We start from the raw sequence: 44,055 nt of genomic DNA on the forward strand, positions 1-44,055 counted from the left end.
AGGCAGCTTGACAGTGCCTCCTAGGGTTCTTTTGCTAACTGTGTAGGCCTCTTCCGAGCTTGGGCAGCGGGAGTGGCAAGACAACTATTCAAGCAGCGGGGAAAAGTATGTTCGGTCAAAGCACCAGTAGCCCAGAGGCTCTGACAGAAGCCGGTAGTCGGGTTTACAGAATTGAGTACACTGGCCTACTCAACCCACCTGAGGCCCTGAGTACCTCAGAGAAAGTGCGCCGCAGCACTGCTACGCTTACCGTCCCCTACAGCCGGCTGTCTGCTGAGATGCGGCGCATTCTACGGATGGGTGGCAGGGTTCTCCGGGTTATCCCTCTCTCGGGATCCCCTGCCCAAGGCCCTACTCCTCCTGTCCAGTAAGGGATCTTACTGCCCTGGGGCTTGGCTCTAGGCAAGCAGTTGTTGAAAAAGTTGCCCTGGCTTCATGAATGGCTCTGCAATAGCTCGTCTAGCCTCCAACACGGCAGTGCTGCCCCAGCAGCTTACCTGGGAGCAGGCAATAGCCTGGCTGCAAGGGGACGATCCGCAGGAGCGCTACTACGCCGCCTGGTACTTGGGCACTATGCGCGATGGGCGGGCAGTTGAGCCCTTGCTGTTGGCGTTGCAAGACGAGCGAGATCGCACTGCCCTGGGAGGCTACCCGCTGCGGCGCAACGCCGCCAAAGCTCTAGGGCAAATTGGCGATGTCCGGGCTGTGCCTGGGCTGATTGAGGCGCTTAGCTGCAGCGATTTGCTGGTGCGGGAAGAGGCGGCCTACGCCCTAGCCCAGCTGGGAGACAGACGAGCAGTGCAGCCCCTGCTAGCTTTGTTAAAGTCGCAGGAGGAGCAGCCTTGGGAGGCTTTCATTGAGGCGCTGGGCCACCTCAACGCTAGCGAAGCTGAAGCAGCCATTCGGCCTTTCTTGGATCACCCTTCAGAGCGGGTGCGTTCAGCAGCAGCTTGGGTCCTCTATCGCTTTACCCAAGCGGAGGAGCTAACTCAAGTTTTGGTGGCGCTGCTAGCCCACCCCAACTTTAGCTTGCGCCAGGCAGCCCTCTTCGACCTAGCTGAATCGGGCTGGCTTGCAGGAGCCCCCCTGTTGGCCACTGCCAATGTGGCCCTTAACCTGCGCCTCAATGCTCTAAAGCGGCTATTTGACGTGGCCTTGCAGTTGGGGTGGGTGCCGCCAGATCAGGTGGCAGCGGCAATCATCCCCCACCTTGACAGGCTGTTTTAGAGCTGGGACTTTTTTGACCTCACCTTAGCTTCTAGGCCGGTTATGTCCTCCTCATCCCCTGCGCAAGTGCTTCCTCCTGCTGTGGCTCAACTGGCTGCCCAACTGGAGCAGGCCACCTCAGAGGCGGAACTGCTAGGCGTGGTACGAGCTCTGGGCTCCCTGGGCCAGGTAGAAGGGATCCCCCTGCTCATTCGCGCTTTTGGCTTCAACCGCCCTGCTGTGGGGGAGGCAGCTCTGGAGGAGGTGTTGCGCTTTGGAGAAGCGGCGGTACAGCCCTTGCTAGCCAACATTGACGGCTTTGACTATGGGGCGCGGGCCTACTCGGTGCGAGCCTTAGCCCGCATTGGCCATGGGGATGCTTACCCCCTTTTGGTCGACTTCATTGTGGCTGATTTCGCCCCTAGCGTGCGGCGGGCAGCAACACGGGGACTGGGACGGGTGGCTGCCCAACGCCCCTTGTCCGATCAAGAGCGAGCTTTGCAGCTACTCCAGCAATGCCTAGGGGATGCCGATTGGGGAGTGCGCTATGCCGCTGTTGCAGCCCTAACGGACCTAGCCCGCCTAGGGGAGCTTTCCCTGCGACCTGCTGCCAAGGCAGCTCTGCAGACAGCTTTGCAGGATGCGGATCCTTTGATCCCTCTCCGCGCTCGCCTAAGCCAGGAGGAGCTGGCTACTGAGCTGTAGCCTCTTCTTGTTGTTTCGTTTCTTGATAGGAGCACCGCCTATGTCTCTTCCTTTGCTGGCTGTTCGCCCCACCACGCAAAACGAACGGGTAAACCGCTACTTTGTGGCTAGTGACGAAACTCCGCCCGTCTACCGCCCCGATGACCCAACGGGTATTGAGAATGTTATCCGCGCCGCCTACCGCCAAATCTTCAGCGAGCACCTGATGCTGGAGAGCTACCGGCAAAGAGCGCTGGAGTCCCAGTTGCGCAACGGGGCGATTTCGGTGAAAGAGTTTATCCGTGGCCTGGGCAAGTCGGAGGTCTACCGCGACCTGGTCATGGTTCCCAACGACAACTACCGCTTCGTTGAGATCACCTTCCAGCGCTTCCTAGGTCGGCCCACCTACAGCCAAATGGAGCGCATCCAGTACTCGATTATCCTGGCCACCCGCGGCCTAGACGGGTTCATCGACGCCATTGTGGATAGCGAGGAGTACGACGCCGCTTTTGGAGACGATGTGGTGCCCTACCAGCGCCGCCGCCTTTCCGAGAAGCCAACCAACTTGGTCACCCCTCGCTATGGACCACGTTGGCGGGATATTTCCGGCGTAAGGCCTTCGGCCCGGGAAGTGGTGCGCACCTATCGGGTTGTCCGCCCGCCTAAACCTGGGGATCCGGAGAACTTCATCAACATGGCTCGCCTGCTCAATCCCAAGCCGGCAGCGCGGCAAAACATCAGCGTCTTTGATCTAAAGATCCCTGACATGACCACCAACCGTCGCTAGCCCTAGACAGGCTTCCTAGGGCAAGTGCCTGTGGGACTGCCGGGCCAAGGCTCCGCTGCTGTTCGGGTGGGGTGGCTCGGCAGCTTGCCTGCGGCAAGATTCGTTATAATCTGGGTGATGCTTCTTAACCCTTGGGCTGCATGAAGAATTCCGTTGTGCGGGCTTTTTTCGTCGGCAAAGCAATGGCCGATGTCTTGCGGGAGCGTTGGGAGGGCACGCTTGCCGACATTGCTGCGGAGGTAGGTAAGCTGTGGGCAGAGCTGCAGGAAGGCTGGCAGACCTTTGCCCAGGAGGTGATGGCCCGAGCCGAGACAGAAGCATCGCTAGCTACCCAAGCAATGGCCTCGTCCACCTACAAGGTGGAAGACCTGCAGGCAACTCTAGACGACCTGCGGGCCGAGGTAGCCCAGCTCCGCTCTGAGTTGCAGAAGTACCGCAATCGAAACGCTTGAAGGCAAGCACAGCAACGGGAGCCAAGCCTGCTAAACCCTACACCGCCTACCGGTGGGCCCGGGAAAACTACAGCCGATGGGGCCGCCTCCTTGACATTTGGCGCTTTGTGCTGACTTGGCTGTTCTACCTCTGGCTGGACCAGCAGGCCTGGAGCTATGGGGGGCAGCCTACGCCAGAGCAAAAAGCCAAGCGCCGTCGTGCTAGAGCCATCTGGATCCGCGAGACGCTGCTCCAGCTGGGCCCCACTTTTATCAAGGTAGGGCAGTTTTTCTCCACCCGCGCCGATCTTTTCCCTGCTGAGTATGTGGAGGAGCTGTCCAAGCTGCAGGATCGGGTGCCTGCCTTCAGCTATGAGCAGGTGGCGGCCATTGTACAGCAGGAGCTGGGCAAGCCCATTGAGCAAATCTACAGCTACTTTGATCCCACCCCCTTGGCCGCAGCCAGTTTGGGGCAAGTGCATCGCGCCAAGCTCAAAAGCGGTGAAGAAGTGGTGGTGAAGGTGCAGCGGCCGGGCCTAGTGCGGCTGTTCACCATCGATCTCGAGATCTGCCGCGGCATTGCCGAGTTTTTTCAGCACCACACCCCCTGGGGCGGGCCGGGCCGGGACTGGATTGGCATCTACGAAGAGTGTCGCCGCACCCTTTGGGAAGAGGTGGACTATCTCAACGAGGGCCGCAACACCGACACGTTCCGCCGCAACTTTCGCGACATGCCCCAGATTGCCGTTCCCAAGGTGTACTGGCGCTACACCTCCCCCCGGCTGCTGACATTGGAGTACCTACCGGGCATCAAAATTAGCGACTACGAGGCCCTGAGGGCGGCAGGGTTGGATCGCAGGGCTTTGGCCCGCTTGGGGGCAGAGGCCTATCTGCGGCAACTGCTTAAAGACGGCTTTTTCCACGCCGATCCCCACCCCGGCAACCTTGCCGTCAAGCCAGATGGCACACTGATTTTCTACGACTTTGGCATGATGGGGCGCCTTCGTCCCGGCCTCAAGGAAAAGCTGGCAGATATGCTGGCAGCTGTGGTGGCCAAAAATGCCGACCAAGTGGTGGCCTTGCTGGTGGAGCTGGGCGTTCTGGTGCCCACTGCCGATCTCGCACCCGTCCGTCGCTCAGTGCAGTACCTTCTGGATCACTTCCTGGACAGACCTTTTTCCGGCAAGCTGGACGAGATCTCGGTGGCGGCCATTAGCGAAGACCTCTACGAGCTGGCCTACGAGCAGCCGTTTCGCTTCCCTGCCACCTTTACCTTTGTCATGCGAGCCCTCACTACCCTGGAGGGGTTGGGAAAAGGGTTAGATCCAGAGTTTAACTTTATCGAGGTGGCCAAGCCTTTTGCAGAAGAGCTCATGAACAGTAGCCAACCCGAGAAGGAAACCCTGCTAGCCCAAGTCAGCCGCCAGGCGGTGGAATTTACCAGCAGCAGCCTCAGCCTGCCCCGCCGCCTAGAGGCGACCTTGAGTAAGTTGGACCAGGGGGAGCTGCGCCTGCGGGTCCGCTCCAGTGAAATGGAACGCCTGCTGCGTCAGCTCAACACAACTGGCCTGGGCACCATCTACGCCGTATTGTTTGCAGCCTTTTTGCTCAGCGCCACGCAGCTATTTTTGGCCGGGCATGCTACTTTAGCGGTTGTCACCCTGGTCTTGGCTGTTCTCGCTGCTTTGGCGCTGGTCAGGGTACTCTGGAAGGCAAAGGGATTGGATCGGCTGAGGTGATGCGACGCTATGCTGGCGCTACGGATCCGGGCAAGGTCCGTAGCAGCAATCAAGATGCCTACTACTGCGATCCAAAAGGGCGCTATTTCATCGTTGCCGACGGCATGGGTGGGCATGCAGCGGGAGCCACAGCCAGCCAGCTAGCGGTTGAGACAATTCGGGCCTGTTTGGATGGAGGCTGGGAGACAGTGCCGGCACCCAAGCTCCTGAGCAAAGCAGTGGAAGCTGCCAACGAGGCGATTCTTAAGGATCAGCGGGAAAACCCGCAACGGGCGGACATGGGAACCACCGTAGTAGTGGCGATGGTGGATCCCAACAACAATTGCTGGAGTGCTCACATTGGCGACTCCCGTCTCTACCGCCTGCGGGGATCCCAGCTGCAGCAGATGACGGAGGATCACACGCTAGTTGCTCGCTCAGTTCGGCAGGGGGAGCTGACTCAAGAGCAGGCCCGCATCCACCCCTGGCGGCACATCCTTGAGCGCTGCCTAGGCCGGCCCGACACAGGGCCGCCTGCTATCCAACCCATTAGCCTGCTTCCCGGGGATCGCCTCCTGTTGTGTAGCGATGGCCTCACCGAGGAGCTGGACGACGAAGTCATTGCCGAGTATTGCTTGAGGGTGCAAGACCTGGAGCAGCTTGTCCTCAAATTAATCGAGGCAGCCAAAGAGCGAGGAGGTCGGGACAACATCACCGTCGTCATTGCCGAGTACGCCTAAAGGGCCGGCGGTGCCATGAAGCAGGGGCTTGCCAGGCATCTCCCCAGCCAGCCCCTACTCCTTGAAGGCAGTTTAGTCTTTAGCTCTTCGGCTCAAACACCTTCAAGTCCACGATCTGGCCGCCTTTGAAGGTCCAGTGGGCAAAGGTTCCGGCCACGTCTCCCTTTTCATCAAAGTCCAGCGAGCCGGAAGCGCCAGTGTAATTGATGTCTTCCCCTTTCTTCAGCAGCTCCACTGCTTTGGCCCACTCGCCAGGCAGGATCTCGGTGCCAGGCGGATTGGCCACTTGTCGCAGGGCATCGCGGATGGCAGTACCATCGGTGCTGCCGGCTTTTTGAATGGCCAGAGCTAAGAGGAAGGCGGCATCGTAGGCGGTGTCGATGTAAGGGGTGGGGGGCAGCTCCCCATAGGTAGTTTTGTAGGCTTCGGCAAAGCTTTGGTAAGCCTTGCTATCGGTGAGGGCCTGGGGGGAGGTGCCGATGGATCCCTCTAGCTTGTCCGCCCCCACCTGGGCAGGCAGATCGGGAGACCGCATGCCGTCTGTCAAGACAAAGCGCTTAAATAGCCCCCCTTCTAGGGCCTGCCGCAGAATAACTGCACCGTTTTCTGGATAGCCAATAACCACTAGGGCCTGGGGATCCCCTTCCTTGAGCTGATCCAGCTCGCCGCGGTAGGAGGCTTTGCCGGGCTCGTAGGGGACGGCCTTGGTGATCTTGCCTCCCTGCTTCTCAAAGGCTGCCTTGAAGCTGTCGGCCAGCCCCTGTCCGTAGTCGTTATTGATGTAGATAACCGCCAGGCGATCCAGCTTCTCTTCGCGGGTAATTTGCGCCAGGGCTACCCCTTGGAAAGCATCGGAAGGAACGGTGCGGAACAGAAAGTCATTGTCGTCCAAGGTGGTGATGCTGGGAGCAGTAGAAGCGGGCGAAATCTGCGGAATCTTGCTAGGAACTGTTACTGTTGTGGCCACTGGGATGGTAACGCCACTGCCCAAAGCACCAATAATGGCGGCCACCTTCTCCACGTTCACCAGCCGCTTGGCCGCATCGATAGCTGGTTGGGCTGAGGTCTGGTCATCCGCCTCCACCACTTGGATTTGGGATCCGAGGACGCCGCCGGCAGCGTTGATCTGATCCAGGGCCAGCTTGATGCCCTTGAGGCAGTTTTCCCCATAGGCTTGCAGGTCACCCGTCAGAGACAGCAGCGCTCCAATTTTGATCGGGGTTTGGGCTGCTTGCTGAGCTGTGCTCGGTAGCAAGGGGGTAACCAGGAGCGCAGCTGCTAGGGCTGCTGCCGTTGCGAAGGCCCGCCGTGTCAGTCTCTGCATAAGAACCTCCAGTGAGAGAATACAACTGCACTTCCCAAAAGTTGGTGGTCGTACAAGCAGACGTTGGGTCACCTCGGAGAGTTCCCTCCTAGAGTCAGCCCCACTCCCGAGGAGGAGCTTTTTGGCAAACCTATTCTCGAGTTTGGTTAAATAAGGCTCATTATCCTACGATAAAAGTTCATAGAATGGAATGGTAAATTCATTAGGCAATGGAGTTTTCCCAGGGTAGCAGTGTGATCGTTATCGACAACGTCTCCAAACAGTTTGGCGGCGTCAATGCCCTGGATCGCTGCTCCTTCCGCATCGAAGCTGGCCGGATCACGGGCTTGATTGGCCCCAACGGGGCGGGGAAAACAACTCTCTTCAACATCATTGCCGGGTTTATTCGACCCAGCAGTGGCCGCATCTGGCTAGATGGGGAGGACGTCACGGGCTTGCCTCCCCACCGCTTGTTTCAACGCGGGCTAGTGCGCACCTTCCAGATCCCGCGCGAGTTTGGCCGCATGACCGTTCTAGAAAACTTGATGGTCGTCCCTCCTGAGCAGGCGGGGGAAAACCTGTTCAACACCTGGTTCCGCTGGCGGCGCGTGCAACGGCAGGAGCGCCAGCTGCAAGCTCGGGCTGAAGAAGTTTTGGAACGGCTCAACCTCATCCACCTGCGCGATCAACTGGCGGTCAACCTTTCCGGCGGGCAAAAGAAGCTGTTGGAACTGGGACGTACCCTAATGGCGGACGCGCGGGTCATCCTCTTGGACGAGCCAGGGGCTGGCGTCAATCGCACCCTGCTAGCGGACTTGATCCGCTTCATCGAATACCTCAACCGTGAGCGCGGCTGCACCTTCTGCATCATCGAACACGACCTGGATCTGGTGACTCGCCTTTGCCACCATGTGGTGGTCATGGCGGGGGGGAGGGTGCTGACTCAGGGATCCATACAGGAAATTCGGCAAAACCCAGCTGTGCGCGAGGCCTATCTCGGATCCATTGCCCTGGCCGAGGCCCTCAGCTCCGGGCCGGCCTCCACCGTCTCGCCGGAGGGATCCCCCCCATGACCCCTTTGCTAGAGATTCAGGATCTCTACAGCGGCTACCGCGGCGTAGACATCCTCAAAGGGATCCGCCTCAAGGTCAATCCGGGCCAAATTGTGGTCGTCATCGGCCCCAACGGCGCGGGCAAATCCACGGTGCTCAAGTCCCTCTTTGGGTTGGCCACTATCCACTCTGGCCGGGTGCTCTTCCAAGGCTCTGACATCACCCATCTCCCTGCCGAGCAACTGGTGCGGCGGGGGATTGGCTTTGTGCCCCAAACCAACAATGTCTTTCCCTCCCTCACGGTGCAGGAAAACCTGGAGATGGGGGCCTTTATCCGGCGCGATAACTACACTGCCCAACTGGAGCGGGTTTATGAGCTGTTTCCGCCCCTAAAGGAGAAGCGAAAGCAAGCGGCGGGATCCCTTTCCGGTGGGCAGCGGCAGATGCTGGCCATGGGGCGGGCGTTGATGACAGAGCCACAGCTGTTGTTACTGGACGAGCCCACTGCTGGCCTGTCGCCCCTGTACGTTGAGCAGACCTTTGCTCTCCTGCAGGAGATCAACCGCCTTGGCGTCAGCATCCTGATGGTGGAGCAAAATGCCAAGCAGGCTCTGGCTATAGCGGACTGGGGCTACGTCTTGTCCATGGGAGAAAACCGCTTTGAGGATACTGGCCCCAACCTGTTGCGCAATCCCCAAGTGCTGGAGCTGTTTTTGGGGGGCTGAGGCCCTCACCTCCAGCCCCTCTCTTCGAGGGAGAGGGGAGCTAAGCGGAGCTGGCCAGTTGGACTGCCTGCCTGAGAAGGGCTTCCACAAAGCCCATTGCCTCCTGGGCGGAGTGGCCAGCGGCCAGTTGGGCCAATTCCTCCCGGCGCTCCCTCTCTCCCAGAGGATCCACCCGCACGCAGGTCCGCCCTTCTTGCACCACTTTGTAAACCCGCAGGTGGTGATCGGCTAGGGCGGCAATCAGGGGTTGGTGGGTAACGCAGAGAACTTGGTGGTTCCGGGCCAGCTGGTGCAATTTGGCGGCAATGGCCTGCGCCACCTTGCCGGATACGCCAACGTCGATCTCGTCAAAAACCAGGGTAGCCACCGGATCCACGCCGCTGAACACCGCCTTTAAGGCCAGTAGAAAACGGCTCATCTCGCCGCCGGAGGCAATCTCGGCCAGGGGTTGCAGGGGCTCGCCGGGGTTGGGGCTAAACCAAAAGCTCACCTGATCCACCCCTTCGGCGGTGGGGGATCCTGGCTGGATTTGCACCTGGAATTGCACGCCGCTCATCCCCAGGGGCTTGAGCTCCTCAACGAGGGCCTTTTCCAGTTTCCGGGCCGCCTGCTGCCGCAGGTGGGAAAGCGCCTGGCAGTGGCGCTCCAGCTCCTGGGCTGCCTGGTCCAGCCGCGCCTCTAGTTCCTCCAAGTCGGTGCTCTCGTGCTGCAGTTGGGCCAACTCTGCCTGCACCCGCTGCGCGTGGGCCATCACCTCGGCCAGGGTGGGGCCGTATTTGCGGCAGGCCTGGCGCAGTTGGGCAAGGCGCCGTTCAATTTTGTTTAGCCGACTGGGATCTGCTTCCAGGGTCTCGCCGTAGCGCAGCAGCTCCCGTCCGGCCTCCTCCACCTGAACGAGGGCGCTGCTAACCAGTTCGAGGAGGGGAGTTAGGTCGGGATCCCGTTGAGCCATGCTCTGCAGCAACCGCTCGGCTTGGGCCAACAAGTCAGCAATAGCTGGGGAGCCGCTGTCGTTTTGGTAGAGCAGTTGGTGGAGGGCATAGCTCTGCTGCTGCAGTTCCACGCAGTGGGCTAGGCGCTCCCGCTCCCGCTCCAATTTGGTCAGTTCGCCGGGATCCTCTAGGCGCAGGGCAGCCAGTTCTTGGGCTTGCAGCTCCAGGAGATCTAGCCGCTGCAGCCGCAGTTGTTGGTTTTGTTGGCGGGATGCTATCTCTGCTTTGAGCTGGCTCCAGGTTTGGTAGCAAGCTGCCACCTCTAGGCGCAGGCGCAACAGCTCTTCGCCGCCAAAGGCATCCAGCCAGCGGCGCTGAGTTTGGGGCAACTGGAGCTGGATTGTCTGACCCTGGGCGGTGATCTCCACCAGGTGGGAGCGCAGGCTGAGCATCTGAGCCTTGTTCACCAGCACCCCGTTGACTCGCAGGCGGCTGCTGAGCTTGCCGTTGCGCACCACCAGCTCGCGGCTGCAGACCAGGCCTTCTTCCAAAGGCTCAATTTGCTCCTGCTCTAGCCAGGCCTCCAGGGCGGCCGTGGGCTGGAAAATGGCTTCCACCAGGCCCCGCTCGCTGCCGCTGCGCAGAGCGCGAGCTGGCCCCCCTAGCGCGGCATCGAGAGCCTCGAGAATGATAGATTTGCCCGCCCCTGTTTCTCCCGTGAGCACGTTCAGCCCTGCCCGAAAGGGGATCTCCAAGTGCTCGATGAGGGCGAAGTTCTCGATCCGCAACAGGCGCAACATCGGGATCCCGTTGGCCGTCCTGTCTCAGGTTAGCCCACCTGCCAACTTAGGCAAAACGGGGGAAGAGCAGCTTCAAGGGGTGGCCTCCGGCGTCTCCTCTGTTCTAGCGGCGGTATCGGCAAGCGGCTCGGAGGTGGCGGCTGGGGCATTGGGTGTATTAGGCGCTACCTCTGCCTCCTGGAGAGAGGCGGAGGGTTCGAGCTCGGCTTTTGGCTCTGGGGCGGTGGGCTCGGGGGCAGCGGCTTGGGCAGCCTCTTCTTGCTTTTGCCGCTCGTAGCGGCGCCGTTTGATCCCCTCATCCACCCACACGTACACCAGACTGAGAAGGGAGAGCCCTGCCGTTCCAATTAAAACCCAGAGTAGATTGTTGTCTATCGTCATGAGGTGAGATCCGTCCAACTTTGCCGCCAGGGGGAAACGCTGCCCTTAAGGCTTGATCTTACCGTTGAAGCTGCTCTGCCCAATCTTAAAAGACGGGATCCACCCTTTTGCCATGCGCTACCTCAAGTTTTACAAACCCTACGGCGTGCTCACCCAATTTACCGACCGGCAGGGGCGGCCAACTCTCAAGTCTTTCATCCCGGTGCCCAGGGTCTATCCGGTGGGGCGGTTGGATCGAGATAGCGAAGGTCTGCTTCTGCTGACCGACGATGGCCGCCTCAACGCCCGCCTCATCGATCCCAAGTTTGGCCACGAGCGCACCTACTGGGTGCAGGTGGAAGGGATCCCCACGCCGCAGGCTCTGCAACAGTTGGAAAAAGGGGTGATCATCCAGGGGCGGAAAACCCGCCCTGCCCAGGTGAGGGTTCTCACCGAAGAGCCACCCTTGCCACCGCGGGATCCGCCCATTCGCTTTCGCCGCTCCATCCCCACCACTTGGCTGGAGCTGACGCTGCGGGAAGGTCGCAATCGCCAGGTGCGCCGCATGACCGCCGCTGTCGGCATCCCAACTCTGCGATTGGTGCGAGTGCGGCTGGGCCCTCTCTCGCTGGAGGGACTGGCTCCCGGCCAGTGGCAGGATCTCAGTGAGGCGGAGTTGGCCCGCCTGCGGCAGTGTTGTTTTGGCCAGCCACGCCGTCCCCAGCTGAAGCGGGAGCTAAGTTTACAGCACCCCTTTTGAGCTGGGGATCCCATCCTGTCGGCGCGGATCCCGCTCTACGGCCATGCGCAGAGCGCGGGCAAAGGCTTTGAAACTGGCTTCAACAATGTGGTGGGCATTGAGGCCGGCTGCCTGGCGGATGTGCAGGGTCAGCTGGGCGTGGTTGACCACTGCCTGGTAAAACTCCCGCACCAACTGGGTTTCGTAGCGGCCAATGCGCTCCACAGTTAGCTCCAGGCCGTAGCTGAGGTGGGGGCGTCCGGAAACATCCAGCACCACCTGCACCAAGGCCTCATCCAAAGGCGCCCAGAAGTGGCCAAAACGGTAAATGCCGCGCCGATCCTGCAGCGCCTGGGCTAGGGCTTGTCCCAACGCGATGCCCACGTCTTCGTTGGTGTGGTGATCGTCGATGTGCAGATCCCCCACCGCTTTGATCTGGAGATCAATTAGCCCATGGGTGCTGAGCTGGGCCAGCATGTGGTCCAAAAAGGGGATCCCCGTGTCGATCTCGTGCTGCCCCTTGCCATCGAGGTTGAGGCGAACCTGCACGTCCGTCTCTGCTGTGCGACGGTGAACAAAAGCCACTCTGGGCTGGAGCGAGCACGTGGAATCTAGGGCAGTCATGGGAACCAAAGCAGCAGGAACACCCCACCTCTAGGATCGCACAAGACTGCTGCCCTATGGCTACTGCAACCCCACCTTGCCAGCCTGAGCAGGCATCATCGCTTCCCCGCTAGCTCCGATCCCAGCCGTCCAGCCTAGGGAGTGGATCTGGCAGGGGGTTTCCCTCACCCCTGCCCCCTCTTCCTTTGGGAGGATCTGGAGTGGCCCGGAACTTCCCTCGAGGAAGTCGCTGTAGATTGCTGTAGGTAGAGAGAGCGCGGCAAAGGGGATTGCCGTTTGCAGGATTGGCAGCAGGTTTACTCTGCCCTCAAGCGGTACTGGGGCTACGAGGCGCTGCGGCCGCCCCAGGATCGGGTAATCCGCGCCTTGCTGGAGAAGCGGGATGCCCTCGTGGTGCTGCCGACGGGCTTTGGCAAGTCCTTGTGTTTTCAACTGCCGGCTTTGCTGCAGACAGGCCTGACCTTGGTGGTCTCACCCCTGATTGCCCTGATGGAGGACCAAGTTCAGGACCTCTGGAGGCGCCGTCTGCCGGCAGCCTGTCTGCACAGCGAGCTGGAACCGGCTCTGCGCAAGCGGGTGTTGCGGGCGTTGGCGGAGAATCGGCTGCGTCTACTCTATCTAGGGCCGGAAACCCTCTTTAGCCCGCCGGTCTGGGAGCGGCTGCAACAGGTGCCTATCAACGGCCTCATGGTGGACGAGGCGCACACCTTGGTGCACTGGGGAGGATCCTTCCGGCCCGACTACCGCCGCCTGGGGTTGGTGCGTCCTGCCTTGGGCCAGCCTGCCTTTCCCATCGCTGCCTTTACTGCCACCGCCGATCCCGAAACCCTCAACCGCCTGCGCCACCTCCTAGGGCTACAGCAGCCGGAGTGCATCCGTGCCGATCCCCTGCGCGCCAATATCTCCCTCCATGTGGAGGTGGCCTGGAGCCCAGCGGATCGCCGTCGCCGCCTGCTGCGCTTCCTGGCCGAAAACCCCGGCTCGGGCCTAGTGTATGTGCGCACCCGGCGGGATGGGGAGGAGCTGGCCGAGTGGCTGGGCCGACAAAACCAGAAAACCGCCACCTACCACGGCGGGCTGGAAGCGGGATCCCGCCGCCAGCTGGAACGGGCTTGGCTAGAGGGCAAGCTGCGCTTTTTGGTTTGCACCAACGCCTTTGGCATGGGCATCAACAAGCCGGACGTGCGTTGGGTGCTGCACTTTCACCCGCCCCCTAACTTGATGGACTATCTGCAGGAGGTGGGGCGGGGCGGGCGGGATGGTGGCCCTTGCCGGGCCCTCATGCTTGTCTCGGAGCCGACGGGCCTGCTGGATCCCACCGATCGCCAGCGCCAAGCCTATTTCTATTCCCAGCAGGAGCGCCTGCTGGCCCAAGCACGCCGCCTCCTCCAAACTCTGCCCTCCCAGGGATCCTATGCCGACTTGCCCCCAGGGGAGACGCGGGTGGCCCTGGGCCTGTTACAGGAAATGGGCTGTCTGCACTGGCCAGATCCCTTTCACTTCCAGGTGCTGCACCGCCGCTGGCAACCGCCACGGCGGGAGGATCCCTGGCGGGGGATGGAGGACTTCATCCACAGCCGCGGCTGTCGCTGGCAGGCAATTTTGCAACATTTTGGCTACCCTGAGAACCAGTCCAGCCTGCCCTGCGGCACCTGCGACCGCTGCCGGGCTTCCCAAAGGCGTTGAGGGTTTCGGCAGCCGGCAGAGGGGTTAGGATCTTTGCGCTTGCCCGGCGTTTTCGCAAAGGATAGGATCCCCTCGCTTTCCCCTTGCTGATGGTGTCCATGAGTGGTTCGGGATCCCCGGTCGCTGCCCTTGAGCAGCCCTTGTCCTTAGCACGGCAGGTGGCCCAACTGCTGGTGGTGCCGGTTTCGGCCCGCCTGGGATCCCAGTCTCCTCCCCGAGAGGTCCTCAAGCGACTGATCCAAGAGGTGGGGATCGGGGGCCTCTGGATTACTGAGGGCCATGTGGCAGAGGCCCTGCTGCTGATCGAGGAGGCGCAGTCTTGGGCTGCCCTGCCCCTTTTGGTGGCAGCCGAGGCCAGTCGCGGCCTGGCGCTGGCGGGGGCTACTTCTTTCCCCCACCCCCTGGGCCTAAGCCGCCTGGGATCCGAAGCCGAGCGCTGGGCAGAACAGTGGGGAAGGATCACGGCGCGGGAGGCGGCGGCCATCGGCATTAACTGGCTGCTTGGCCCGGTGGCTGAGCCCCTGGGGCAAGGCCCAGCAGAGCTGGCGCTGGCGGAGGAGCCGCACCTGGCGTTGCAACTGGCGCGGGCCTTTATCCGGGGCTGTGAGCAGGCGGTTCCCGAGGGGATCCTGACCACAGCCAGATCCTTCCCCGGCCAAGGCTGGGCCGAGGTAGAGCAGGCCCGCCCGCTGCTATCGCTAGAGCCAACTGCTGCCCCCTGCTGTCCTCGCCTGCGCCTTACCTTGGGCGAACTGCAAGCAGGACCCTGGCTGCCCTTCCGCGGCTTGGTGGAGCAGGTGGGGGCCATCTCGGTTGCGCCAGTGGTGCTGCCAGAGTGGGATGAGCGCTGGCCAATCTCTTTTTTGCCGGGACGGCTAGCGCAACTGCTGCGCCAAGAATGGGGGTTCAGTGGGCTGATTGTGGCAGAGGGCCTCGATCAGGGCTTCTTGGCCGAGTTGGCTGTTCGCGGCAGGGGGACGGAGTCCTCTCCCTGCCCACTAGCAGTGCGGGCCCTCCAGGCCGGCGCTGACCTCCTTTTGGCCCCTCCTGAGCCGGTGGCGGCTGTGGCGGCCATTGTGGAAGCCGTGCAGCAGGGATCCCTAGATGCCCAGGCCATTGCCCAATCGGTGACGCGGGTGCTGCGGGCCAAGCAGCGGCTTTTTCCCTCCGCCTCCGCCCTGCTCAAGCAAGTGTGGCCGGCCCTGGCGGAGACGGACTTTAGCTTGCTGCCCGGCTGGATGGGGGCTAAGGATCCCACTGACCCGGCCCTCAACCGCGGCTTTTCCGACGAGCAACTAAAGCCCCTACTGCTGGGGGATCCCCTGGCCAAGGACTCCCCTTTGGCCAAGCTGTTCGGCGCCCGCTCCCCTCTGCCCAGGGCCGCCCAGTTGGGATCCCTCCTAGCCGAGAGCGACATTGTCCCCTGTCAGGCGGCCATGGCCCGCGGTGGAGTTACAGGCGGCCAACCCCTGCCTTTGCCCTTGCCGCCCGGCAGTTGGAACTGGATCTGGCAGGATCTCTCCCTGGGTCCTGAAGCAGTGCTTTTAGCCGAATCTCCTGCCCTGAGCATTCCCGCCAGCTTGGGTCTTCCTCCTCTGCTTAGCCATTCCCTTACCCCCTTGAGCTTGCTGGAGGCAGCTCTAAACAACTGCAGCGGCCAGTGGATTTTCCAAGCCTTTGTTCGCGATCCTCTGCCCAACTATGTGGTGGATTGGCTAGGGCAGCGGCGGGAGCAGGTAGCAGCCGTTGTTATTTATGGAAACCTGCAGGTTGGCTATCGCCTCCGCAGTTACTTGCAAGGGGCCAACGTCATCCACAGCCTCAACACCAATCCCCAGGCCCAATTGGAAGTGATGCAACGCCTGTTTCCCAGCCAAGCGCTGCTGAGGAAGTCCAAGCCTCAGCAAGCCGTCGCAGATCATTAAGAAAAAGTAAATACCCTTACAGATTGTTGGCAGGAAGCGGCTCCTAGGCTATTGTATTGGTGGAAATGTAAAAGATTGAAACGGTTTCTCTCAGGTTTGTCTGCTGTGCCCTTCTTCTTTCCCCATCTCGGCATTTCCGGCAGCCCCCGCTTGGCTTCCAGCAGGGAAGAGCCTCAAGCCTGCTCTCAGCTCTCCCCAGGGCAGCCCCTGAGGCCGTTTTTTTCCTTCCTGCAAGTGCTGGGGTCAGGGGGCTGGGTGAGGAAGCTGGGATGGGGTCTACTTCTTGTAGGTCTAGCGGTCTTTGGCTGGAGTTGGCTGGCTGCAGCCGTGCGGCCAGATCCCTACATCGAGGCTGTTCTTAGCTTGGAAGGGCAAGCCAGCAGGGGAGCCTCGCTGTTTGCCCTTAACTGTGCCGCCTGCCATGGCGAAGAAGGGGATGGCCGCGTAGGCCCCAGCCTGCGGGGGGTGAGCAGCCGCCGCTCTGACCGGTTTATCATTTACCAAGTAACCAGTGGCAAGACTCCGCCCATGCCCCAGTTCCAGCCCGATCCCCAGGCAATGGCGGATCTGCTTAGCTACTTGAAAACTCTCTGAGGCCAGCTCATGGGCCTAGCGCAGCAGCTTGCTTGCTACGCTCTCTGGCTGGCCTCCGTATTTGCCTTTGCGGAATGGCTGCGCTCCCGACAAGTGGATGGGGAATGGGTGCGCAAAGCTGTCCACATTGGTGTGGGCAATATCATTCTGCTGGCTTGGGCCTTGCAGGTGCCCCGCTGGCTTGGGGTGGGGTTCTCCCTGGTGTTTGCTGGCTTGGCGCTGCTCTCCTACCGGGTGGCTATCTTGCCTAGCTTGAATAGCGTCGGGCGCCGCAGCTTCGGCACCTTTTTCTATGCTGTCAGCATTGGCCTCCTCCTCTTCTTGTTTTGGCGGCCCCAGCAACAAGTTTTCGCTGTCATTGGCATTCTGGTGATGACCTGGGCCGATGCCTTGGCGGGGCTGGTGGGCAAGAGCTGGGGGAAACATTCCTATCAACTGGGATCCCTCCAAAAAAGCTGGGAGGGATCCCTGACCATGTGGGTGGTGAGCAGCCTAGTGATGGCATTGCTACTATTGGGGTACTTTGGCTTCTCTCCCTTGTTGCTTGCCATCAGCGTCGTGGTGGGGGGGATAGCCATGGGTTTGGAGATGTTCTCTTGGTGGGGGCTGGATAACCTGACCGTGCCTTTGGGCAGCGCCAGTCTCTGCTTTGCTTTACTGCAGCTTCTCAACTATCTGTAACGATCCGCAAGGGGGAGAGTGACCCTAGGGCCAGCAGAGCGCCTGGAGTTGCTCCTTCTGCTGCCGCTCCTAGCCAGGGCGGTAGGGGCTAGGGAACTGACTAGAGGCTAGATTCGTCGCCACTCAGCAGCCAAGTAACCGAGACTCCCAGCGCCTTGGCAAAAGCCACCAGTTCTTTGTCGATGACGCGCCGTTTGCCCTTTTCCACCTGGCCCACCTTGACGTAATCCAAATGAACACCGTACTTGGCCAGGCGACCCGCCAGTTGATCCTGAGTGAGCTGCAACCTCTCCCGTACCCAGCGCACTCGCTCTCCAATCAAGTTTGCTGCAGGAGGGCGCTGGTTGGGGTTGGCAAGGGAGGAGGAATGTTCTTTTCCAGGCTGAGGAGGCTGATGGCTTCTCCGGCGCCCCATGGTAGCCTAGGCAAGCACGACTTGTTAGAGCAGGCAGCCTGGCTGCCTCCTAAACATCCTACCTCAGGCTCTAGATCGAAAATTGCTTACGGATGCTTGCGCCTAGGATGCCTGCTCGGTCAGGGCTTAGCGGGTAGGATCCGGGGTAATCCCCCCTCTAGGCAGGAAAATTTCTAGGCAAAAAAGGCGGTGATGATCGATTTTCGCTTACAGGGGGGGAAGAAACTTTCCTAGACTAGGGAGGAAAGTTCTCTCCTCAAGGTGGCCGTGGTTCTCTCTCATCCTCACCCTGAAAACCTTCCCCTCTCCCCTCAGGAGTTCGATGAGCCCTGGCCGGAGGCGGTGGATTCCGCTGCAGAGGCTGACCTGGCGGCCAGTGCACGCCTTAACGAAGATGCTGTTGATCACTACTTGAATACCATTGGCCGGGTGCCCCGCATTGATCACGCGGAAGAGATTGAGCTGTCGCGCAAAATTCAGCAGAAGCTGCTCATTGACCAGGCCCGAAAAGAATGGCGGCAGCAGCGGGGGCAGGATCCCAGCGATGAGGAATTGGCGGCAGCCCTGCAGATCCCTGTGGCAACTCTGCGCTCGCGCATCCGCCAGGGAGAGCAGGCCCAACGCAAGCTAATCAACGCCAACCTGCGTCTGGTGGTGAGTGTGGCCAAGAAGTACCTCAACCGAGGGGTACCCTTTTTGGACTTGATCCAAGAGGGCAACATAGGTCTGATTCGAGCCACTGAAAAATTCAATGCCGAGCGAGGTTTCCGCTTCAGTACCTATGCCCACTGGTGGATCCGCCAGGGCATTACCCGCTGCATTGCCAACCAGGGCCGGACTATCCGCCTGCCAGTGCATATGGTAGACAAAGTGCGCTTGCTCAAGCGGACCAACCGCGAGCTCACGAAGGCCCGAGGGCGGCGACCTACAGAAGCTGAGCTGGCCGGGGCAATGGGCATCAAGGTCAAGAAGTTGCGCCTCATCCAGCAGGCTGCCGCTTTGCCCCTGTCGTTAGATGTACCGGTTGGCCAGGAAGGGGAAAGCCGCTTAGGGGACTTGCTGCCGGATGAGCGGCAGGAGCAACCCTTTGAAGAGATCCTGGAGCAGTCTCTGCGGCAAGATGTACGTTCTGCCCTGCAGACCCTAAAGCCCATTGAGAGGCAAGTATTGGAGTTGCGCTATGGGCTAGACGGCCAAAGGGCAAGAACCCTGCAAGAAGTGGGGAACCACTTTAACCTGACACGCGAGCGGATTCGCCAGATCGAGCGGGATGCCCTGCGCAAGCTGCGGGTGGGCTCTGCTTCGCGAACGCTGGTGCAGTACATTCGCTAGGCTTGGCTCTAGTAGCTGGGGGGATCCGCTACAAAGACAGCCCCAGCTTTAGGCCCAGGAGGGCATGGGTAAAGAGCAAGCAGAGAATTAGGCTGCCCAGATAGGCATGGGCAGTGCGCAAGGTCTCCCGGTTGCCGCCAAAGCCGCTGAGAGACAAGGTGCCATTCACGGCCAACAACAGCAACACCAGGGATCCCGTCCAGAAGTGGGGGCTGCTCAGCAGGGGCTTGCCCTGCATGACCAAGGAGAGAAGGCCGCCGGTGTAGCCCAGGGCAATGAAGGTGGCCATCCAGGGGGCCAATTTGCGGTGATCCAAGAGCGGCTTTTGGGCCGATTCCGGCAGGGATCCCTCGGCTGCCAGGCGCAAGGCCCGCCCCCGCCAGCCCGTTAGACCCACAAAGCTGCCCATCACCACCACGACAATCCCCATCATGAGAGGATGCCCCCACTGCACAATTGGCTGGGGCAGGTTGAAGCCGGCAAAGAAGTCAGCCACCGGCTGAAGGGCAGTCGTTAGCCAATCCGAAGCTGCTGCCAAATCCAGCAAAGCCAAGTTCAGCATGGGGATCCCTCCAGGTGTGCCACCCTCGACAATTCCTTTACAAATCTACAACAGACTCCCTTTCCATGACAGATACTGGCGGGAGGCTTTGGTGGAGCACCCGTAACCAGTAAAATGTCTAGCGGTGAGGCTGTAGTCGAGCAGGGTTTTTGGCAGCTGCCTGCCAAGCAAAACGGAGTTATCGCCATGGCCAAGTTGCTACTAGGGGATCAAGCGTTTGAAGTTGAGCTGCTGACGGATGTGCCCACCAATTGGCCTGGAATTAAAGTGATGTCCAAGGGAGCCAAGCTAGATATCCCAGCAGGAACAGTGGTGAGGGTAGAGTCGGAAGATGACCATGTCACTGGCTCCTACAAGGTGGTTTATCGTCTGGCTCCCGCCTATCCCCGCAGTTGGCGGCTGCTTTTGGAGCGGGAGAGCGCCGCTGCACCGCAAGCGGAAGCGGCTCCAGCGACCAAACCTGCTCAGGTTGCCCCTTCGGCAGCCTCGTCCCTGCCCAACAGCGACAAGATCTTCACCATCAAGGTATCGGGTCTGGTGGGAGGGGGCGTGCGCAAGAGCGTTGTCGAGTACAAAGTGCCCTTCAGCCGGCTCTCCCAAGAAGTGAAGCGCATTACCCAAAGGGGGGGCAAGATTGTCAGCATTACAGAGTCCAATTTGTTGAGCAACCTCGACTGACTTGCCTGGACAGCTTCTGGGCGGTGGTTCTGCTACCCCTCCTATGGACTGGGGTGCAAACCACTGGCAAGGGCTTCCTCGTCCCCAACCAGGAGATGGGGGTGGTAGGCTGACGTTGGTTTTGCCGGTGAGGAGGAGGACATGACCTCTCGACAGCCGCCGACGCGCCGGGGCGGTCATCCAGTCTCTGGGGCAAAAAGGGGATCCCCCTTCCCGCGCCGAAGTTTTTCTAGCTCTGGGCAGCGACCGCCAACGAAGTTGCGCTTCCGGCTGCTCCGCTTCTTGGCTTTGTTGGTTACGGTGCTGGGGTTTGGGACTGGAGCCCTGGTGGCCTGGGCAACTGCTCATCCCGACTGGGCCAGCCGCCTGCCGGCCCTGGCGTGGACCCTAGCTGAGTTTCCAACCCCTCGGGCCAAGGCCAAGGCCGCCCAACAGCGCCCGCCCCTCCCCCAAGAGCCGCAACTGCAGCGGGATCCTTTTGCGTTGGCTCCCTTGGCCAGCCTCTCCTACGTGCCGGCCATCATGTACCACGACGTGGTGGCTGGCCGCAAACAAGTCTGGTTTGACACCACGGTAGCCGAGCTGCGGCAGCACTTTGAGGCCATTAAGCAGGCGGGGCTGACCCCCATCCACATCGACCAACTCTACAAACACCTACGGGACGGGGATCCCTTGCCGGAAAAGGCCATTTTGCTGACTTTTGACGACGCCTACCTTGGGCTTTACGAAAACGCCTACCCCCTCTTGAAGGAGTACAACTACCCCGCCACCTACTTTGTTCAGACCGGCTTTGTCGGCGTACCTACGGACAAAGATCACTTCACTTGGGATCAGATGCGGGAGATGGATGCCAGCGGGCTGATTGACTTTGCCGCCCACACCGTCAACCATCCTCCCGACCTACGGCTGCTGGACGATGCCCGCCTGCGGCGAGAGGTGGTTGACTGCAAGACCAAGCTGGAGCAGGAGCTGGGCCACCCCATCCACTACTTTGCCTATCCGGAAGGCAATCGGGACGAGCGGGTGAAGCAATACCTGGCCGAGGCGGGTTACCGGATGGCCTTTACGATGGATCCCGGCTTTACGGGACAGTCGCCCAACTTGCTGGAGGTGCGCCGCTTTAACCAGTTTCGCCTCACCGAGGCCATTGTTGGCGCCCGCACCTTTACCCTTGGCCGCAGCCCCGACTACTGGCTGGATGGGACACGGCCCCTGGCTCTAACCGATGAGGTCATCGACGGGGTGAGGATCCTCACCATCCGCGGCGGACGGGCGGCTACGGTGCACGCGGAGCGGCGCTACGAGGTAAGAACCCTAGTCCAGCGCTACCAAGCCGATGCCGGCATTAACGGCAGCTTCTTCTCCATTCCTTGGATTAACTCGGCCAGCAACGTCATGGTGGGGCCAGTGATGGCCGCCAACCACAAGACCTTTATTCCCGGTCGCCCCGAAGATGACAGGGTCATCCGGGGCCGGCCTTTGGTACTCCTAGGCAGGGATCGGCTGCGCTTTGTGCCCTTTGATCCCGACACCATGACCCAGCTCGACAACCTTCGCCAGCTCATGCCGGAGGTCACGGACTTGTTTGTGGCGGGCTTGTGGCTGGTCAAGGATGGCCGGGCCCTTTCGCCAGCGGAGATTGACTCGTTTCGCCTCTCCAGCGCCGCCGAGTTCCGCCCCCGCGCCTTTTTTGGCGTAGACAACCAGGATCAGGTGGTAATCGGGGTTACCAAAACCCACGTCAACGCCGCCATCCTGGCTAGCCTATTGCCCAAAACCGGGATCCGTGAGGCGGTGCTGCTGGACTCTGGCTTCAGCACCTCACTGGTCTACCAAGGGGAGATCCTCGCCACCGGCCATGCCGGCCCCAACCAGCCCAGCCGCCCTGTCCCCCACGCCATTTTGCTCTACGACCTAACCCGTCTGTGGAGGGAGGATCCCCAGCAGCAGGCAAGCGGCAACTTCCCCGGCAGCCGGCTGGAGGGGCTGGTGCAGTTGCTCCCCAGCGGCGACCAGGAAGTGGCCAAGGCGCAGCTGGAGAGCATCCTGGCCGGCCAGCGCACTCTAAGGCGAGGGGAGCGGGGCCCGGCCGTGGTGGCGGTGCAACTGGGCTTAAGCCGTCTGGCCGCTCAGCAGGGACGGCTGGATCTGCTCCCCTCTGGCCCTGATGGCGTGTACGGCCAAGAACTGGCCCAGGCAGTGGCAGAATTGCTGCTGGCCGATACTCCCCTGGTGGCGGGAACGGCAACCCCATCCAGCGGGGGGGATGTCATCGATGCTCAACTGCTGCAACGGCTGCTGGAGCGGGTTAATCTCGCCCCAGCCTCTGTGCTGGTGGATACCCGTCTGGAGCGACCCACTTGGCCTCTGGAGCGCAAGCCGACCCGGAAGCTGCTGCCGAGAGCGGCTCTGGAGTAGATTCAGGGGGCTTCGACTCTGGGCACAACTTTTTGGCGATCCAGTCTTCCCTACCAACCTAGGCCATCGCGGAGAAAGACGGGCTTGCCGGCAACAAACACGCCCATAACCCGGAAGGGCTTCTCCCGCAAGATCACCAGGTCGGCCCTCAGCCCTGGGCAAAGAGCCCCCCGATCCTGGAGGCCAACGGCCTGGGCGGGGTTGCGGCTGACCAAGGCGATGGCCTGGGGCAACTCCAAAGCCTGCTTCTCCGCCAGGGCAAAGGCAGCTCTTAGCGCGGCAGCCGGCGAGTAGTCGGTGGCCAGAGCGCCCAGGGATCCTGCCTTCAGGGCCTGGAGGGCGGAGAGATTGCCCACATGGGAGGATCCCCTGAGAGCATTGGGGGCCCCCATGACCACCAGTAAGCCCAACTGTTGGGCTTCTAGAGCAGCGGCCAAGGTGACCGGAAACTCGCTGATCTTCACGCCCAGCTTGGCCATCAACTGAACCTTGTCGGGGCAATCGTCGTCATGGGAAGCCAGCGTCACCCCTTGCTCTTTTGCCTGCTGGGCCAGCTCGGCAAGGGCAGGGAGAACTTCTAGCTGGGATGGGTTCCTGAGGCTGGCGGCAACCTCCTCAGGCTGCTGGCCCAGGTGACGGGCCATATAGCGAACGTAGTCTTCTAGGGTCGGGAACTGGCCTTGGCCAGGCGTGTGATCCATAAACGAAAGGAGATCCACCCAACCTTGGCTGAGGGCGTGGCGAACGGCTGCTGCTCCCAAGGGGCGAGAGACTTCGTAGCGGGCATGGATCCGCAAGTCCAGCGACAAACGGGAACGCAGGGCAACCAATTGCTCGGCCAGGGCCAAAGCGGTCTCCGGGCTGCGCCAACCGGGCAGGCCCTCCCAAAAGGACAGGGTGACAAAAGCAGTGGTCATGCCTGCTGCCAGAGCTCGGTTTTCCCAAACCTCCAGGGCCATCTCGGCAGCCAACTGTACCCCTGGCCGCGGCTCCAGCTCCGGCTCTAGGCTGTCGGCGTGGAGATCGATGACGCCAGGGACGAGGGTTAAGCCCTGTAAAGGGATTCCTTCGTCCACCTGCCCTTCTCGAATCTCAGCAATCCACTCCCCCTCCAGCCGCAGGGATCCCAGCGGGAGCACTTGGTCAGGGAGAACCAGCTTAAGTCCGGACAGCCACATCTTGCTTCTCCTCCAGGTGGTAGGTTTTGTCCACCAAGCCCGCCACGTCTTCTGGCGAGTGGAAAACGCCAACAAGCGCAGTTCCCTGCTGCTTCAGATGGCGAAGGCGCTCCCGCAGAGCTTTCCTGGCCCCTGCATCCAAGCTGGCCGTGGGCTCGTCCAACAGCAGCAAGGGATAGGGATGAATGAGCGAGCGGGCCAGGTTGAGCTTTTGTTTTTCGCCCCCAGAGAAACCCGTGGGGAAAGCCTCCAGTAACTCGGGCTTTAGGCCCAGCTCCAGGAGCAGCTCTGCCGCCCGCTGCCGTGCTCGGCTTTCTTCTACACCTCGCCACAGCAGCGGCTCCGCCACCAGCTCCAGGGCGGTGGTGCGGGGTCGGGGATCCAGAAACTGGCTGACATAGCCGATGTACTCCCGCCGGATCCACAAGATCTCGCGATCCCCCAAACGCGCCAGATCCACCCTTCCGCGGGGAGTCTGCAGAAGGATCTGCCCCCCTGTGGGACAGTAGCTGCGGTAAAGTGTTCGCAACAGGGAAGACTTGCCGGCGCCATTGGGGCCCTCTAGGAGCAGCAACTCCCCTGCTTGTAGGGAGAAGCTCACCTGTTTGAAAGCCAGAACTTCCCGCCCCAGCCGGTGCAGGAAAAACCGCTTTTCCAAATCGATAACTTGCAGCATCTCTCTACAGCCTTGCGGCAACCAAATCCTGAGTAAAGGGGTGGCGGGGATCCTCCAGCACTTGGTCGGCGAGGCCTTCTTCTACCACCTCTCCCTGGTGCAAAACCACAATGCGATCCGCCAATGCCCGTACCACTGAGAGATCGTGGCTAACCAAAATCAGACTCATCCCCAACTGCCGCTTGAGGCGGCGTAGGGTGTCCAAGAAGGTTGCCTGCACCAGCAAATCTAAGCCAGTCGTTGGCTCGTCCAAGAGGATGGCCGTTGGCTCTTGAGCCAAGGCTTTGGCAATCTGCACCCGCTGCCGCTCCCCTCCCGAAAGGAAAGTAGGCGGATCCCCAGCCCGCTCCAGGGGGAAGTCTGCCCTCTCCAAAGCTGCCTGCGCTTCCTTTTGCAAAACTTCAAATCGCCGTTCCCCCTTGAGCACAAGGGGCTCAGCAACATTGGTTAGGGCGGCAAAGCCCATGCGCAGGGCCTGGGCAGCTTCTTGATAAACCATGGCCAAGTGGCGCCGCGCCGCAGGTCGCTCATAGGGAGAAAGCGCCAGCAGATTACACCCCTCCCAGCCGGGGAGGTTGAGCCAGTATTCCCCTTGCGCCGTCTCCTGGAGATAGAGAATTCTCAAAAGGGTGCTCTTGCCGCTGCCAGAAGCCCCCACCACCCCCAGCACCTCCTGGGGATAGAGCTTGAGGCTGACGTTCTTGAGGGCCCAGCGATCCCCGTAGGCTTTCCACACCTTGACCAGTTCCAGCAAAGGCCTTTCTTCAACCATGCTGCTTCTCCCCAACAAATAAAGGCCCACTTTCTTTGCCAGCTAGGAGTTTTTCCATATAGCCCTGGTCGGAGATCTCGTAGGCCAAGCTGCCATCCTCCTGAGGAATGGCGTTGAGAAAGACGTGGCGGCAACCGGTGCGGCGGCAGGATCCCACAATGGGTTCCGGCTGGAAGGGTCGATCCACAAAGGCCAGAGGTTCTACCTGCGTGTAAGGGGGGACAGCATAGATCCGCTTCTCCCGACCGGCGCCAAAGAGCGTGATGTGGGCTGCCTGGTGCAGCTTGGGCAGATCCCAGCGCGGCAGGGGACTGGGATCCATCACATAGCGGCCATGCACCAGAACGGGATAGGCTGCTCCCTTGCGGCTGCGGCCGTGACGCAAGTGTTCTTCAAATAGATCCACCCAAAGCAGGCTGTAGTCCCCCAGGGCATGCAGCTCCCGTGCCTTGGCATCGGAAGGCTCCACGTAGCGCAGGGGCTCAGGGATCGGGACTTGCAAGATCAAAATTTGTCCTTCTTGCAGCCGCTCCTCCGGGATGCGGTGACGGCTTTGGATGAGGGTTGCTTCCAAAGCATCGGTGGTGGTTCGAGCTCCGCTGACGTGGGCAATGAAGCGGCGCAAGTTGGCAGCATTAACCGAGTCATCCGCTCCTTGGTCGATGACCTTCACCACATCTTCCGGCCCCACGAGGCTGAGGGTAAGCTGCAGGCCGCCCGTGCCCCAGCCGCGGGCTAGGGGCATCTCTCGGCTGGCAAAGGGAACTTGATATGCCGGTATGGCCAAAGCCTTGAGAACCTTGCGCCGAATTTCTCGCTTGGCTTCAGGATCCAAGTAGGCGTAGCTATGCTTAGGGTTCAAGAGCAGCCTCCTGATGGCTCATCCAATTGCTGAAGAACGTTACATAGTGAGGCAGTTTGTAGTGCAGGGCAAAGCCCGAGGCCTCCACGGGATCCGTGTGTACCAGAACAAACTCCTCGCTGCGGGCCGGATGGGTGGGGCGATCCATCTCCAAATCCAACATTGCGCCCGCAATAACCCGCCCCTCGTTCCAGCCCAAGCTGGCAGCAAAGCCTAAGCGGTATCCCTTCTCCCCATGCCCGACGACTTCTGCAAAGGCCAAGCGGATCCGCCCCAGGCGAAAGCTGCCTCCCCGCACCGGGTGGATAGCCCGCACCTCGAGATAGCCCACCCCCAACTCCGCCACTGTTGGGTGGGTGTGGACGTTGTAGGCCCGCATGGCGCTGTAGGCGAGGGCCAGGAGTCCCCCGGTGTCCCCTCGCGCCAAAGCTTGCAGGCGATGGGCTCTTGGCGCCGGAAACAGCAGCGGCTGCCGCGTTAGATCCGGGATCTCTTCCTCTAAGTCTTTCTCTGCCACTGGATCTTCTTCCAGTAGGCCTTGCTCTTTTAGCCAGGTTCGCACCGAGGGGTAGCGCTGGGGAGCAGCCGTGGTCTCTGGCTCCACCCCTTGGGTTCCGGAAAAACCCAGCAGACGCAGGCTGTAGTCGAGGGTGGGGCCGAGGACTTGGCCGCCGGGAATGCTCTTGAAGGCTGAAGAAAGCCGTCGCACCAGGAGCAAATCTTCTTTTTTCTGAAGCTGCGCTTTGCCCAGGCGAGGAAGGGTAGTTCGATGAGCTCGCAAAAGCAGCAGCGCTTCGTAGAGATCGCCCCCTGTCTGGGCCAAGGCCTCAGCAGCCAGCTCTGGAGCCCAGAGGCCAGCTTCCGCCATCACCTGATCCAAAAGATAGGGCAAGTAGCTGGCCAGGCCCTTACTCCACTGACCTGCCCCCCTCGGCAACAATTCCCGAAAAAGGGCTTCGGCATTGAGAATGGCCTCCTGACTGCCCCGCGCCACCACGTAGCCCATCAACCCACCTCCACACTTCGCGGTATGCCTACTACATGCTGCCCGTCGGTAAGCAAGATGTCCACTCCCAACGGGTAGGCCGAGATCTGGGAGCGCAGCCGCCAAAAAGCAGGGGGCAAATCCACAGCCAAGCGCACCTCCCCAGCAATGCCGGGGCCCTTGAAGACAAGAGGGGATCCCTGGCCCCAGCCAGTTCCCAGGATGAGAGTTGCCCCGCTCTCCGGCTCCAGGTAGGTGCCCCTCTTAAGAACCGAGAGGGTTTCCCAGCCGGCAGGCAAATCCGCCAGCCGCTCGGCAAAGACAAAGTCCGCCGCCTCCAAGGCCACGGGCCGAGGAGCCTGACCGCGCAGATCCAAGAGCAGCCAGTCTGGCGCCCAAACCCCCACATTTCCATCCACCAGGGTAGTCCCAATGAGGCGGAAGGCTTGGCGCAGCGAGTGAGTTGGCAAGCGCCAAAGCCGGCCAGGGTAGCTCAGCGCCATCACCAAGGTTCGGAAGACCTGTTGGCTTTGCCGTTCGGCTGCAGGTATGGGCACGCTCATAGCGTCTCTACCTCCAAGCGCGTGGCGGCCACCTTGCGCCAGAGGCGCTCATCCTTCTCCTGGAGATGTTCCTGAGCTTCCAGGGCCAAGGCCTGGATCCGATCTTCAGCAATCCCCGCCTGCAACGCGGCATCCAGGTAAGCCAGGGAGCGGGCCAGGCGCGGCCGTTCCCCCAGCACCATTCCATAGCCTTCCACTCCCTTTCGGGGGAAGCGCAGCCAAACCTCGTAAACCAAGACTTCTCCCAGATAAAACGGCGTACCGCTGCGCGAGTCCTGGAAGGGGAGCAACAGCAGGCCTGCCCCTTCCTTCAGCTTCTGGCTAGCTCCCAGAGCGGGCCGTACCTCCCGCGCCAGAGCCACAACTGTCTTTTCAGGAGCCTCCTGCAGCAGCTCCAGGATTTCAAGAGCCTGCACCCTCACCTCCTATACCAGGGATTGGCGAATTCGCGCCGAGACCTTGTCGATTGTAAACACGGTTAGCAGGATGAGCAAAATGATGGTGGCGGCGTCCTGAAAGCGGAAGGCCCGCACCGTCTGCATCAAATCGAAGCCGATACCACCAGCTCCCACCAAGCCCAAGACTGTTGCCGAGCGCACATTGACCTCAAACAGGTAGAGCGTCACCGAGTAGAACGCTGGGGCCACCTGCGGCCAAAAGCCATAGACAAGAACCAGCAGAGGATGGGAGCCCGTAGCCCTCACGGCCTCCACCTGCCCCATATCCACTGTCTCAATGGCCTCGGAGAGCAACTTGCCTGCCACTCCAGCTGTGTGCAGCGTCAACGCCAGGATCCCTGGGAGAGGCCCCAAGCCAATGGCGGCCACAAAAACCAGGGCTAGAACCAGCTCGTTAAGCCCCCTGAGGATGTCCATTAACCCGCGGACAGCCAGATAGACCACGGGAGAGCGGACGACGTTCTTGGATCCCAGGAAGGCCAAGGGAAGCACAAGAAAGGTGGCCAGAAAAGTGCCCCAGAAAGCCATGATCAGGGTCTGGAGCAAAGAGTAAAGAAAAGCTGGCAGAAATTGCAGGCTGGGCGGAAAGAAGCGAGCGACAAAGACAGCACTCCTCCCCAACCCAGCCAGCAACCTGACTGGTGAGATCTCAGCCGGCCCTGCCGTCAGCAGGAGAGTCAAAAAGACCATCCCGCCGAGGAGAACACTGAGGCGATCTCTCCGTTTGAGCTCCGCTGGTAAGGGGGGCAGTTTCTTAGAGTTGGCACTCAGGTTGCTTAAGAGCATTGTTAACCCTGCGGAAGGGATCGTAATCCTTGTCGCTGGCCGGCTCAAAACCCTTGAGACCGCGAGCTTCTAGCCATTGCTTGCCTTCCGGTGTGTTCTCGTACTCTAGGTAGGCCGTGCGGATGGCTTCTTTGAGGTCTTCCGGCAGGTCTTTGCGGTAGGCCCAGGGAGAGGAAGGGATCGGATCGGACTTCCAGATCACCTCAAAATCTTCCAAACCCTTAATTTGGCCCTTCTTGGTGGCAATACTGATCCCGGTATCCCAGGTTACCCCCACGGGAATGGTTCCCTGAGCAACCCCCAGGATAACCGACTCATGGTTGCCGGCAAAGGTAACTTGTTTAAAGTACTCCTTGGGCTTGATCTTGGCCTCTAGACAGAAGTAAGCCATGGGCACCTTGAAACCAGAAGTGCTCTCCGGGTCAACGAAAGCAAAATCTTTGCCCTTGGCGTCTTCTAGTGTTTTGATACCACTGCCCTTCTTGGAAATCATCAGAGAGTGGTAAACAGTGCCCGAGCGGACAGAATCTTCCTTCACAAAGGCTTCGATGGGGGCATTGGCTTTTTCAATCGCATCGACGTAAGAGGCGGGCCCATAAAAAGCAACGTGGGTTTTCCCTTCCGCCTGGGAGAGCATCACGGCTGTGTAGTCGCCAGCCACAAACAAACGCACCGGGATCCCCAATCTCTGCTTGAGGTATTCCAGGAAAGGCGCATAGCGAGCTTCGTAATCAGCAGCACTCTCCACCGGCACTTCAGCGATCACTAGCTCCTTGGGCCAGTTCTGCTTCTGCGCCAGCACCGGCACCCAACTGGCAAAGCCCAATAGGAAAGCCGCTAGAGCCAAAACCTTTCTTCTCCGCATGAGTATTCTCCTCTGCAGTTGTGAAGTTGAGTTTGAGCTTACCTGTCCTCAAGCCGTCAAGGCTGAGGGCAACCCTCCGAGGGTTTGAGAGGCTTCCCCCTCCCCGAAGTAGAGATCCTTCTCTTTTTCAGGGGTGAGAGCAGAAACCGGCCCATCAAAGAAAACCTGCCCATCCTTGAAGGCAACAACTCGGTTGGCGTAATGGCGCACCATCTCCAGGTGATGCAGGGTCACTAGGAGCGGGATGCCCTGTCGACGAACCATCCCCAGCAGTAAATCCATGATCACCTGCGCATTTTTGGGATCCAAAGCCGAGATGGGTTCATCTGCCAGGATCAGGGCCGGCTCTTGGATCAAGGCGCGAGCAATGCCCACCCGCTGCTGCTGTCCCCCCGAAAGAGCATCGGCCCTCTGCCAGGCGTGCTCGAGAAGCCCCACCTCCTCCAGTAGCTTTTCTGCTTGGGCCAGATCTTGCTTCGAGAACTGCCGCAGCAAGCCCTGGGTAAGATTCAGGTGGGGCAGGCGCCCAATCAGGACGTTCTCCAAGACAGTCAGGCGGCCAATGAGCTGAAAAGTCTGGTAGATCATGCCCGTGCGCTTGCGCACCTGCTGCAGCCCCTCCCCTCCGCCTTCGTGGAGGGGGAAAGAGCCAACCCAGACTTTTCCAAAACTGGGCCTGACCATTCCCTTCAGGAGCTTAAGGAGGGTGGACTTCCCAGCGCCAGAGGGGCCAATCAGAGCCACCACCTGGGCTCCATCGCCAAACAGGTCGAGGCAAACCCCTCTTAGGGCAACCTTGTTTTTAAAGGTGACCCAGAGGTTTTCTACCCGGATGCGCATTGCTCTCCCTCGGCGCGTGAAAGCTCGGTATCAAACTTAGCAGCTTGACTTTAAGTCACGACTAAAACGAGGTTAAGCCCAGATTAAAATCCCCCTAGCGGCAACAAAAACCGGGCTGGGCAGGAGGAGGTACCCTGGGGAGAGCTGGCTTTGCTATCTTGCTTTTTATGCTCTCTTTGGATTCCTGCCCTCTATGATTGCTGCCTCGGACTCCATTCCTTCAGCGGATCCGCCCCGCGCTCTTCTGCCGGAGGGGATCGCTCATCTGGACAGCCTCCGCTACAACGAACAGGGTTTGATCCCGGCCATTGTGCAGGACTACCTAGACGGGACGGTGCTGATGATGGCCTGGATGAACCGGGAATCGCTGCAGAAAACGCTGGAGACAGGCCGCACCTGGTTCTGGAGCCGCTCCCGCCAGGCGTTCTGGCCCAAGGGGGAAACTTCTGGCCACGTGCAGTGGGTCAAACAAATCCGCTACGACTGCGACAGCGACGCACTGGTCATTTTGGTGGAGCAGGTGGGAGATGCGGCCTGCCACACAGGAGTGCGGAGCTGCTTCTTCCGCACCCTCCCAGAGAAGGAAGGGGATCCCATCCCGGCCGCCGATACCCTGTCGCAGGTGTTTGCCGTGATCAAGGCCCGCCAGGCGGATCCCCGTCCCGATTCCTACACCAGCAGCCTGCTGGCCAAGGGAGACAACGCCATCCTAAAAAAACTCGGCGAGGAGACGGCTGAAGTGGTGATGGCGGCAAAGGAGGGGGACAAGACCGCCCTGGCCCGCGAGGTGGCGGATCTCTGGTACCACTGCCTCGTGGCTCTTGCTCACTATCAGGTGGATATTCGGGATGTCTATCGCCAACTCCAAGCCCGTCGTTCCCCTCAGTGAAGGGGCTTTGTCCGAAGAGGGGGAGCCGCCTTTGGAGGAGATGGATCACCCCCCACCGTTAGATCAACCAATAGCTAAGGTCCACTTGGATTTGCAGGCAGGACGACGGGGCCAAGTGGATCTGGAGACTGACCGGGAGACTTTGGCCCGTTACCTGCGCGGCCACGGCCAGTGGATCCAGCGCTGCTTCCGGCCACTCCAGGTGGAGCCCCTCTCTGCCGACACCTACAAGCTGCAATTTTTCCGCATGGGTGGGCTGGGGTTTGAGCTGGAGCCCTGCTTTGGGGTGAAGATCTGGCCGGAGGAAGATTACCTATTTCGGCTGACTTCGACTGAGCTGCCGGGGGAGGCCGCCCTGCCCTATCGGGTAGATTGCCAGGCCAGTTTCCGGCTGGAGGAGCTACCGGGATCCCCTGCCACTACCCGCGTCCACTGGGATCTTCATCTCGATATCCGGCTGCATTTGCCCAAGTTTTTGCAAGTTCTGCCGCGCAAGTTGGTTCAGAGAGTGGGCAGCCAGGTGGTGCAGCAGGTTACCCGCAGCCTTAGCGATCGCTTTACCCACAATGTCTGCAGCGATTTCTATTGCTCCATTGGCCGTCCCCATCACTCCTATCGCTTGGTTGCGGTGGAAGATGGGGCGTGATACGGTAAGGGGCAAATGCGTTGCGGGTGGGCTGCTCGGCCTTTCCCGGCAACCGGTGATGGGGTTCACCGCAACCGCCTCAGGCAGGTTCTAAGAATTCTCTAAATCCAAGGCTGAGGCTGATGACTCCTACTCTTCTGGGCAGCTCCAGGGGGTGGGAGTCTTTGATGTTGGCTTGCCACTCCGCGGCTCTACTTTCCCCTGGGCTGCCCTTCGACACCCGGACGGCAAAGAGAGAGGTTCTGTTGATGCTGGGCAGTTGGCTGTGGATCTTAGGGATGGGCTTTTTTGTCGGCCAGATCGTGGGCCGGTTGGGGATGCCGCCACTAGTGGGGATGATTCTGGTCGGGATCCTGTTGCAAGAGGTCTTGTCCCCAGAGCTGTTGGCGGCAGCCGGGGATCTGCGCCTAGTGGCCGTCACGATCATCCTCATGAGGGCGGGCCTGGGGCTGGATTGGGAAAAGCTGGCCCAGCAGGGATCCGTGGCCCTGCGGCTGGGGTTTTTGCCGGCAGCCTGTGAGGCGGTGGCAGTGGCGCTCTTGAGCCGCTGGATCCTGGGGCTGGATTGGCCGACAGGACTGCTTTTGGGCTGCGTGCTCGGGGCGGAGTCGCCGGCGGTGATCGTGCCGGGGATGTTGCGCCTCAAGAGCCTAGGCTGGGGGGTAGCCAAAGGGATCCCGGACGCCATTTTGACCGGCAGCGCCCTTTCCGATGTGCTGCTGTTGCTGGGCTTTAGCCTGTTGCTGAGCTTTTTGGGGCAGGGATCTGCCCAGAGCCTTCGCCTGCAGTGGCTGCCGTTCCAGGTGGGGATGGAGATCCTGCTGGGGGTGGCGGTGGGCTACCTGGGGGCGCGGGTTTTGGTGGCCCTCTTGGTGCAGCAGAACTGGACCCGCAACAGTACGCAAGAGGTGCTGCTGGCGGCCTGCCTGGCGCTGGGCTTGGTGCTGGCGTCGCAGGTGTGGCCCTATTTTTCCGGCTACCTGGCGGTGATGGCCCTGGGGTTTTTTCTCGTCCAACTGGATGGGCCGCTGGCGCGGCGGCTGCGGCTTGGGTTCGACGCCCTCTGGACGGTGGCGGAGATTGTGCTGTTTGTCCTGCTGGGAGCCTCTTTGGATCTGCAGGTACTGGGATCCCTGCTCTTGCCCGGTTTGCTGCTTTTGACCCTGAGCCTGCTGTTGGGCCGGGGCCTGGGCTGGTGGCTTTCCACCCTGGGGAGCAACTGGAACTGGCGGGAGCGGCTCTTTTTGCTGCCGGGCAACATGGCCAAAGCCACGGTGCAGGCGGCCATCGGCGGCATCCCCTTAGCCCAGGGGATCCCTGGCGGGGACACGATCCTCGCCCTAGCGGCCCTGTCGATTTTGACCACAGCACCCCTAGGGGCCTGGCTAACCCAGGTTTTCGCCCCTCGCCTATTGGAAAAGGGAGAGGTGGATCCCACCAAGGTGGGCAGCCAGGGCAAGGTGAGCTTCTTGGCCGCCGTGGATACCTCTCCCTTGGCGGAGGCGGTGCTGCGCAAGGCAGCGGATCTGGCGCGGCGGGTGGATGGGGAAGTGATTGTGCTCCATGTTACCGATGAGCCTCAGGGGAAGGGGGTGGAAGCGTTGCGGCAGCTTGCCCAGCGCCTCTTGGCGGATATTCGCCACGAATTTTGCCTGGCTTCCGGCCCCCTGGCGGAGACCATCGTGGACATAGCCCAGGAGCGGCAGGTTACCGACATAGTCCTAGGCAAGCGGGGCCACCGCCCCTGGGAGCAGGTGCTAGTGGGATCCACTTCCCAAGCGGTGTTGGAGACCAGCTCTATTCCTGTAATCCTCGTAGAGTCTCCTAGAGAAACCCCTGGGCAGGCAGCGGAGGCTTAAAGATCAATGCTGGGCCCTAGAGCTGTTGCTAGGCTAGGCCTCCAAACCGGCCTCAGCAAAGATTATTTGGCTCTACGAGGTATCCATCGGTTTTCGGCGACAGTGAAGCACCTTTTTTCTTTCTTAGTAGGGCAGCACTGGGCATCTTTGGGACCATGAACAAGCATATCTAAGCAGACCTCAGCACTTCCTCTAGAGCTACGAGCGATGGAAATGTTGTTAACGACAACTCTATCGCCAAGAAATACAGGCTCTAGGAGTGTGGGGTTTTTGCTGCCACCTAACAGGCCGGATAAGCTTATCCAGGCAGCACTGCCTCCTGTACTGCTTGCTGCAACCGCCACCACATCCTGAAGCCCATCGTTGTTAAGATCGGTAGGTTCCAGCCTTTCAAGGCTTGCTGTTAGAAACCCTTCTTCAAAAATGCTAGAGCCTCTTTGATACTTGCCATCTTGAAAACGAACCCGCTCAATATCTGGAAGGGGCGAGGTAGCTATGAGATACTCAGCGTTTAAGAACGCCTGCTCGGCACTTGTTTTAACCGTCGATGCTATCGAAACTAAACAGGCACTTAACAAAAAGCAAGCCAGCTTAAAAAGAATTCTTTTAGCGGCCATTGCTTTGCTCCCTTAGCCAAAAGGACGGAGGGTGTCTAATTCTATTCGATGCAAAGGAAGGAGAACAAGATTGGCTTAGCCTTAGATTGGCCGCAGTTGCTCCTGGTTAGATAAGACCCTCCTGAAGCCTTCTTTGCTCTCACCTCTTGTCTCCGCTAGGCATGGACACCGGCCATGACTCTTTTCTCTCCTGCTTGGCGCTTCATCGTTTTGCTGGGGATCGTCAGCCTCTGCGCCGACGCCACCTACGAGGGGGCCCGCAGCATCTCCGGAGCTTTTTTGGGATCCCTGGGGGCCAGTGGCACGGTGGTGGGCCTGGTGGCCGGCGGAGGAGAACTGCTGGCCTATGGGCTGCGCCTAGGAGTAGGCTACTGGAGCGACCGGCTCAGTAGGGATCCCGTGCACCGCAGTCGAGGGCAGTGGCAGCTCACCACCCTGGGCTATGTCCTCAACACAGCGGTGATCCCTGCTCTGGCCTGGGTGAGCAGTTGGCCTTGGGCTGCTTTGCTTTTGCTGGTCGAGCGCCTGGGCAAAGGGATCCGCACCCCGCCACGGGATGTGTTGCTCTCCCATGCAGCGCTGCAGGTGGGCCAGGGCATTGGGTTTGGCCTGCACGAGACCTTGGATCAAATTGGGGCGGTGGGAGGGCCGCTGCTGGTGGCAGGAATGGTTGCCGCCGGCTACGGTTTCCAAGGCGCATTCTTGGCCTTGGGGATCCCGGCGGCCCTGGGGCTAGGGGTGCTGGGGCTGGCCCAATGGCTGTATCCCACCCCGCGCGACTTTGAGCCGGAGCCGGAAACCGCTCCAGCAAAAGGCTTTTCCAGGGTCTTTTGGCTGTATCTCACAGCAGCGGCCTGTGTGGCCATGGGGTTTGCCGACTTTTCCCTCATTGCCCTGCACCTGCAGCAGCAAGGTGGCGAGGCGGCAGGGATCCCCTTGCTCTACGCCCTGGCCATGGGGGTGGATGCCCTAGCCGCCCTGGGCTGGGGCTGGCTATTTGACCGCCTGGGGCTGGGGAGCCTGTTGGGGGCGGTGGTCCTGTCTGCCGGTTTTGCGCCGCTGGCCTTTTCCGGCAGCTACGGGCTGACGGTGGTGGGCATGCTGCTCTGGGGGATTGGCCTGGGCGCCCAGGAATCGGTCATGAAGGCAGCAGTAGCCGGCATGGTGGCCGCCCAGGCGAGGGGCTTTGCCTTTGGGCTGTTTACCAGCATCTACGGCCTGGCCTGGTTTTTGGGCAGCGCCCTGATGGGGGTGCTCTACGATCTCTTTCTCCCCGCTTTGGTCATCTTCTCGGTAGCCGCTCAAGCCGTGGGGGCAGCTATCCTCTGGGTCTTAATCCTGAGGGGACAGGCTGGGGCCGGGCGATGAAAAAGCCCTGCACCAGATCTACGCCGCGGTCGCGCACCCACTGCAGCTCTCCTGCCGTTTCGATCCCTTCCGCCAGGGTAGTGATCCCCAGCTTTTGAGCCAGCTCCAGCAGCTTCTCGGCAATCACCGCCTTATAGGGATCCCGATCCACCCCCCGAATGAGCTCCCTATCCAGCTTGATGAGATCCGGCTGCAACTGGTGCAACAGGTTCAGGGAGCCGTAGCCGGCGCCCAGGTCATCCAGCGCCACCCGAAAGCCCGCCTGCCGATAGAAGCGCAAAATCTGCTGCAAATGATCCACATCGGGGCTGCGGTCGGATTCGTTGACCTCAAACACCACCCGCTGGGGCGGGATCCCGGCGCGACTAATGGCCCAGACGGTGGAGCGCAGGCAAAAGGCCGGGTCGTAGATAGCCGTAGGGCTGAAGTTGATGAAGAGATCCCCTTGTAAGCGGTGCTGGGTGGCCGCGGCAATGGCCGTGCGGCGGGCGGCCAAGTCCAAGTGGTAGAGCAGCCCGGCCTCGCGGGCCATGGCAAAGAGCAAGCCCGGCCCAATCACTTTGCCCTCTTTGTCCAATCCCCGCACCAGCGCCTCGTGGCCCACCACACAAGTGGGATCCTGCGCCCGGACAATGGGCTGAAAGTAGGTGGTGAGACGGTCTTCCTTCAACACTTCCAACAAAAGCCCAGCTTGGGTGCGGTGGAACAACTGCAGCAGCGACTCCACCCGGGCGCAATCTTGCCAGCAGGGATCCCTATCTCCGGCCAAAAACAGGGCGCGGCTGGCCCGCATCTCTTCTTGCGAGAGAATCTCAGCCATTGTCTCCAGGGTCTTCTTAAGGGCTCCCTGGGCAATGGCAACAACTAGGCCAAGGTCTTGCAAAAGTTGAACGGGAACCTCTGTCTTGGCCTCCAGGGCCCGCCAGAGCTTCTGGTGGGTATGAGGAGTGGGCAACCAGAGAAATAAGCGCCCTGGCTCTTGCAGAAAGGCGGGCAGAGCTGGGCAGTCGGGGCAAGACATAGATCTGCAGGGAGTAGCTAGAGGCAGTCCCCCCGACAGTATGCCTTAGCTCTCTTAGAAATTGCCAAAAGAAAGAAAAGTGTCAAAACTGATCCTTCATACCCCGCAGCCGGGCAAAGACCCGCACCGGCTCTTGAACGCCGGTGGCCGCCTGCAGAGCCGGCTGATCCCAGCGCAAAAAAGGATTGGTGCGGCGCTCTTCGCCGATGGTGCTGGGCACCGTTGGGGATCCCGCCTGGCGCAGGGCCACCACCTGCTGATAGCGCGCCTGCAGATCCGGGTTGTCCCCATCCACCGTCAAGGCAAACTTAAGATTGTTCAAGGTGTACTCGTGGGCACACCACACCCGCGTCGGTTCAGGTAACTGCCGCAGTTGATCCAGGGATCCCAGCATCTGCTCTGGGGTGCCCTCAAAGAGCCGCCCGCATCCCCCGGCAAACAGGGTATCGCCGCAGAAGAGATCCCCGCTTTCGGGGAAGTAGTAGGCAACATGTCCCCGCGTATGGCCGGGCACAAACAGCACCTTCGCCTGCCGGCCCGCAAATTCCACCGTCTCCCCTGCCTGCAGCTCCACCCTCTGGCCAGGGATCCGCCCTCGATCCACCTGGCTGCCGTAGACGACGGCGCGGGGGTAGCGGGCCAAAAGTTGCAGGTTGCCCCCCACATGGTCGTGGTGGTGGTGGGTGTTGAAGATAGCCACCAGCTCCGCCCCCAGCTCGGCCAATTTGTCCAGCACCGGCTCGGCCACTGCCGGATCCACCACCGCCGCCGTTGCCGTCTCGGGATCGTAGAGCAGATAGATGTAGTTGTCGCGCAGGGCAGGCAATTGCAGAATGCGCATGGCCACTTAATCCTCGAAAATGGCCTGTTCTACATCCTTGCGGCTGAGGGAGTAGGGAAAAGACAAAGTCTTGGTGTTGCCGTTAGGGTAGGTGTAGCGCACCCAAATGCTAGTTTCTTCCAAGCGCAGGCAAGCTTTCCAGCCCGGCCGCTCGCAAAACCACTGCTCTACATCTTCTGGGTCGCGGGTACAACCCTGTTCCTCCAGCCACTGCTCGAGAGAGAAAAGCGAGTGATTATATAGAGGTGTAGTTTCAGGCGGCAAAGGCATGGCGAGATAAAAACTACCCAGCTACCTATTCAAGCACCTTCTAGGCCAGATGCCGAGCATTTCCTAGTCTGTCTGCCCGCAGCTGGAGCAGCCCAGTTAGCCCACCCCGCCCTCCCGCAGCCACGCCAAAACGCCTGCCAGCACTAGGCAGATCACAAAAGTAGCACCCATCAGCAGCAGAGCACAGAGCTCACCTGCAGAAAGCGGTCGGGTTTCCATGGGTAGCTCAAGAGACTCTGCCCCCGGCGAGCCTATGCGCTCGAGTGATCCCGCTTTGGCCATCATTACCTGGAGGCTGGCATCGTAGATAGCCCGCTTGGTCGGGTTGCTGAGAACAAGGTAGGCTTCGTGCAACTCTTGGAAGCAGCGAATGGCCACCTCTGGGGCCAGGGGAGAGGTGTCGGGATGGTAGCGTTTGCTCAACTGCCGGTAGGCCCGCCGAATCTCCTCAGGGGAAGCCCCTGGAGACAGGCCCAGCCGCTGGTAGTAGGTAAGAGAGGTCAACGAGCGCATGCCAGTTGCTAAACAAGCAAGACCAGGAGGCAGCAGAACAGCTCTCAAGGGAGCCTGACCCCAATGTAAACCAGGATCCCTGCTGCCAGGCTTTATTCTTCTCCCTCCTCTTCTTCGGACTTGGCTTTGGGGTAGTAGAAGCCAGTGTTGCGACCGCTGAGAATAGCGCGCCCAATGGTCATGGCCCGCTGCGCCTGTAGCTTGGCTTTGCCCAGCCAGACAGCATACCGCCTGCGACTGCGGGCTTTGGAGGTTTTCTTCTTAGGAACAGGCATAGCTTGCACAAGAACACAGCCCTACTAGGGTAGCACTGAGCTTGCACGCTCGATCCCGTTCTGAACCTGGCCCAATTGGGTCAAGCTTTTCCGGCAACTTACAAAGGGCGAGCCTCTCTGCCCAGCCTTAACTGTTGAGATCTGTCAACTCCTCTGTGCAAACCCTCTTCATCCCTTTTCCCAAAGGCCTCGAAGTCGGTAGAGTATAGGACATCTTCTGGAACAGGCGGCCAGGTGAGATTGGTCATCCTCCCCCGGAAGCTCTTTTGGGTGCAAGCTAAGAATGGACTGTGGCCACCTCCTCGATCCAGGAGATCGCTCAATCATGCGCAACCTCTCTTCCATCTTGTTGTTCGGGATCCCGCTGCTGAGCTTGGGTTGGACGGGGATCCCAGTGGCTGCCCAATCCACCAATCCGGAGCTGTGCCAGAAGTTTCCCCAAGACCTTCGCTGCAGTCTCTCTGCCCCCAGCCAGGTAGGACAAGCGCCTCAACCCAGCACTCGCCCGCGCGTTGCGGTTTTGGATTTTGATTTCAGCAGCCTCAGCAATTCCTACAGCCTGCGCGAGGCTTCGCGGGGGGTGAGCGATCTGCTGGTGGATCGGCTGGTGAGAGATGGCACTTTTTCTGTTATCGAGCGCTCGCGGCTGGACGCGATCTTGGCCGAGCAGAACTTGGGGCTATCAGGGCGGTTGGATGCCAACACCGCCGCTCAGGTGGGCCGGATCCTCGGGGTCGATGCGGTGATCCTCGGCAGTGTTACCCAGTTCGATGTGTCGGTGCGCCGTTCCGGCGGTGGGGCGCCGGTCTTAACCCCCTTCGGCAGCTTTCCGCTGGCGGTGGGGGCCGAGTCGGTGGATGCCGATGCCAACGTGCAGCTCAATGCCCGCCTGGTGAGCACCAGCACGGCCGAGATCTTGGCCGTGGTCGAGGGCCGGGGCAACGCCAGCCAGTCGGATAGTACGGTCACAGTTGCCGGCTTTGGCGGGGGATCCGCCACCAGCAACGAAGAAAAGCTGCTGGTTTTGGCCAGCCAGCAGGCGGTGGAGCAAATTGCCCAGCAGTTGGCCGGTTTTGCCAGTCGCTTGGCGGCCCAGCCCCGCTCTTTGCCGACGGTGGATGCCTTGGTGGCGGATGTCTACGGCAATCAGGTGATCTTGAACAAAGGCAGCCGCGACGGCTATCGCGTGGGATTGATCCTTTCTGTGGAGCGCGTCGTTCGCGAGGTTAAGGATCCGGCCACAGGAGCAGTCCTGCGCAAATTGACCGAGCCAGCTGGCCAAATTCAACTGACAGAGGTGGATCAGGGATCCAGTGTGGGCCGCATTCTCAGCGGCTCTGGCTTTAAGGTGGGAGATGTAGCCAAGCCACTTCAATAGAAGTCCACCGGCTACTCCCCCGTAACTTGCTTCACCAGCAGGTTAGGGCTATTCGTTGCGCTTTGGGATCCCTACCATTCCGCTCTGGGCGGATTGGATAATGGTTCTAGCAGGGCCAACCCAAGAGCTGGTACAACTACAGCCAACCTAGGCAAAGGGAGAAGATGAAGGCTTTTGTTGCAGGGGCTACGGGAGAAACGGGGCGGCGCATCGTCAGAGAGTTGGTGGGACGTGGCATCCCGGTACGGGCGCTGGTGCGCAGCCGCGAGCTGGCCGCACAGGTTCTTCCCCCCGAAGCGGAAGTGGTGGTGGGAGATGTGCTGGACCCGGCCACCCTGGAAGCCGGCATGGAGGGATGCACGGTGGTACTCTGTGCTACAGGAGCTAGGCCCAGTTGGGATCCCTTTCTGCCTTACCGAGTGGACTACCAAGGCACTAAAAACTTGGTAGATGTAGCCAAAGCCCAAGGGATCCAACACTTTGTTTTGATTTCTTCTCTATGCGTGTCCCAGTTGTTCCATCCCCTCAACCTGTTTTGGCTGATCTTGGTGTGGAAAAAACGAGCCGAAGAATACCTGCAAAAAAGCGGCCTCACCTACACCATCATTCGGCCAGGGGGCCTGAAAAACCAGGACAACGAGGATGGCATTGTCCTCTCTCAGGCTGACACTCTCTTTGAGGGCAGCATCCCTCGCCTCAAAGTAGCTCAAGTGGCTGTTGAAAGCCTATTTCAACCGGCAGCAAAAAACCGCATCTTCGAGATCATCGCTAAGCCCGGCGTTCCCAGGCGGGAGTGGAGTGACCTCTTTGCCCTAGCAAGCTAGGGCCCCGTCGGAAGAAAAGTAGTATAGGGATCTCACGCCCGAGGCTGAGGGCGTTATAATCTCCCCAGCCCTAGCGGAGGTCCCTGAGATGGCTGTGCAGCTCTTACCTCAGTGTGAGAACTTACGGGAGCATGTTGAAACGATTCTAAACCTTTGGCAGCAAGATCCCACGCTTTCGGGGAAGCAAGATACAACCCGAGTTCAGGCTTCACTGAGCAAGGCTATTTCTCCAACCTTTGAGATTGTCTTTGCCGGTGCCTTTAGCGCTGGCAAGTCGATGCTGATCAACGCCTTGTTGGAAAGGGAGCTTCTCTATAGCGCCGAAGGACACGCCACAGGGACAGAGTGCTACATCTCCTATGCAGAGCCTGACGCCGAGAGGGTAGTACTCACCTTCCTCAGCGAGCGGCAGGTGCAGGAACAGATGGCTGCCTTCTGCACTCGCTTGGGCTTAGCCCTACCCAGCGGCAACAACCTAGAGGAAGTCACCCTCAATCGCCTAAAAGAGCAGGCTGAGGCCATTGTTCAGCAGGAGGGCGGCAAAAGTAAGTCGGAACGGGCAAAGCAGGCAGATGCGCTGCGCTTATTAGTTGAAGGTTTCCAGCAAAACCGCGCCAGAATTCACCCAGCCGAAAACAGAGTGTTCTCGATGGAACAGCTTAACCTTGGCAACCTAAGAGAAGCGGCCAGTTTTGCCCGGCGCGGTGCCAATAGTGCAGTTCTGCGGAAGATTGAGTACTACTGCCATCATCCTCTATTGGAGGATGGAAACGTTATTGTCGATACCCCTGGAATTGATGCTCCCGTTAAAGCGGACGCCGAGCGCACCTATCAAAAAATTGCCGATCCAAATACTTCCGCAGTTGTCTGTGTCCTCAAGTGTGCTACAACGGGTGAGCTGACTAAAGAAGAAACAGAACTCATTGAGCACATCCAAAGTAGCGAAAGTATTCGCGATCGGGTTTTTTATGTGTTCAACCGCATTGATGAAACTTGGTACAACTCGCAGCTAAGGCAGAGATTAGAGGCCATCATTGACCAGCAGTTTCGTCAAGCTCGCCTATTCAAGACTAGTGCCCTGCTTGGCTTCTACGGCTCACAGATCAAGGCCACAACTCGAGAAACAAGGTTTGGTCTAGATACTATTTTTGCAGAAAGTATAAAAGAGCTAGGTGGCAGAGAGCAGACACCTCAATTTATTAGTGAGTTTGTCAAGTACTGTAGCTCTTCAGGCAGGCTTGTGGGATCCCCCTTCCGCCCTTCGGTGCACGGCTACGAGACTCCTATCGATAACTATATTCGAATTCTAAACGAGTGGGGCATGCCCCTGGTTGAGTACATGATCAAGGATAGTGGCATAGAAGAGTTCCGCAGTGGAGTTACTCGCTATCTAAGGGAAGAAAAGCGCCCGCAGCTGTTTATAGCTCTTGCCGATGACTTGCAGCCTCTGTGTATTGAGCTCAGAAAGTCTTACATAGATCTTTATAGAGACCTAGACAGCCAGCCTAGAGAAGTTGATAGCATGATTGCCCATGAGTTAATGCTTATTAATCAGCAGTTGAATAGGATTGGTCAAGAGTTCGATGAACATATTCAAACTATGATTAACGAAATTATTGACGGAACGGATAAAGAGTTTGAGTATGACTTCCGAAGGCTGCAGGCCAAGATGGTGCGTAGGCTGGATGAGCTTCTGGACACATTCTCAATAGATAGTGCCTATAGCCAAGCTGTCCGCATCCACCACCGTAACTCCACGGCTCCCTTTTTGGCTGTACTGGTTGAGGCTCTTTACTACCTATCAAATCACTTAGAGGATATACTGGTCGAGTCTGCCACCACAGTTGTGGAGAACTCCTTCCGGCGGATTATTGATCGGGTACGCAGTTCAGACTACTACAAGCAGTTGTTTCGCCTACTGGGATCCGACGGTGATCTAGAGAAGAAACTACTAGGGGTTAAAGAAAAAGTTTGCACTGCATTAGTCAGCGGTGCTCGAAAAGAGTGCGACCGGTATCTAAGAGAAAGTCCTCGCTTCTATGACGAGGGCACTTTCTCCATTTACCAGTTCCGGGAAGTTTTAAAGCAAACGTCTCAGTCCTACGATATTTCCGCTATTCGAGATGCAGAGCCCGGGATCCGGCAATTACTGAAGCTTGACTTTGAGCCCAAAGTCAGCCAGACAATACGCTCTAACTTCCGACAAGAAACCAACAATACCCTCAAGACCCAGCTCTTGCCTTTTGCTAAGGAAGTGGCTAATGAAATTCCACAGAGGTATCCTGAAGCAAAGCAGTTTATGGAAGCAACGCTAAGGAAGGAAGCAGAAGAAAGAATCGCCTTAAACCAGCAGCGTCTAAGGGACCTAGAAGCAAAGATCGATAGCTACAACCAAGCTGTTTCGGGGATTAACCTATGCTTACAGGCTATGGGCCTAGGTCGTGAACTTTTGCCCTTGATTTCTCTACCTAAACCTTCTTCAACCGGTGAATTAGCCGACAGCTCAGCAGGTTCTTCCGAGCAGCCAGCGAGCGAAAGTGAGCCGAGTGATGAGATCTCTGACTTAAGTAAGATTTTCCCCGAGCTGGACAGCATACTTGACGATCTGAGATAAAGCAGTTTGTTTCTCCCTACTATTTGAGGAGGTGAAGTTTTGTTGCCTAAGTCCCTGCCCTTGCAGCAATACTTAGAAGGGATCCTCTCTGTAGGGGACAAAACTTTCAAGGTTGCTAGCCTGGTCAAAGCTGCCCAAGAGGATTTGGCCAAAAAGGAAGAGCTCAATCGCTTGTTTATTGCAGCCTTGAGATCCTCGGGGATCCTCCCACCGGAAAACCTGATTAGTATTGCCAGTAGCCTTCTTGCCCCTCAACCCGAAGAGAAGCTACTGCAAGAAACCAAGTGGTTTGATCAGGGCCTGACCTGTCAGCTCTTGGTGCCGGGTAAGAAGGAGTGGGAGAAAGGCAGGGTCAGATTGCGGATAACTGTAGAGTTTGAGCCAGAGTGTACGGGCTCAGAAAGTAGTGATGGATCCCCTCTAGATGACCTTCGCACAGACAAGGAGTAGCTTAAGTTAGCGGGATGCATTAGGAGGCCGAGTCAATGTCAAGCAACGATCAACCTCAGGATCGCTTTGTCGAGATAGATGCTTCTCCAAGCACCGTCATTGATATAGGAGGA

At 59.7% G+C, this 44,055-nt stretch carries 47 protein-coding genes and 1 riboswitch; of the genes, 25 read left to right on the forward strand and 22 right to left on the reverse strand.

Translation table 11 applies throughout. The features are described from left to right. Positions 1–107 precede the first annotated feature (107 nt). From NW827_RS11700 to NW827_RS11730, 7 genes are all read left to right on the forward strand, one after another. Positions 108–371, forward strand: a complete 264-nt coding sequence (locus NW827_RS11700) for a phycobilisome linker polypeptide (protein ID WP_414403218.1) — start codon at positions 108–110, stop codon at positions 369–371. Positions 372–435: 64 nt separating this feature from the next. Further along, the gene (locus NW827_RS11705) at positions 436–1,227 is read left to right on the forward strand and encodes a HEAT repeat domain-containing protein (RefSeq protein WP_414359361.1); all 792 of its coding nucleotides are present in this window, start codon (positions 436–438) and stop codon (positions 1,225–1,227) included. A 42-nt stretch (positions 1,228–1,269) separates the two neighbouring features. Continuing rightward, positions 1,270–1,911 carry a HEAT repeat domain-containing protein gene (locus tag NW827_RS11710; protein ID WP_414403219.1) on the forward strand — a complete coding sequence of 214 codons (642 nt, stop codon included), beginning with the start codon at positions 1,270–1,272 and terminating at the stop codon, positions 1,909–1,911. Positions 1,912–1,951: 40 nt separating this feature from the next. Further along, positions 1,952–2,677, forward strand: coding sequence for a phycobilisome rod-core linker polypeptide (locus NW827_RS11715; RefSeq protein ID WP_414359357.1), 726 nt, complete (start codon positions 1,952–1,954; stop codon positions 2,675–2,677). A gap of 140 nt (positions 2,678–2,817) precedes the next feature. After that, positions 2,818–3,129, forward strand: a complete 312-nt coding sequence (locus NW827_RS11720) for a DUF6825 family protein (RefSeq protein ID WP_414359356.1) — start codon at positions 2,818–2,820, stop codon at positions 3,127–3,129. Further along, positions 3,126–4,847, forward strand: coding sequence for an ABC1 kinase family protein (locus NW827_RS11725; protein WP_414403220.1), 1,722 nt, complete (start codon positions 3,126–3,128; stop codon positions 4,845–4,847). Before NW827_RS11720 ends, NW827_RS11725 begins: the two co-directional genes overlap by 4 nt. Then, a complete protein-coding gene (locus NW827_RS11730; RefSeq protein WP_414359352.1) occupies positions 4,847–5,566 on the forward strand; it encodes a Stp1/IreP family PP2C-type Ser/Thr phosphatase in 720 nt (239 codons plus the stop codon). Before NW827_RS11725 ends, NW827_RS11730 begins: the two co-directional genes overlap by 1 nt. Positions 5,567–5,645: 79 nt before the next feature. Here the strand turns inward: NW827_RS11730 and NW827_RS11735 are convergent, their stop codons facing one another. Further along, positions 5,646–6,890 carry an ABC transporter substrate-binding protein gene (locus tag NW827_RS11735; RefSeq protein ID WP_414403221.1) on the reverse strand — a complete coding sequence of 415 codons (1,245 nt, stop codon included), beginning with the start codon at positions 6,888–6,890 and terminating at the stop codon, positions 5,646–5,648. 209 nt (positions 6,891–7,099) lie between these two features. Here NW827_RS11735 and NW827_RS11740 point away from each other — a divergent pair, with 209 nt between their 5' ends. Both NW827_RS11740 and NW827_RS11745 read left to right on the forward strand, forming a co-directional pair. Then, a complete protein-coding gene (locus NW827_RS11740; protein ID WP_414359349.1) occupies positions 7,100–7,942 on the forward strand; it encodes an ABC transporter ATP-binding protein in 843 nt (280 codons plus the stop codon). Further along, a complete protein-coding gene (locus NW827_RS11745) occupies positions 7,939–8,646 on the forward strand; it encodes an ABC transporter ATP-binding protein (protein ID WP_414403223.1) in 708 nt (235 codons plus the stop codon). Before NW827_RS11740 ends, NW827_RS11745 begins: the two co-directional genes overlap by 4 nt. Positions 8,647–8,686: 40 nt before the next feature. Here NW827_RS11745 and recN read toward each other — a convergent pair whose 3' ends face one another. Together recN and NW827_RS11755 are read right to left on the reverse strand one after the other, a co-directional pair. Beyond that, on the reverse strand, positions 8,687–10,378 hold the full coding sequence (recN, locus tag NW827_RS11750; RefSeq protein ID WP_414403224.1) for a DNA repair protein RecN: 1,692 nt from the start codon (positions 10,376–10,378) through the stop codon (positions 8,687–8,689). Between the two features lie 72 nt (positions 10,379–10,450). Further along, on the reverse strand, positions 10,451–10,759 hold the full coding sequence (locus NW827_RS11755) for a hypothetical protein (protein ID WP_414403225.1): 309 nt from the start codon (positions 10,757–10,759) through the stop codon (positions 10,451–10,453). A gap of 112 nt (positions 10,760–10,871) precedes the next feature. Here NW827_RS11755 and NW827_RS11760 point away from each other — a divergent pair, with 112 nt between their 5' ends. After that, positions 10,872–11,498: a pseudouridine synthase gene (locus NW827_RS11760; RefSeq protein WP_414403226.1), complete on the forward strand. Its 627-nt coding sequence runs from the start codon at positions 10,872–10,874 to the stop codon at positions 11,496–11,498. On the opposite strand, the gene hisB is transcribed toward NW827_RS11760, so the two are convergent. Next, a complete protein-coding gene (gene hisB / locus NW827_RS11765; protein WP_414359343.1) occupies positions 11,481–12,101 on the reverse strand; it encodes an imidazoleglycerol-phosphate dehydratase HisB in 621 nt (206 codons plus the stop codon). The genes NW827_RS11760 and hisB overlap by 18 nt on opposite strands. Positions 12,102–12,377: 276 nt before the next feature. On the opposite strand from hisB, the gene NW827_RS11770 reads away from it, so the two are divergent. From NW827_RS11770 to NW827_RS11785, 4 genes are all read left to right on the forward strand, one after another. After that, positions 12,378–13,787: a RecQ family ATP-dependent DNA helicase gene (locus tag NW827_RS11770; protein WP_414359341.1), complete on the forward strand. Its 1,410-nt coding sequence runs from the start codon at positions 12,378–12,380 to the stop codon at positions 13,785–13,787. A gap of 89 nt (positions 13,788–13,876) precedes the next feature. After that, the gene (locus tag NW827_RS11775; protein WP_414503740.1) at positions 13,877–15,712 is read left to right on the forward strand and encodes a glycoside hydrolase family 3 N-terminal domain-containing protein; all 1,836 of its coding nucleotides are present in this window, start codon (positions 13,877–13,879) and stop codon (positions 15,710–15,712) included. Positions 15,713–16,027: 315 nt separating this feature from the next. After that, the gene (locus NW827_RS11780; protein ID WP_414403367.1) at positions 16,028–16,306 is read left to right on the forward strand and encodes a c-type cytochrome; all 279 of its coding nucleotides are present in this window, start codon (positions 16,028–16,030) and stop codon (positions 16,304–16,306) included. Positions 16,307–16,315: 9 nt separating this feature from the next. After that, positions 16,316–16,987, forward strand: coding sequence for a diacylglycerol/polyprenol kinase family protein (locus NW827_RS11785; protein WP_414403227.1), 672 nt, complete (start codon positions 16,316–16,318; stop codon positions 16,985–16,987). Between the two features lie 100 nt (positions 16,988–17,087). On the opposite strand, the gene NW827_RS11790 is transcribed toward NW827_RS11785, so the two are convergent. Continuing rightward, on the reverse strand, positions 17,088–17,309 hold the full coding sequence (locus NW827_RS11790; protein ID WP_414359339.1) for a helix-turn-helix domain-containing protein: 222 nt from the start codon (positions 17,307–17,309) through the stop codon (positions 17,088–17,090). 354 nt (positions 17,310–17,663) lie between these two features. Between NW827_RS11790 and NW827_RS11795 the strand changes: the two genes are divergently transcribed. Continuing rightward, positions 17,664–18,734, forward strand: coding sequence for an RpoD/SigA family RNA polymerase sigma factor (locus NW827_RS11795; protein WP_414403228.1), 1,071 nt, complete (start codon positions 17,664–17,666; stop codon positions 18,732–18,734). A gap of 28 nt (positions 18,735–18,762) precedes the next feature. On the opposite strand, the gene NW827_RS11800 is transcribed toward NW827_RS11795, so the two are convergent. Continuing rightward, positions 18,763–19,296 (reverse strand): DUF4079 domain-containing protein, encoded by a 534-nt coding sequence (locus NW827_RS11800; protein WP_414403229.1) that lies wholly within the window; start codon positions 19,294–19,296, stop codon positions 18,763–18,765. A 186-nt stretch (positions 19,297–19,482) separates the two neighbouring features. On the opposite strand from NW827_RS11800, the gene NW827_RS11805 reads away from it, so the two are divergent. Together NW827_RS11805 and NW827_RS11810 are read left to right on the forward strand one after the other, a co-directional pair. Further along, a complete protein-coding gene (locus tag NW827_RS11805) occupies positions 19,483–19,974 on the forward strand; it encodes a phycobilisome linker polypeptide (protein WP_414403230.1) in 492 nt (163 codons plus the stop codon). A 141-nt stretch (positions 19,975–20,115) separates the two neighbouring features. Continuing rightward, positions 20,116–22,392: a polysaccharide deacetylase family protein gene (locus tag NW827_RS11810; RefSeq protein ID WP_414403231.1), complete on the forward strand. Its 2,277-nt coding sequence runs from the start codon at positions 20,116–20,118 to the stop codon at positions 22,390–22,392. Positions 22,393–22,442: 50 nt separating this feature from the next. On the opposite strand, the gene NW827_RS11815 is transcribed toward NW827_RS11810, so the two are convergent. Genes NW827_RS11815 through NW827_RS11860 form a run of 10 tightly spaced genes read right to left on the reverse strand, consistent with a single transcriptional unit; the run spans position 22,443 to position 30,377 of the window. Continuing rightward, positions 22,443–23,570 carry an alpha-D-ribose 1-methylphosphonate 5-triphosphate diphosphatase gene (locus NW827_RS11815; RefSeq protein WP_414503732.1) on the reverse strand — a complete coding sequence of 376 codons (1,128 nt, stop codon included), beginning with the start codon at positions 23,568–23,570 and terminating at the stop codon, positions 22,443–22,445. Further along, positions 23,551–24,246, reverse strand: a complete 696-nt coding sequence (locus NW827_RS11820; protein WP_414359330.1) for an ATP-binding cassette domain-containing protein — start codon at positions 24,244–24,246, stop codon at positions 23,551–23,553. The genes NW827_RS11815 and NW827_RS11820 overlap by 20 nt, the downstream gene beginning before the upstream one ends. Before the next feature lie 4 nt (positions 24,247–24,250). After that, positions 24,251–25,018, reverse strand: a complete 768-nt coding sequence (locus NW827_RS11825; RefSeq protein ID WP_414403233.1) for an ATP-binding cassette domain-containing protein — start codon at positions 25,016–25,018, stop codon at positions 24,251–24,253. Further along, on the reverse strand, positions 25,011–25,880 hold the full coding sequence (locus NW827_RS11830) for an alpha-D-ribose 1-methylphosphonate 5-phosphate C-P-lyase PhnJ (protein ID WP_414359328.1): 870 nt from the start codon (positions 25,878–25,880) through the stop codon (positions 25,011–25,013). The genes NW827_RS11825 and NW827_RS11830 overlap by 8 nt, the downstream gene beginning before the upstream one ends. Next, a complete protein-coding gene (locus tag NW827_RS11835; protein WP_414359326.1) occupies positions 25,870–26,886 on the reverse strand; it encodes a carbon-phosphorus lyase complex subunit PhnI in 1,017 nt (338 codons plus the stop codon). The genes NW827_RS11830 and NW827_RS11835 overlap by 11 nt, the downstream gene beginning before the upstream one ends. Continuing rightward, positions 26,886–27,428 carry a phosphonate C-P lyase system protein PhnH gene (phnH, locus tag NW827_RS11840; RefSeq protein ID WP_414403234.1) on the reverse strand — a complete coding sequence of 181 codons (543 nt, stop codon included), beginning with the start codon at positions 27,426–27,428 and terminating at the stop codon, positions 26,886–26,888. The genes NW827_RS11835 and phnH overlap by 1 nt, the downstream gene beginning before the upstream one ends. Beyond that, positions 27,425–27,844, reverse strand: coding sequence for a phosphonate C-P lyase system protein PhnG (gene phnG, locus NW827_RS11845; RefSeq protein ID WP_414359323.1), 420 nt, complete (start codon positions 27,842–27,844; stop codon positions 27,425–27,427). The genes phnH and phnG overlap by 4 nt, the downstream gene beginning before the upstream one ends. Before the next feature lie 9 nt (positions 27,845–27,853). Continuing rightward, entirely contained in the window at positions 27,854–28,672 is an 819-nt protein-coding gene (gene phnE, locus NW827_RS11850; RefSeq protein ID WP_414503733.1) for a phosphonate ABC transporter, permease protein PhnE, read from the reverse strand. Further along, positions 28,641–29,537, reverse strand: coding sequence for a phosphonate ABC transporter substrate-binding protein (phnD, locus tag NW827_RS11855; protein ID WP_414403236.1), 897 nt, complete (start codon positions 29,535–29,537; stop codon positions 28,641–28,643). Before phnD ends, phnE begins: the two co-directional genes overlap by 32 nt. Before the next feature lie 48 nt (positions 29,538–29,585). Continuing rightward, positions 29,586–30,377 (reverse strand): phosphonate ABC transporter ATP-binding protein, encoded by a 792-nt coding sequence (locus NW827_RS11860; protein ID WP_414403237.1) that lies wholly within the window; start codon positions 30,375–30,377, stop codon positions 29,586–29,588. Positions 30,378–30,570: 193 nt separating this feature from the next. Between NW827_RS11860 and hisIE the strand changes: the two genes are divergently transcribed. From hisIE to NW827_RS11875, 3 genes are all read left to right on the forward strand, one after another. After that, positions 30,571–31,266: a bifunctional phosphoribosyl-AMP cyclohydrolase/phosphoribosyl-ATP diphosphatase HisIE gene (gene hisIE, locus NW827_RS11865; protein ID WP_414403238.1), complete on the forward strand. Its 696-nt coding sequence runs from the start codon at positions 30,571–30,573 to the stop codon at positions 31,264–31,266. Further along, positions 31,226–31,912, forward strand: a complete 687-nt coding sequence (locus tag NW827_RS11870; protein WP_414403239.1) for a DUF1997 domain-containing protein — start codon at positions 31,226–31,228, stop codon at positions 31,910–31,912. The genes hisIE and NW827_RS11870 overlap by 41 nt, the downstream gene beginning before the upstream one ends. Positions 31,913–31,957: 45 nt before the next feature. Continuing rightward, positions 31,958–32,051: riboswitch (Fluoride riboswitch) on the forward strand. Next, the gene (locus tag NW827_RS11875) at positions 32,035–33,771 is read left to right on the forward strand and encodes a cation:proton antiporter (RefSeq protein ID WP_414503734.1); all 1,737 of its coding nucleotides are present in this window, start codon (positions 32,035–32,037) and stop codon (positions 33,769–33,771) included. It overlaps the preceding riboswitch by 17 nt. A gap of 62 nt (positions 33,772–33,833) precedes the next feature. On the opposite strand, the gene NW827_RS11880 is transcribed toward NW827_RS11875, so the two are convergent. Continuing rightward, positions 33,834–34,388: a hypothetical protein gene (locus NW827_RS11880; RefSeq protein WP_414403241.1), complete on the reverse strand. Its 555-nt coding sequence runs from the start codon at positions 34,386–34,388 to the stop codon at positions 33,834–33,836. A 174-nt stretch (positions 34,389–34,562) separates the two neighbouring features. On the opposite strand from NW827_RS11880, the gene NW827_RS11885 reads away from it, so the two are divergent. Beyond that, on the forward strand, positions 34,563–35,756 hold the full coding sequence (locus NW827_RS11885; protein WP_414403242.1) for an MFS transporter: 1,194 nt from the start codon (positions 34,563–34,565) through the stop codon (positions 35,754–35,756). Here NW827_RS11885 and NW827_RS11890 read toward each other — a convergent pair. From NW827_RS11890 to NW827_RS11910, 5 genes are all read right to left on the reverse strand, one after another. After that, a complete protein-coding gene (locus tag NW827_RS11890; protein WP_414503735.1) occupies positions 35,707–36,777 on the reverse strand; it encodes an EAL domain-containing protein in 1,071 nt (356 codons plus the stop codon). The genes NW827_RS11885 and NW827_RS11890 overlap by 50 nt on opposite strands. A gap of 82 nt (positions 36,778–36,859) precedes the next feature. Continuing rightward, positions 36,860–37,618 carry a hydroxyacylglutathione hydrolase gene (gene gloB, locus NW827_RS11895; RefSeq protein WP_414359306.1) on the reverse strand — a complete coding sequence of 253 codons (759 nt, stop codon included), beginning with the start codon at positions 37,616–37,618 and terminating at the stop codon, positions 36,860–36,862. Between the two features lie 6 nt (positions 37,619–37,624). Continuing rightward, on the reverse strand, positions 37,625–37,888 hold the full coding sequence (locus NW827_RS11900; protein ID WP_414359305.1) for a DUF3143 domain-containing protein: 264 nt from the start codon (positions 37,886–37,888) through the stop codon (positions 37,625–37,627). 96 nt (positions 37,889–37,984) lie between these two features. After that, positions 37,985–38,401, reverse strand: coding sequence for a J domain-containing protein (locus NW827_RS11905; protein ID WP_414359304.1), 417 nt, complete (start codon positions 38,399–38,401; stop codon positions 37,985–37,987). 92 nt (positions 38,402–38,493) lie between these two features. Beyond that, entirely contained in the window at positions 38,494–38,676 is a 183-nt protein-coding gene (locus NW827_RS11910) for a 50S ribosomal protein L32 (RefSeq protein WP_011430004.1), read from the reverse strand. Positions 38,677–39,001: 325 nt separating this feature from the next. On the opposite strand from NW827_RS11910, the gene NW827_RS11915 reads away from it, so the two are divergent. The 4 genes from NW827_RS11915 to NW827_RS11930 all read left to right on the forward strand — a co-directional run bounded on the left by NW827_RS11915 (position 39,002) and on the right by NW827_RS11930 (position 43,942). Then, positions 39,002–40,054, forward strand: a complete 1,053-nt coding sequence (locus NW827_RS11915; RefSeq protein ID WP_414503736.1) for a CsgG/HfaB family protein — start codon at positions 39,002–39,004, stop codon at positions 40,052–40,054. Between the two features lie 164 nt (positions 40,055–40,218). Continuing rightward, positions 40,219–40,878: an SDR family oxidoreductase gene (locus NW827_RS11920; protein ID WP_414503737.1), complete on the forward strand. Its 660-nt coding sequence runs from the start codon at positions 40,219–40,221 to the stop codon at positions 40,876–40,878. Between the two features lie 88 nt (positions 40,879–40,966). Further along, positions 40,967–43,492 (forward strand): dynamin family protein, encoded by a 2,526-nt coding sequence (locus tag NW827_RS11925; protein ID WP_414403246.1) that lies wholly within the window; start codon positions 40,967–40,969, stop codon positions 43,490–43,492. A 39-nt stretch (positions 43,493–43,531) separates the two neighbouring features. Further along, entirely contained in the window at positions 43,532–43,942 is a 411-nt protein-coding gene (locus tag NW827_RS11930) for a KGK domain-containing protein (protein WP_414359297.1), read from the forward strand. Positions 43,943–44,055: the final 113 nt, after the last annotated feature.

It is taken from the genome of Synechococcus sp. H70.1, from assembly GCF_047502705.1.
GTDB lineage: Bacteria > Cyanobacteriota > Cyanobacteriia > Thermostichales > Thermostichaceae > Thermostichus.

What these genes read in the sequence shown, in the direction of transcription:
- NW827_RS11870 (WP_414403239.1), top strand. Translation starts at nt 31,226, where the DNA reads ATGTCTATCGCCAACTCCAAGCCCGTCGTTCCCCTCAGTGAAGGGGCT.
- NW827_RS11705 (WP_414359361.1), top strand. Translation starts at nt 436, where the DNA reads ATGAATGGCTCTGCAATAGCTCGTCTAGCCTCCAACACGGCAGTGCTG.
- NW827_RS11835 (WP_414359326.1), bottom strand. Translation starts at nt 26,886, where the DNA reads ATGGGCTACGTGGTGGCGCGGGGCAGTCAGGAGGCCATTCTCAATGCC.
- NW827_RS11905 (WP_414359304.1), bottom strand. Translation starts at nt 38,401, where the DNA reads ATGCGCTCGTTGACCTCTCTTACCTACTACCAGCGGCTGGGCCTGTCT.
- hisB (WP_414359343.1), bottom strand. Translation starts at nt 12,101, where the DNA reads ATGACTGCCCTAGATTCCACGTGCTCGCTCCAGCCCAGAGTGGCTTTT.
- NW827_RS11860 (WP_414403237.1), bottom strand. Translation starts at nt 30,377, where the DNA reads ATGCGCATCCGGGTAGAAAACCTCTGGGTCACCTTTAAAAACAAGGTT.
- NW827_RS11900 (WP_414359305.1), bottom strand. Translation starts at nt 37,888, where the DNA reads ATGCCTTTGCCGCCTGAAACTACACCTCTATATAATCACTCGCTTTTC.
- NW827_RS11720 (WP_414359356.1), top strand. Translation starts at nt 2,818, where the DNA reads ATGAAGAATTCCGTTGTGCGGGCTTTTTTCGTCGGCAAAGCAATGGCC.
- NW827_RS11880 (WP_414403241.1), bottom strand. Translation starts at nt 34,388, where the DNA reads ATGGCCGCTAAAAGAATTCTTTTTAAGCTGGCTTGCTTTTTGTTAAGT.
- NW827_RS11755 (WP_414403225.1), bottom strand. Translation starts at nt 10,759, where the DNA reads ATGACGATAGACAACAATCTACTCTGGGTTTTAATTGGAACGGCAGGG.
- gloB (WP_414359306.1), bottom strand. Translation starts at nt 37,618, where the DNA reads ATGCGCATTCTGCAATTGCCTGCCCTGCGCGACAACTACATCTATCTG.
- NW827_RS11805 (WP_414403230.1), top strand. Translation starts at nt 19,483, where the DNA reads ATGGCCAAGTTGCTACTAGGGGATCAAGCGTTTGAAGTTGAGCTGCTG.
- NW827_RS11925 (WP_414403246.1), top strand. Translation starts at nt 40,967, where the DNA reads ATGGCTGTGCAGCTCTTACCTCAGTGTGAGAACTTACGGGAGCATGTT.
- NW827_RS11710 (WP_414403219.1), top strand. Translation starts at nt 1,270, where the DNA reads ATGTCCTCCTCATCCCCTGCGCAAGTGCTTCCTCCTGCTGTGGCTCAA.
- NW827_RS11775 (WP_414503740.1), top strand. Translation starts at nt 13,877, where the DNA reads ATGGTGTCCATGAGTGGTTCGGGATCCCCGGTCGCTGCCCTTGAGCAG.
- NW827_RS11785 (WP_414403227.1), top strand. Translation starts at nt 16,316, where the DNA reads ATGGGCCTAGCGCAGCAGCTTGCTTGCTACGCTCTCTGGCTGGCCTCC.
- NW827_RS11730 (WP_414359352.1), top strand. Translation starts at nt 4,847, where the DNA reads ATGCGACGCTATGCTGGCGCTACGGATCCGGGCAAGGTCCGTAGCAGC.
- phnD (WP_414403236.1), bottom strand. Translation starts at nt 29,537, where the DNA reads ATGCGGAGAAGAAAGGTTTTGGCTCTAGCGGCTTTCCTATTGGGCTTT.
- NW827_RS11885 (WP_414403242.1), top strand. Translation starts at nt 34,563, where the DNA reads ATGACTCTTTTCTCTCCTGCTTGGCGCTTCATCGTTTTGCTGGGGATC.
- NW827_RS11825 (WP_414403233.1), bottom strand. Translation starts at nt 25,018, where the DNA reads ATGGTTGAAGAAAGGCCTTTGCTGGAACTGGTCAAGGTGTGGAAAGCC.
- hisIE (WP_414403238.1), top strand. Translation starts at nt 30,571, where the DNA reads ATGATTGCTGCCTCGGACTCCATTCCTTCAGCGGATCCGCCCCGCGCT.
- NW827_RS11740 (WP_414359349.1), top strand. Translation starts at nt 7,100, where the DNA reads ATGGAGTTTTCCCAGGGTAGCAGTGTGATCGTTATCGACAACGTCTCC.
- NW827_RS11800 (WP_414403229.1), bottom strand. Translation starts at nt 19,296, where the DNA reads ATGCTGAACTTGGCTTTGCTGGATTTGGCAGCAGCTTCGGATTGGCTA.
- NW827_RS11915 (WP_414503736.1), top strand. Translation starts at nt 39,002, where the DNA reads ATGCGCAACCTCTCTTCCATCTTGTTGTTCGGGATCCCGCTGCTGAGC.
- NW827_RS11890 (WP_414503735.1), bottom strand. Translation starts at nt 36,777, where the DNA reads ATGTCTTGCCCCGACTGCCCAGCTCTGCCCGCCTTTCTGCAAGAGCCA.
- NW827_RS11715 (WP_414359357.1), top strand. Translation starts at nt 1,952, where the DNA reads ATGTCTCTTCCTTTGCTGGCTGTTCGCCCCACCACGCAAAACGAACGG.
- NW827_RS11735 (WP_414403221.1), bottom strand. Translation starts at nt 6,890, where the DNA reads ATGCAGAGACTGACACGGCGGGCCTTCGCAACGGCAGCAGCCCTAGCA.
- phnE (WP_414503733.1), bottom strand. Translation starts at nt 28,672, where the DNA reads ATGCTCTTAAGCAACCTGAGTGCCAACTCTAAGAAACTGCCCCCCTTA.
- NW827_RS11815 (WP_414503732.1), bottom strand. Translation starts at nt 23,570, where the DNA reads ATGTGGCTGTCCGGACTTAAGCTGGTTCTCCCTGACCAAGTGCTCCCG.
- NW827_RS11810 (WP_414403231.1), top strand. Translation starts at nt 20,116, where the DNA reads ATGACCTCTCGACAGCCGCCGACGCGCCGGGGCGGTCATCCAGTCTCT.
- NW827_RS11820 (WP_414359330.1), bottom strand. Translation starts at nt 24,246, where the DNA reads ATGCTGCAAGTTATCGATTTGGAAAAGCGGTTTTTCCTGCACCGGCTG.
- NW827_RS11745 (WP_414403223.1), top strand. Translation starts at nt 7,939, where the DNA reads ATGACCCCTTTGCTAGAGATTCAGGATCTCTACAGCGGCTACCGCGGC.
- NW827_RS11910 (WP_011430004.1), bottom strand. Translation starts at nt 38,676, where the DNA reads ATGCCTGTTCCTAAGAAGAAAACCTCCAAAGCCCGCAGTCGCAGGCGG.
- NW827_RS11920 (WP_414503737.1), top strand. Translation starts at nt 40,219, where the DNA reads ATGAAGGCTTTTGTTGCAGGGGCTACGGGAGAAACGGGGCGGCGCATC.
- phnH (WP_414403234.1), bottom strand. Translation starts at nt 27,428, where the DNA reads ATGAGCGTGCCCATACCTGCAGCCGAACGGCAAAGCCAACAGGTCTTC.
- NW827_RS11875 (WP_414503734.1), top strand. Translation starts at nt 32,035, where the DNA reads ATGACTCCTACTCTTCTGGGCAGCTCCAGGGGGTGGGAGTCTTTGATG.
- recN (WP_414403224.1), bottom strand. Translation starts at nt 10,378, where the DNA reads ATGTTGCGCCTGTTGCGGATCGAGAACTTCGCCCTCATCGAGCACTTG.
- NW827_RS11760 (WP_414403226.1), top strand. Translation starts at nt 10,872, where the DNA reads ATGCGCTACCTCAAGTTTTACAAACCCTACGGCGTGCTCACCCAATTT.
- NW827_RS11700 (WP_414403218.1), top strand. Translation starts at nt 108, where the DNA reads ATGTTCGGTCAAAGCACCAGTAGCCCAGAGGCTCTGACAGAAGCCGGT.